48 protein-coding genes, 2 other RNA genes and 4 pseudogenes (2 of these 54 only partly in view) are annotated in these 57,671 nt (G+C 66.1%); 28 read left to right on the forward strand and 26 right to left on the reverse strand.

The annotated features are described in order from the left end of the window. Positions 1-435: the 3' portion of an SDR family oxidoreductase gene (locus ACCQ09_RS04365; protein WP_011038387.1), read on the forward strand. 381 nt of this gene lie to the left of the window's left edge; only the last 435 of its 816 coding nucleotides appear in the window; its start codon lies off the left edge, out of view; it ends in the stop codon at positions 433-435. Positions 436-1,029: 594 nt separating this feature from the next. Continuing rightward, on the forward strand, positions 1,030-1,977 hold the full coding sequence (locus ACCQ09_RS04370) for a YiiG family protein (protein WP_228427722.1): 948 nt from the start codon (positions 1,030-1,032) through the stop codon (positions 1,975-1,977). A 226-nt stretch (positions 1,978-2,203) separates the two neighbouring features. On the opposite strand, the gene ACCQ09_RS04375 is transcribed toward ACCQ09_RS04370, so the two are convergent. Further along, positions 2,204-3,076 (reverse strand): ion transporter, encoded by an 873-nt coding sequence (locus ACCQ09_RS04375; protein ID WP_012437465.1) that lies wholly within the window; start codon positions 3,074-3,076, stop codon positions 2,204-2,206. Positions 3,077-3,148: 72 nt separating this feature from the next. Here ACCQ09_RS04375 and ACCQ09_RS04380 point away from each other — a divergent pair, with 72 nt between their 5' ends. Beyond that, on the forward strand, positions 3,149-4,375 hold the full coding sequence (locus ACCQ09_RS04380) for an acetylornithine transaminase (RefSeq protein ID WP_011038384.1): 1,227 nt from the start codon (positions 3,149-3,151) through the stop codon (positions 4,373-4,375). A 385-nt stretch (positions 4,376-4,760) separates the two neighbouring features. On the opposite strand, the pseudogene ACCQ09_RS04385 reads toward ACCQ09_RS04380, so the two are convergent. Continuing rightward, a pseudogene (locus ACCQ09_RS04385) lies at positions 4,761-5,379 on the reverse strand (HAD-IA family hydrolase). A 293-nt stretch (positions 5,380-5,672) separates the two neighbouring features. Between ACCQ09_RS04385 and ACCQ09_RS04390 the strand changes: the two are divergent. From ACCQ09_RS04390 to azu, 6 genes are all read left to right on the forward strand, one after another. Continuing rightward, the gene (locus ACCQ09_RS04390; protein WP_228427801.1) at positions 5,673-7,952 is read left to right on the forward strand and encodes a TonB-dependent receptor; all 2,280 of its coding nucleotides are present in this window, start codon (positions 5,673-5,675) and stop codon (positions 7,950-7,952) included. 132 nt (positions 7,953-8,084) lie between these two features. Next, positions 8,085-9,692 carry an NAD(P)/FAD-dependent oxidoreductase gene (locus tag ACCQ09_RS04395; protein WP_175611677.1) on the forward strand — a complete coding sequence of 536 codons (1,608 nt, stop codon included), beginning with the start codon at positions 8,085-8,087 and terminating at the stop codon, positions 9,690-9,692. Beyond that, positions 9,689-10,114, forward strand: a complete 426-nt coding sequence (locus ACCQ09_RS04400) for a c-type cytochrome (protein WP_076038404.1) — start codon at positions 9,689-9,691, stop codon at positions 10,112-10,114. Before ACCQ09_RS04395 ends, ACCQ09_RS04400 begins: the two co-directional genes overlap by 4 nt. Before the next feature lie 103 nt (positions 10,115-10,217). Next, a complete protein-coding gene (locus tag ACCQ09_RS04405) occupies positions 10,218-10,643 on the forward strand; it encodes a RidA family protein (RefSeq protein WP_228423397.1) in 426 nt (141 codons plus the stop codon). Positions 10,644-10,675: 32 nt separating this feature from the next. After that, positions 10,676-11,875, forward strand: a complete 1,200-nt coding sequence (locus ACCQ09_RS04410; protein ID WP_228427720.1) for a pyridoxal phosphate-dependent aminotransferase — start codon at positions 10,676-10,678, stop codon at positions 11,873-11,875. Positions 11,876-12,036: 161 nt separating this feature from the next. Beyond that, complete coding sequence (azu, locus tag ACCQ09_RS04415) at positions 12,037-12,486, forward strand: azurin (RefSeq protein WP_011038376.1); 450 nt, start codon at positions 12,037-12,039, stop codon at positions 12,484-12,486. A gap of 69 nt (positions 12,487-12,555) precedes the next feature. On the opposite strand, the gene ACCQ09_RS04420 is transcribed toward azu, so the two are convergent. Further along, the gene (locus ACCQ09_RS04420) at positions 12,556-15,321 is read right to left on the reverse strand and encodes a winged helix-turn-helix domain-containing protein (RefSeq protein ID WP_228427718.1); all 2,766 of its coding nucleotides are present in this window, start codon (positions 15,319-15,321) and stop codon (positions 12,556-12,558) included. A gap of 228 nt (positions 15,322-15,549) precedes the next feature. After that, complete coding sequence (hemL, locus tag ACCQ09_RS04425) at positions 15,550-16,839, reverse strand: glutamate-1-semialdehyde 2,1-aminomutase (protein WP_228427715.1); 1,290 nt, start codon at positions 16,837-16,839, stop codon at positions 15,550-15,552. Positions 16,840-17,148: 309 nt separating this feature from the next. On the opposite strand from hemL, the pseudogene ACCQ09_RS04430 reads away from it, so the two are divergent. After that, positions 17,149-20,322 (forward strand): annotated as a pseudogene (locus tag ACCQ09_RS04430) (TonB-dependent receptor domain-containing protein). A gap of 770 nt (positions 20,323-21,092) precedes the next feature. Here ACCQ09_RS04430 and thiE read toward each other — a convergent pair. Beyond that, on the reverse strand, positions 21,093-21,716 hold the full coding sequence (gene thiE / locus ACCQ09_RS04435) for a thiamine phosphate synthase (protein ID WP_228427714.1): 624 nt from the start codon (positions 21,714-21,716) through the stop codon (positions 21,093-21,095). Between the two features lie 23 nt (positions 21,717-21,739). Between thiE and ACCQ09_RS04440 the strand changes: the two genes are divergently transcribed. Next, positions 21,740-21,979, forward strand: a complete 240-nt coding sequence (locus tag ACCQ09_RS04440; RefSeq protein ID WP_029216955.1) for a rubredoxin — start codon at positions 21,740-21,742, stop codon at positions 21,977-21,979. A 97-nt stretch (positions 21,980-22,076) separates the two neighbouring features. On the opposite strand, the gene ACCQ09_RS04445 is transcribed toward ACCQ09_RS04440, so the two are convergent. From ACCQ09_RS04445 to ACCQ09_RS04480, 8 genes are all read right to left on the reverse strand, one after another. Further along, positions 22,077-22,958 carry a SirB1 family protein gene (locus ACCQ09_RS04445; RefSeq protein ID WP_011038369.1) on the reverse strand — a complete coding sequence of 294 codons (882 nt, stop codon included), beginning with the start codon at positions 22,956-22,958 and terminating at the stop codon, positions 22,077-22,079. Between the two features lie 40 nt (positions 22,959-22,998). Then, complete coding sequence (locus ACCQ09_RS04450) at positions 22,999-23,448, reverse strand: DUF192 domain-containing protein (protein WP_040940718.1); 450 nt, start codon at positions 23,446-23,448, stop codon at positions 22,999-23,001. Positions 23,449-23,580: 132 nt separating this feature from the next. Beyond that, complete coding sequence (gene rpiA, locus ACCQ09_RS04455) at positions 23,581-24,228, reverse strand: ribose-5-phosphate isomerase RpiA (protein WP_040940719.1); 648 nt, start codon at positions 24,226-24,228, stop codon at positions 23,581-23,583. A gap of 101 nt (positions 24,229-24,329) precedes the next feature. After that, positions 24,330-24,800 (reverse strand): EVE domain-containing protein, encoded by a 471-nt coding sequence (locus tag ACCQ09_RS04460; RefSeq protein ID WP_014508841.1) that lies wholly within the window; start codon positions 24,798-24,800, stop codon positions 24,330-24,332. Continuing rightward, positions 24,797-25,387: a 5-formyltetrahydrofolate cyclo-ligase gene (locus ACCQ09_RS04465; protein ID WP_040942240.1), complete on the reverse strand. Its 591-nt coding sequence runs from the start codon at positions 25,385-25,387 to the stop codon at positions 24,797-24,799. The genes ACCQ09_RS04460 and ACCQ09_RS04465 overlap by 4 nt, the downstream gene beginning before the upstream one ends. Positions 25,388-25,669: 282 nt before the next feature. Then, positions 25,670-25,853, reverse strand: a non-coding RNA gene (ssrS, locus tag ACCQ09_RS04470) — 6S RNA. A 97-nt stretch (positions 25,854-25,950) separates the two neighbouring features. After that, positions 25,951-26,247: a cell division protein ZapA gene (locus tag ACCQ09_RS04475; protein WP_012437479.1), complete on the reverse strand. Its 297-nt coding sequence runs from the start codon at positions 26,245-26,247 to the stop codon at positions 25,951-25,953. Then, positions 26,244-26,465 (reverse strand): TIGR02449 family protein, encoded by a 222-nt coding sequence (locus ACCQ09_RS04480; protein WP_011038363.1) that lies wholly within the window; start codon positions 26,463-26,465, stop codon positions 26,244-26,246. Before ACCQ09_RS04480 ends, ACCQ09_RS04475 begins: the two co-directional genes overlap by 4 nt. A gap of 235 nt (positions 26,466-26,700) precedes the next feature. Between ACCQ09_RS04480 and ACCQ09_RS04485 the strand changes: the two genes are divergently transcribed. Next, entirely contained in the window at positions 26,701-27,243 is a 543-nt protein-coding gene (locus ACCQ09_RS04485) for a YecA/YgfB family protein (protein WP_040940720.1), read from the forward strand. Between the two features lie 12 nt (positions 27,244-27,255). After that, positions 27,256-28,587: an aminopeptidase P N-terminal domain-containing protein gene (locus ACCQ09_RS04490; protein ID WP_228427713.1), complete on the forward strand. Its 1,332-nt coding sequence runs from the start codon at positions 27,256-27,258 to the stop codon at positions 28,585-28,587. A 240-nt stretch (positions 28,588-28,827) separates the two neighbouring features. Here the strand turns inward: ACCQ09_RS04490 and ACCQ09_RS04495 are convergent, their stop codons facing one another. From ACCQ09_RS04495 to rph, 9 genes and pseudogenes are all read right to left on the reverse strand, one after another. Then, positions 28,828-29,226 carry an XVIPCD domain-containing protein gene (locus tag ACCQ09_RS04495; protein WP_012437482.1) on the reverse strand — a complete coding sequence of 133 codons (399 nt, stop codon included), beginning with the start codon at positions 29,224-29,226 and terminating at the stop codon, positions 28,828-28,830. A 28-nt stretch (positions 29,227-29,254) separates the two neighbouring features. Further along, a complete protein-coding gene (gene pepQ / locus ACCQ09_RS04500; protein WP_012437483.1) occupies positions 29,255-30,580 on the reverse strand; it encodes a Xaa-Pro dipeptidase in 1,326 nt (441 codons plus the stop codon). A gap of 197 nt (positions 30,581-30,777) precedes the next feature. After that, on the reverse strand, positions 30,778-31,122 hold the full coding sequence (locus ACCQ09_RS04505) for a PilZ domain-containing protein (protein WP_011038358.1): 345 nt from the start codon (positions 31,120-31,122) through the stop codon (positions 30,778-30,780). Continuing rightward, a pseudogene (locus ACCQ09_RS04510) lies at positions 31,119-32,504 on the reverse strand (DUF1631 domain-containing protein); the annotation flags it as partial. The pseudogene ACCQ09_RS04510 and the gene ACCQ09_RS04505, both read right to left, overlap by 4 nt. Positions 32,505-32,564: 60 nt before the next feature. Continuing rightward, positions 32,565-33,551: pseudogene (locus ACCQ09_RS04515) on the reverse strand (DUF1631 family protein); the annotation flags it as partial. A gap of 67 nt (positions 33,552-33,618) precedes the next feature. After that, positions 33,619-34,776, reverse strand: coding sequence for a radical SAM family heme chaperone HemW (gene hemW, locus ACCQ09_RS04520; RefSeq protein WP_019237300.1), 1,158 nt, complete (start codon positions 34,774-34,776; stop codon positions 33,619-33,621). Positions 34,777-34,792: 16 nt separating this feature from the next. After that, entirely contained in the window at positions 34,793-35,392 is a 600-nt protein-coding gene (gene rdgB / locus ACCQ09_RS04525; protein WP_040940726.1) for an RdgB/HAM1 family non-canonical purine NTP pyrophosphatase, read from the reverse strand. Next, a complete protein-coding gene (locus ACCQ09_RS04530) occupies positions 35,389-35,781 on the reverse strand; it encodes a VOC family protein (RefSeq protein WP_116889253.1) in 393 nt (130 codons plus the stop codon). Before ACCQ09_RS04530 ends, rdgB begins: the two co-directional genes overlap by 4 nt. Then, positions 35,778-36,503, reverse strand: a complete 726-nt coding sequence (rph, locus tag ACCQ09_RS04535) for a ribonuclease PH (RefSeq protein ID WP_040940728.1) — start codon at positions 36,501-36,503, stop codon at positions 35,778-35,780. Before rph ends, ACCQ09_RS04530 begins: the two co-directional genes overlap by 4 nt. A gap of 112 nt (positions 36,504-36,615) precedes the next feature. On the opposite strand from rph, the gene ACCQ09_RS04540 reads away from it, so the two are divergent. The 4 genes from ACCQ09_RS04540 (at position 36,616) to ACCQ09_RS04555 (ending at position 41,055) form a co-directional block, all read left to right on the forward strand. Next, positions 36,616-37,476: a YicC/YloC family endoribonuclease gene (locus tag ACCQ09_RS04540; RefSeq protein ID WP_042597606.1), complete on the forward strand. Its 861-nt coding sequence runs from the start codon at positions 36,616-36,618 to the stop codon at positions 37,474-37,476. Positions 37,477-37,587: 111 nt separating this feature from the next. After that, complete coding sequence (gene gmk / locus ACCQ09_RS04545; RefSeq protein WP_228427710.1) at positions 37,588-38,199, forward strand: guanylate kinase; 612 nt, start codon at positions 37,588-37,590, stop codon at positions 38,197-38,199. Positions 38,200-38,442: 243 nt separating this feature from the next. Further along, complete coding sequence (rpoZ, locus tag ACCQ09_RS04550) at positions 38,443-38,742, forward strand: DNA-directed RNA polymerase subunit omega (RefSeq protein ID WP_002812428.1); 300 nt, start codon at positions 38,443-38,445, stop codon at positions 38,740-38,742. A 141-nt stretch (positions 38,743-38,883) separates the two neighbouring features. Beyond that, on the forward strand, positions 38,884-41,055 hold the full coding sequence (locus ACCQ09_RS04555; protein ID WP_012437488.1) for a RelA/SpoT family protein: 2,172 nt from the start codon (positions 38,884-38,886) through the stop codon (positions 41,053-41,055). Between the two features lie 30 nt (positions 41,056-41,085). Here ACCQ09_RS04555 and ACCQ09_RS04560 read toward each other — a convergent pair. Together ACCQ09_RS04560 and ACCQ09_RS04565 are read right to left on the reverse strand one after the other, a co-directional pair. Beyond that, positions 41,086-41,159, reverse strand: a non-coding RNA gene (locus tag ACCQ09_RS04560) — sX9 sRNA. A gap of 60 nt (positions 41,160-41,219) precedes the next feature. Then, the gene (locus tag ACCQ09_RS04565) at positions 41,220-42,089 is read right to left on the reverse strand and encodes a LysR family transcriptional regulator (protein ID WP_012437489.1); all 870 of its coding nucleotides are present in this window, start codon (positions 42,087-42,089) and stop codon (positions 41,220-41,222) included. Between the two features lie 297 nt (positions 42,090-42,386). On the opposite strand from ACCQ09_RS04565, the gene kdgD reads away from it, so the two are divergent. From kdgD to ACCQ09_RS04620, 11 genes are all read left to right on the forward strand, one after another. Further along, positions 42,387-43,304 carry a 5-dehydro-4-deoxyglucarate dehydratase gene (kdgD, locus tag ACCQ09_RS04570; RefSeq protein ID WP_011038348.1) on the forward strand — a complete coding sequence of 306 codons (918 nt, stop codon included), beginning with the start codon at positions 42,387-42,389 and terminating at the stop codon, positions 43,302-43,304. Beyond that, positions 43,304-44,884 carry an aldehyde dehydrogenase (NADP(+)) gene (locus ACCQ09_RS04575; protein WP_019237298.1) on the forward strand — a complete coding sequence of 527 codons (1,581 nt, stop codon included), beginning with the start codon at positions 43,304-43,306 and terminating at the stop codon, positions 44,882-44,884. Before kdgD ends, ACCQ09_RS04575 begins: the two co-directional genes overlap by 1 nt. Before the next feature lie 114 nt (positions 44,885-44,998). Further along, complete coding sequence (locus ACCQ09_RS04580; protein ID WP_012437492.1) at positions 44,999-46,363, forward strand: MFS transporter; 1,365 nt, start codon at positions 44,999-45,001, stop codon at positions 46,361-46,363. Positions 46,364-46,382: 19 nt separating this feature from the next. Next, complete coding sequence (gudD, locus tag ACCQ09_RS04585) at positions 46,383-47,738, forward strand: glucarate dehydratase (protein ID WP_228427709.1); 1,356 nt, start codon at positions 46,383-46,385, stop codon at positions 47,736-47,738. 77 nt (positions 47,739-47,815) lie between these two features. Beyond that, positions 47,816-49,087, forward strand: a complete 1,272-nt coding sequence (locus tag ACCQ09_RS04590; protein WP_050912061.1) for an OprD family porin — start codon at positions 47,816-47,818, stop codon at positions 49,085-49,087. 34 nt (positions 49,088-49,121) lie between these two features. Beyond that, positions 49,122-50,663 carry a galactarate dehydratase gene (gene garD / locus ACCQ09_RS04595; RefSeq protein ID WP_323370232.1) on the forward strand — a complete coding sequence of 514 codons (1,542 nt, stop codon included), beginning with the start codon at positions 49,122-49,124 and terminating at the stop codon, positions 50,661-50,663. A gap of 137 nt (positions 50,664-50,800) precedes the next feature. Next, the gene (locus tag ACCQ09_RS04600; RefSeq protein WP_011038342.1) at positions 50,801-51,181 is read left to right on the forward strand and encodes a RidA family protein; all 381 of its coding nucleotides are present in this window, start codon (positions 50,801-50,803) and stop codon (positions 51,179-51,181) included. Between the two features lie 18 nt (positions 51,182-51,199). Further along, positions 51,200-53,341, forward strand: coding sequence for an ATP-dependent DNA helicase RecG (recG, locus tag ACCQ09_RS04605; protein ID WP_012437496.1), 2,142 nt, complete (start codon positions 51,200-51,202; stop codon positions 53,339-53,341). Between the two features lie 128 nt (positions 53,342-53,469). After that, a complete protein-coding gene (locus ACCQ09_RS04610; RefSeq protein ID WP_042597623.1) occupies positions 53,470-54,408 on the forward strand; it encodes a nucleoside hydrolase in 939 nt (312 codons plus the stop codon). A 71-nt stretch (positions 54,409-54,479) separates the two neighbouring features. Next, entirely contained in the window at positions 54,480-54,722 is a 243-nt protein-coding gene (locus ACCQ09_RS04615; RefSeq protein ID WP_011038339.1) for a type B 50S ribosomal protein L31, read from the forward strand. Positions 54,723-54,951: 229 nt separating this feature from the next. After that, a complete protein-coding gene (locus ACCQ09_RS04620; protein WP_016944651.1) occupies positions 54,952-56,241 on the forward strand; it encodes a citrate synthase in 1,290 nt (429 codons plus the stop codon). Positions 56,242-56,363: 122 nt separating this feature from the next. Here the strand turns inward: ACCQ09_RS04620 and ACCQ09_RS04625 are convergent, their stop codons facing one another. Beyond that, the gene (locus ACCQ09_RS04625; RefSeq protein WP_040940734.1) at positions 56,364-57,014 is read right to left on the reverse strand and encodes a hypothetical protein; all 651 of its coding nucleotides are present in this window, start codon (positions 57,012-57,014) and stop codon (positions 56,364-56,366) included. 429 nt (positions 57,015-57,443) lie between these two features. Continuing rightward, positions 57,444-57,671 carry the final stretch of a penicillin-binding protein 1A gene (locus ACCQ09_RS04630; protein ID WP_040940735.1) on the reverse strand. The gene runs 2,208 nt beyond the window's last position, so the window shows 228 of its 2,436 coding nt (coding positions 2,209-2,436); its start codon lies off the right edge, out of view; it ends in the stop codon at positions 57,444-57,446.

A 57,671-nucleotide genomic window follows, 5' to 3' on the forward strand; every position in this document is an offset into this window, starting at 1 on the left:
GCGCAGGCGTGTCTGCCGCATCTGTTGCAGGCACCCAACCCGCACATCCTCACGCTGGCGCCGCCGCCGTCGTTGAATCCGGCATGGTGGGGCGCGCATACCGGCTACACGCTGGCCAAGATGGGGATGAGCCTGGTCACCCTGGGGCTGGCCGCCGAGTTCGGGCCGCAGGGCGTGGCCATCAACGCACTATGGCCGCGCACGGTGATTGCCACCGATGCGATCAACATGCTCCCCGGCGTGGACGCGGCCGCCTGCCGCCGGCCCGAGATCATGGCCGATGCCGCGCATGCGGTGCTGACGCGAGAGGCGGCCGGGTTTCATGGTCAGTTCCTGATCGATGACGAAGTGCTGGCACAGGCCGGCATTACCGATCTTTCCGGCTACGCCGTGGACCCGCAGCGTGCGCTGCTACCGGATCTGTTTCTGGAGTGACCACGGCGGGTTCACGGCCGCGTTTGCTATCGTGCGCGGCTGAAATCGTTTTCAACAAGGATGTGTGCCGGTGTGCGTGCGTGGGAAAGGAGCCGTCGTTGAGGTGTCCGTGGGCGTCATGGCTGCGGCGCAGACAGTGCAGCGGCAGGTCCGCCCGATGGTCTCTCCGTTCGGTAGCGCAACGCAGCACCGTTGCGTTTGCGAGCGCACGGTTGTAGCTGACGCAGCCGGTGCATTCTCCGGTAAGGCTGCGGCGCGCCGAGCTGCTGCGCGAGACGTGCGCGCGGACGGGATGCCTCAGTTGACTGCAAACATTCACGGCAGATCTCGCCGCGGTCGGCCCATCAAGGACGCTGGCGTTTACCTTTTGGCCGCGTCGGCCCTGACTACCGGTGGACCGGCATGCGCTCGGCAGCCTGGGCCTGCAGCGAACCTTCAGCGCTCACCTTTCGGCAATCCACATGCTCGCGCTAAACGCGTGCACGCCATGAAGCATGCACCGCCATCCAATCACGGCCCCATCGGTGGGGACGCTACGTCCGCCCACTGTGGCCGTCGCATCGCGCATTCCTACATCAACCCCATGGAGCTCTCATGACCCCGCATTCCCGCCTTGCGCCACTCGCCACGGCAATTGCATTTGCCGCACTGCTCGCCGGTTGCCACAAGGGCGACACCGCCGCCGCTGCCGTGGAAGGCGCCGACAAGATCAATGCCTACATCGCGTGCTTCAACTCGGTGGAGCAGCCACTGCACGAGAGCTACCAGCAATACATTGGCTGGATGAAAGACCCGGAGGCGGGCCCGACTGGCAAGGAATCGCAGATCCGCGGCCCGGGCACGGTGTTGTCGCATCGGGTCGAAGCCTGCGGCGCGCCAATGACCGCCGCGCTGGCGCAGCAGCCGGCCAACGTGCAGCTGGATCCGGCGGCCAAGACCTATCAGCAGCGCTTCACCGCGCTCAACGAGCGCATCGAAGAAGCCGCGCGTTATTACGACCGCGAGGACTATCGGCGTGACGACGCCAAAGGTATGCAATCGCTACACGCACCGCTGATGCAGGCCTATAGCGCGTTCTTCGAGGCTGGCGAGGCCATGGACGCAGCGCTGGAGCGCACCGAAGACCAGCGCCGCAAGCAGCAGCTCGATGCAATTGAAAAGGACGAAGGCCGCAGCGCCGCCTGGTACCACCTGAAGATCATCGGCGAAGGCAAGCAACTGGTGACCACGCTCAATAGCGACACGCCGGACCTGGCCGCCGCGCAAACGCAGCTGACCAGTTACCAGGGCATCCTGGAAGAGGCGCAGAAGGCCAAGATCGGCGACGGCGACCCGATGTGGGGCCATATGGAACGCTCCGCCGACAAGCTGGTCAGCGTGGCGGCGCGCCGCATCGAACGCGTGCGCAACAACGAGCCGTTGAGCCGCAGCGACCAGATGTTGCTGGAGAGCAACAGCTCGCTGCCGCCGGCCGGCACGCGGCAGGCGCTGCTGGCGAGTTACAACGACCTGATCGACATGAGCAACCGCATGACGCGCTAAGTTGGGCGAGGACGCGCCTGATGAAATGGGCGCGTTCTTCTTGTTACAGGCATGTCCACTTTGCCTGACAGCGGCCGTCATGGATGACGGCCTAGCCGCGCTTCCTCACAGGAAGTGGCGCGGCAATTGCGCTGGAGGAACAGCACACGCTGCCGCCAGTACAGCAGGCGCGCGCACGCAGATGTCGCCGCACGCGACGGCACACCTCACCGCGTGCGCGTTTGCCTCAGTGAGTGAACGCAGCAGGGAGTGGCCCGGCACATTGCCGGCAGAACCGTGCGTCGGGCTCGTGGCCTTCCAGCCCGCAGGCCGGGCAGCCGCGCGCATCGTGGTGCTGGGCGTCGTCCTTGCGCCGCAGATTGCTGGCCAGTTCGGCGGTGTAGATGCCGGTCGGCACGGCGATGATGCTGTAGCCGATCAGGATCAGCGCCGAGGTCACGAAGCGGCCGAGCGTGGTCTGCGGAACGAGGTCGCCAAAGCCCACCGTGGCCATGGTGACGATGGCCCAGTACATGCTGGTCGGGATGCTGGTGAAGCCGTGCTGCGGGCCTTCAATCACATACATCGTGGCGCCGGCGATCACGGTGATGGTGAGTACCGTGAACAGGAACACCAGCACCTTGCGCCGGCTGCGCCACAGCGCATCGAGCAACTGGCCGCTTTCTTCCACGTAGCGGGTGAGCTTGAGGATGCGGAACAGCCGCAGGATGCGCAGCACGCGCACCACCAGCAGCGTCTGCGCGCCGGGCACGAAGAACGACAGGTAGCTGGGCAGGATCGAGAGCAGGTCGATCACGCCCCAGATGCTCAGCGCATAGCGCAGCGGGCGCCGTACTACTGCCAGGCGCAGCGCGTATTCGATGGTGAACACCACCGTAAACGCCCACTCCAGCGGCACCAGCCAGTGCGCGGACTGCGCGTGGATGCGCGGCACGCTGTCGATCATGATCACCACCACGCTGGTGAGGATGGTGACCACCAGCAGCAGGTCGAAATTGCGCGACGGGCGGGTGTCGTGGCGGTAGATGATGTCGAACCACTGGCGACGCCAACCGTCGGTGGTGGCGGGATTGAGCTGGGGATCGGAAAGCGGTCGCATGCGTGCATTGTGCCGCAGGCTGGCGAATGCGCGAGAATGCCGGTCTCCCTCCGCTTCCGCGACCCCGCCATCATGAGCACCGCTGCCGATTCGCCCCTGTCCCTCGCGCATTACTACCTGCCGGTGTACCGCCCGCGTCAGGTGGTGCTGGAGCGTGGCCAGGGCAGTCGCGTGTGGGACGACCAGGGCCGCGAATATCTGGATCTGTCCTCCGGCATCGCGGTCAGCGGGCTGGGGCACAACGATCCGGACCTGATGGCCGCGCTCACCGAGCAGGCCGGCAAGCTGTGGCACACCAGCAACGTGTTCTTCAGCGCGCCGCCGCTGAAGCTGGCCGAAGAACTGGTCACTGCCTCGCGCTTTGCGCAGAAGGTGTTCCTGTGCAACTCCGGCACCGAGGCCAACGAGGCGGCGATCAAACTGGTGCGCAAGTGGGCCAGCAGCCAGGGCCGGCCGGCCGACAAGCGGGTGATCGTCACCTTCCGCGGCAGTTTCCACGGCCGCACGCTGGCCTCGGTCACCGCCACCGCGCAGCCCAAATACCAGGAAGGCTACGAACCGTTGCCGGGCGGATTCCGCTACGTGGATTTCAACGATGTGCCGGCGCTGGAAAGCGCCATGGCCAGCGGCGATGTGGCGGCGGTGATGCTGGAGCCGATCCAGGGCGAGGGCGGGGTGATGCCGGCCGCACCGGGCTTTTTGGCGCGCGTGCGCGCGCTGTGCGACCAGCACGACGCACTGCTGGTGCTGGACGAGATCCAGTGCGGCATGGGCCGCACCGGCAGCCTGTTCGCGCATTGGCAGGAGCAGGTCACCCCGGACATCGTCACCCTGGCCAAGGCGCTGGGTGGCGGCTTCCCGATCGGCGCGATGCTGGCCGGGCCGAAAGTGGCCGAGACCATGCAGTTCGGCGCGCACGGCACCACCTTCGGCGGCAATCCGCTGGCGGCGGCGGTGGCGCGGGTCGCGTTGCGCAAGCTGGCCTCGCCGCAGATTGCCGAGAATGTGGCGCGTCAGTCGGCCGCCTTGCGCGCTGGCCTGGAAGCGCTGAATGCCGAGTTCGGTGTGTTTGCGCAGATCCGTGGACGTGGCCTGATGCTGGGCGCGGTGCTGGCACCGGCGCATGCCGGCCAGGCGGGCGCGATCCTGGACCTGGCGGCCGCGCACGGCCTGCTGTTGCTGCAGGCCGGCCCGGACGTGCTGCGCTTTGTGCCGGCGTTGAATCTCACCGATGCCGAGCTGGCCGACGGGTTGGCACGCCTGCGCCTGGCGATCGCCGCGTACGTTGCGCAGCACTGACAGCACTGACAGCACTGACAGCAGCGACTGCGCGTTCTGCACCATCGTGGCCGGCACCGCGCCGGCCAGCGTGGGGTACTGGCTCGCGTTTTTATCGCGGTGCGAGAGAGTTATCTAGATGCGAGCCCTCAGCAGCAGCTGAGGCGGTGCCTGTTGATTGCACCGCGTCGTATGTGCAATCCGTCATGCATCTGTTCTGGCGGCTGATGTCAAAACCGATGCGGCGCAATGACTGGCCGCTGCCGCTGCGATCGGTTTGCGGCGATCAGCTCTGGTTGCAGTGAGTGGGAAAGCTGCAGCGTGTCTGGGCAAGTTGCGACGCGGCCTAGCAGACACATTCAGAAGCGCTAGGTAGCACGATGACGCAGAGATACACCAACCGCGCCTACGCCAGCCCATACCGCTTCAGCACCCGGCGCAGTCCGCGTGCATCACGCACAGTGTCCGCTTCCAGGCCGGCCGCGCGTGCGCCGCGCACGTTGACGAACAAATCATCCACAAACAGCGTGTGTGCAGCGCGTGCGCCCAGCTGCGCGAGTGCGCGTGCATAGACGCGTGCATCGGGCTTGCGGCCGCCCAGGGCACCGCTGCACAGCACCCGGCCGCGCAGCAGCGGGAACAGCGCCGGCACGATCTGCTCGATCGCCTCTGACCATCAGCGGGCCGTTGTTGGTGAGCACGGCGACCGGGGTGTGTGCAGACACGGCAAGCACCTGCGCCATCACCGATGTATCGGCGCGGCAGGCGGCCACGCGTGCCGCCACCCAGGCCGCAGGATCGATGCGCTGGCCTACTGCATCGCTCAAACGGGCCAAGTACGTGGGCGTATCGATGTCGCCGCTGTCGTAGCTGCGCTCCAGCCCCTGCGCGAACAACACGGCGTGCACCTGCGCCGGCGTGCAGTTGGCCATCGCAGCCAGCGCCGCCATGCGTTTGGGCCGCGCATAGCTGGCGAGCACGCCATCGAAATCGAGCAATAACAGGGAGGGACGCGGAGCGGGCATGGCCGTGTTCGATGTGCAACGCAGCAGCGTCGTCGATCCGTGCATGCGCTGGCAAGTCATCACCACCGCAGCGCACCTCCCCGCACACGGGTAGGCACATTCCAGCTTCATCTAGTTGAATTCGATAGCAGCCTACCCACCTGCGCCGCCCCTACCCTCCGCGCGCGGCATGCGCTGCGGTAGTGCTGGGTATGGTCGAGCTGTACCGCACAGCGCGGTGTCAACCGGGTTGGGGAGCTCCCGGTCATCCAGCACGTCACACGACTCCAGGGGTGGATTGCATGCGCAAGCGCTTGAAGACCGACCATCTGGCGACCTCGGTCGCCGCCGCTCTCACCACGCTCACCCGCCGCCCTGCCGCGGCCTCCATGGCACTGTTACTGGGTGCTTCCAGCCTGCCAGCGATTGCACAGGAAGCACGCACGCTCGATGCCGTCAGTGTGGTGGGCACCGGCTCCACCCGCACCACCGCGTCCATCTCCGTGGCGGAAATCCAGGCGCAGGTGCCCGGTGTGGCCCCGCAGCAATTGCTGGCCAGCCTGCCGGGCGTGAATGTGCAGACCACCGACCCGTTCGGTCTGTACGAGTTCGGTGATTCGATGACCATCCGCGGGTTTTCTGCCAACCAGATCGGCGTGACCCTGGATGGCATTCCGATCGAAACCTTCGACACCCGCGAAGGCGGGCCGATCACCCGCTATGTGTCCAGCGAAAACCTGCTGGATGTCACGGTGTCTGCCGGTTCGGGCGATGTCACCCAGCCCTCCTATCACGCGCTCGGCGGGGCGATCCGCTACACCAGCCTGCCACCGAAGGGCGGCGATACCTGGAGCGGCAACCTCACCCAGACCATCGGCTCGGACGATCTGGTACGCAGTTTCGTGCGCCTGGATACGCCGGATTGGTGGGACGGCGGCCCCAGCGCTTACATCTCGGCCTCGCGCACGCAGGGCGGGGTGTGGGACATGGAGCCGGCCACGCAGAAGAGCGATCACTTCGAGGCCAAGATCCGCCAGGCCTGGGACGCGGGCAGCCTGACGCTGGGCTGGATCTACAACAACCGCAAGGACTACGACGTGCAGTCGTACAACTCCGATGGCTCGGTGTCGTGGGACCTGCACGAACGCATCACCGGCAATCCCGAAGTGGACGCCGAGCACTACAGCGAGTGGCAGAACGGCCGCCGCGATTCCTTGCTCAGCCTGCATGGCGATTTCCTGTTCAACGATGCGATCGGCTTCACCTTCACCGGCTACTACGAGAACAAGCACGGCTATGGCGTTGGCGGAACTCCGCCGAGCACGGCGACCGGCCTGTACAACGACGCCATCGCCGGCACGCCGGGGCGCACCGATATCGCCATCAACGACCCGCAGATTGTGGACGCCAACGGCAATGTCACCCGCGTTGGTGCGATGACCCGGCGCGAGGAAATCATGGGCGGCGACCGCTATGGCGCGACCACCGCGGTGTCGTGGGAAACCGAGCACAACAAACTCGAAGTCGGTGCCTGGTATGAGAACTACGATTTCGATCAGGTGCGCCCGCTGTACAACCTGGACCCTGCCACCGGCGCATTGCTGAAAAGCGCCTTGCCGATCGTCATCTACTACGACAACCACTTCTCCACCGAAGTGAAGCAGCTCTACATCAAGGACACACTGCGCCTGCTCGATGACCGGCTCACGCTGGAACTCGGCGCCAAGGGGCTGGATGTCAAACGCGACTACAACGGCATCGCCAATCTCGACGATTTCAATGTCGGCGTGCGTCGCGATGTCACCATCAAGAACAGCGACTGGTTCCAGCCGCAGGTGGGTGCCAGTTTCCAGCTGGCCGATGGCGTGCAGGTGTTCGCCAACTATGCGGAGAACTTCAGCTCCGCACCGCGGCTGGCACTGACCTCGGGCGCGTTCAATCCGGATATCGCACCGGAAGAATCCACCAATATCGACATCGGCATTCGCGCCGAATCCAGCCAGTGGAGCGGTTACATCGCCGCCTACAAGATCGATTACGAAAACCGCATCATCGCGTTGACCGACCCGGACCCGTTGGTGGTGGCGCCCACGGTGTACGCCAACGTCGGCGACGTGCAGACCTATGGCGCAGAAGTCTCGGGCATGTGGAAGCCGGCGCCGGGCTGGCGGCTGGGTGCCTCGCTGACCTGGAACAAATCCGAATTCCAGGACAACTATTTCGGACCGGTCAGCGGCAGCCTGGTGCAGGTGAAGGGCAATGAGGTGCCGGATTCGCCGAAGGTGATGTTCAGCGTCAACGGCGGCTGGGAGGGCGAGAATTTCTTCGCCAACCTGGACACCAAGTACACCGGCAAGCGCTACGGCGACACGCTCAATACCGATCAGGTGGATGCCACCTTCATCGTCAATGGCAGTGTCGGCTATCAGGGCGGCAGTGACGGGTTTCTGGCCGGCGGCCGGCTGCAACTGTCGGTCTACAACCTGTTCGACAAGGACGACGCGATCGGCGCGGTGTTCCCGAATGAAAGTTCCGGCTCGTATCAGCTGATTGCACCACGGCAGGTGTTTGCGAGTCTTTCGTACAAATTTTGACGGCGCCAACGCGGCCGGTCGTGTTGCCGGCCGCGTGTGTGAGCGGTGCGGCAGGGTGCACGCGGTCGCCGCAGGCACAGCGCACGGTAGTTGGTCGCGTCCGGTCCATGACATGCAGGGGAACACGCGTTGATGCAAGGCAAACACACTGGGGCAATGACACGCCGGCAACTGCTGGCACGGATCGGCATGACCGCGGGCGGCGCGATGATGTATCAGGCGATGAGCAGCCTGGGCATGGCGGCCGAATCCACCTTTACCGGGCCGCTGCAGCTCGATGGTGACGCCAAGGGGGCATCGGTGCTGATTCTCGGTGCCGGCCTGGCCGGCATGACGGCGGCGTTCGAGTTGCGCAAGGCCGGGTACCGCGTACAGGTGCTGGAATACAACGACCGCCCGGGCGGCCGGAACTGGACATTGCGCGGCGGCGACCGTTACACCGAACTCGGTGGCGCGGCGCAGCACTGCCAGTTCGATGAGGGCCATTACCTCAATCCCGGTCCGTGGCGCATCCCGCATCACCACCGCGCGGTACTGAGTTACTGCAAGCAGTTCGGCGTGGCGCTGGAGGCGTTCAATCAGGTCAACTACAACGCCTTGCTGCACAGCCAGCACGGCTTCGATGGCAAGCCGCAGCGCTTCCGCGCCATCGATGCGGACTACAAGGGCCATGTCTCCGAGCTGCTCGCCAAGTGCACCCAGCAACACGCACTGGACAGCCTGGTGAGCAGCGAGGATCAGCAGATCCTGCTCGAATCGCTGCGCACCTGGGGCGCGCTCGACAAACGCTTTGGCTACGTCAAGGGCAAGGACAGCAGCGAGCGCCGCGGCTTTGCGCGCTACCCGGGCGGCGGTTTGTCCGGCAAGCCGGAGTTTTCCGATCCCTTCAGCGTGCAGGACGTGCTGCGGTCACGGCTGTGGACCACGCTGGCGGCCGGGAATAACTACGAAATGCAGACCACCATGTTTCAGCCGGTGGGCGGCATGGACCAGATCGGCAAGGCGTTTGCCCGCCAGCTCGGCAATGCCATCACCTATAACGCCAAGGTCACCAAGATTGATCAGGACGGCAGCGGCGTGCGCGTGTCCTGGCAGGATGCCGCGCGCGGTGGCGCCGAACAGGTGGCCAGTGCCGACTGGTGCATCTGCACGATTCCCCTCTCGGTCTTGAGCCGCATCCCGGTCACCGCCAGCGATGCGATGACCACGGCGATCGGCAAGGTGCCGTACGCGGCGTCGGTGAAGGTGGGGCTGCAGTTCAAGCGCCGCTTCTGGGAAGAGGACGAGGCGATCTACGGCGGCATCAGCTACACCGATCTGCCGATCACGCTGATCAGCTATCCCAGTACCGGCTATCACAGCCCCGGCAAGGGTGTGTTGCTGGGCGCCTACGTCTGGGGTCTGGACGCCTACCAGTTCACCTCGATGTCCCCGGAGCAGCGTGTGCGCAAGGCGGTCGAATACGGCACGCAATTGCATCCGCAATATCCGCGCGAATTCGAAATCGGCATTGCAGTGGGCTGGCATCGTGTGCCGTTTACGCATGGGTGCTTTGGCATGTGGAGCGAGGCCGCACGCGCCGAGCATTACGCGCCGCTGTGCCAGATCGATGGCCGTCTGGCGCTGGCCGGCGAGCACGTGTCTTATATCCCGGCCTGGCAGGAGGGCGCGATCTTGTCCGCGCACGACGTGGTCGGCCGCCTGCATCGCAAGGTGCTTGCCCAAGGAGCTCGCGCATGACGCTGTTCCCCCGTGTGTTCGCTGCGGCAGCGGTGCTGTGCATCGGTGCATTGCTGCTGCCGCCTGGCCTGCACGATGCACGCGCGCAGAGTTCCGATGCCACCGCGTTGTATCCGCAGAAAGGCTTTGCCACCGCCTCCGGCCAGCATGTCTACCAGGCCGTGTGCCAGGGCTGTCACATGCCCAGCGGCACTGGGGCGCAGGGGGCGGGCGAATATCCGGCGCTGGCCGGCAACCCCAAACTCGCCGCCGCGCCGTACGTCACCATGATGGTGCTCGACGGCCACGCCGGCATGCCGGGTTTCGGTGACATGCTCACCGACCGCCAGGTGGCCGAAGTGGTGAGCTATGTGCGCACTCATTTCGGTAATGACCACGCCGAAGTGGTGACCGTCGACGACGTCAAACTGCTGCGCCACTGACCGTTTCCTCATGCAAGGAGTTGCCATGTTCCGTCCCGCCGTGATTGCCGCCACCGCCGCCGTGCTGTGGTGTGGAAGTGTTGCCGCCGCATAGGCCGCCGAGGTGATCCGCCACAAGATTCCCAACAGCGATTTCCCGATTGCCGCGGCCGTGGAGGTACCGGCCGGCAAGGCCACCGTGTATGTCAGCGGCAAGGTGCCGGCGGTGGTGGACACCACAGCGCCGAAGGGCTCGGCCGCCGCCTACGGCGATACCAAGGCGCAGACCATCAGCGTGCTTGCGCAGATCAAGCAGCAGCTGGAATCGCTGGGCCTGGGGATGGGCGATGTGGTGAAGATGCAGGTGTTCCTGGTCGGCGATCCGGCCATGGACGGCAAGATGGATTTCAACGGATTCATGGAGGGCTACCGGCAGTATTTCGGCACCAAGGAGCAGCCCAATCTGCCGGCGCGCTCGGCGTTTCAGATCGCCGCGCTGGGCAACCCGTTGTACCGGGTAGAGATCGAAGTGGTTGCCGTGCGTCCTTGAGTTCGTCTTTGTCGCCTTGCTGGAGGTTCACCATGCATACCGCTCTGTCGCGCCGCAGGTTCCTGCGTGATTCCGCCCTGTTTGCCGGTGCCGCCGGGAGCGCCCTGCCGCTGCTGGCCAGCGCCGCCGAACGCTCGGCCGCCATCGCGCCTGCCACAGCGGGCGCCTTGGCGCCGGTGATGATCGGCTCCAACGAGTTTCCCGATGGCCCGTGTGCCGCGGCGATCAAGGCAATCACCCAGATTGCGCCGCAGGGTGGGCGGTATCTGCGTGAGCTGCAGATGGAGCTGATGACCACCCTGGCCGCTGAGCTCAAGCTGCCGGTGAACCACCTGATGGCCTACGCCGGCTCGACCGAACCGCTCGACTACACGATGCTGGCCTTCACCTCGCCCAGTGCCGCGCTGGTCACCGCCGACCCCACCTACGAATCCGGCTGGCGCGCTGCGTCCCGCAACGGCGCCAAGCTGGTCAAGGTGCCGTTGCGCAAGGACTTCTCGCACGACGTGCAGGCGATGTGCGCAGCGGACGCCAATGCCGGTGTCATCTACATCTGCAATCCCAACAATCCCACCGGCTCGGTGACCGCGCGCAAGGATCTGGACTACGCGCTGGCGCACAAGCCCAAGGACAGCATTTTGGTGGTGGACGAGGCCTACATCCATTTCGCGCAGAGCACCCGCAGCGTGGTGGACATGGTGGCCGCGGGAGAAGACGTGGTGGTACTGCGCACCTTCTCCAAGCTCTACGGCATGGCCGGCATCCGCCTGGGCTATGCGGCAGCACGCCCGGACCTGCTGGCCAAGCTGATGTTCTACAGCGTCAACAGCCTGCCGGTGACCGCGGCCGCGGCGGGCCTGGCCAGCCTGCGCGATGCCACGGTGGTGCCGCAACGGCGCGCACGCACTGCGGCCACCCGCACCGATGTCATCGACTTCCTCACCAAGCAGGGCTATGCCTGCACCGCCTCGGAAAGCAACTGCTTCATGGTCGATGTAAAACAGCCTGCGGCCGGCTTCAAGGACGCCATGGCCACCTTCGGTGTATTCATCGGCCGCAGCTGGCCCGTGTGGCCCACCTGGTCGCGGATCACGGTGGGCACGCCCGAGGAGATGGCGCGCTTCAAGCAGGCCTTCGTGCAGGTCATGGCCGGCAAACGCGGCCCGTTGCCGCTGCCCGACGCCACCGCAAGCGCGCAGGCGCCGATGGATGCCTTCTTCCGCTACGCCTAGCGCAGGGCGCCGCGTGCGACAAAAACATCGGGCAGGGGTTGCCTGCCGCGTGCCTGCTCGCGGTACTCTGACGGCGCCGACGCATGCGCGCCGCGTCAGGCATCCGGCACCGGCATCTACGTGGCCGGGCAGCGCGCAACCCTTTTTGCAGGAGTGTGTCCTTGAAGCTGCTTTCGACCATTGCCGTGCTTGCGCTGGTGTCATTGGCACCATCAGCGTGGGCGAAGACCTGTGCGGTGACCATCACCGGTACCGACCAGATGAAATTCGACCAGAGCGCGATCACGATCGCTCCCGATTGCACCGAAGTCGCCGTGACGCTCAAGCACTCCGGCAAACTTGCCGCCACGGTGATGGGGCACAACTGGGTGCTGACCAAGAGCGATGACTTCCAGGCGGTGGCCAACGCCGGCGTGCGCTCCACCATCGCCGACAGCTACCTGCCCAAGGCCGACCCGCGCGTGATCGCGCACACCAAGGTGATCGGCGCGGGAGAAACCGCCACGGTGACCTTCCCGACCAGCAAGTTGAGCAAGGGCGGCGCGTATACGTTTTTCTGCTCGTTCCCCGGCCACTGGGCCATGATGAAGGGCACGCTGCGCTTTGGGTGACGCAGTGCACGCGCTGCATCGCTCTACGCCTGTCGCGCATCCAGCCACGGCTGTGATGCGCGGCTGAACTCAGGGTGTGGTTGGCCCTGCCGGTGGATCCATCTCGCGCAACAGGCCGCGCTGCAAGGCCTGCGCCAGCGCACCTTCGCGGCTGCGTGCATCGAGCTTGCGGTACACGTTCTTCAAGTGAAATTTGACGGTGTTTTCCGACAGGTGCAGGCAGCGTGCGATCTGCTTGTTGGAATAGCCGCGCGCCAGTTGCGCAAGCACTTCCAGTTCGCGTTCGCTAAACAGATCGTTGGCCGGGTCGTCGTCGCCACTGAGCCTGTCCAGCAAGGCCTGGATGGTGAGCGCACGGGTAGTGCCGCCCACGGTCTGCGGGTCGTGCTGGCGTAGCGAGCGCAGCATCGCTTTTGCCGGCAGCCCCAGTTCTGCAATGGCTTGCCAGCTGCGGGTCAGTGCAACGTGATCCAGCGCGCTGTACAGATACGGCAATGCCGCAGCCAGTTCGCCGCGCTGTTGCAGCACAAGGGCGATGCGTGCGCGGGTGCGTGCCAGGTGGCAGAGGTTGTCGCTGGCAAGGCAGGCCTGTTCGATCTGGCCGAGGATGGTCAGCGCGGCGCTGCTGCGGCCGGCCAAACGATGCCAGCGCGCGAGCGCGAATCCCATCGCTGCACGGTCGCGCCAGCGGTGCGGCGAGCGCAGGGTATGCGCCAGCCCGGATTCGCCGCCGGTGCGTGCAATCAGCACATCGATGGCGGCGTTGCCCGGGTGCTCCAGCATCACCATCAAGCGCCAGGCGGCGGCCAGTTCGGACAGGCGCGCGAGCTTGCGCCCGTGTGCAATCTGCTCCACGTGTTCCAGCAAAGCGGCCGCGCTGCGGCCACTGTGATCGCGCAGGCGCTCCAGCCCCAGCGCGGTGTCGTAGCCGGCGGCCAGCACGTCGGTGCTGCCGTCGTGCTGCTCCAGGATGTCCAGCGCCGGATGCAGCAGGTCGGCGGCATCGTCGTGGTGCCCGCGTTCGTAATGCAATTGCGCCAGCAGGCAGTGTGCGGTGGCCTGCAGGACGCGGTCTGGCTGCGGCGCACGCAGGCAGCCGTTGAGTGCGTGCTGATAGCACGCCTCGGCATCGCCCAGCCGGCCGCGATAGAAAAAACTCTGCCCCAGCACCAGCAGTGCATGACCGGTGCCGAGCTCGCTGCCGCCGCGTCCCATGGCCTCGCGCCCGCCATGCGCATAGCGCTCGGCCAGCGCGAAGCCACCTTGCGCGAGTGCGGTGGCGGCGCAGATGCACAGCAGCATGCCGCGGCCAAGATGGTCGTCTTCGTCCAGCGCGGCCGCCTGGCCCGCGATCTGGGTCAGGCCATGCGGGTTGCCGCAGATTTCATCCAGCCGCTCGCGCAGTGCTGCCACCACCACGGTGTAGTCGCGTTGCAACGGCTCGCGCAGCGCGGCGGGAAAATCGCGAAAGCGCTCCAGCAGCAGACGGGCATGACTGAACTCGCCCAGCTTCATGTGCAGATGCGCCTGGGTGAGATTCAACGCAGGCGTGTCGCGGATGGTGCGGTGGTCGAAGTGGCGCAGCAGCGCGCGCACCTGATGGGTGCCATGGGTGAGCAGCAACTGCCAGGTGCCGGCGCGTGCCACGTAGCTGGCGGCCAGGTCGCCGCATTCGCCGCGCGAGGCGTGACGGACCGCGTCGGACAGGTACTGGTGTTCGCCGAACCAGCGCGCGGCACGCTGGTGAATCTGCAGCGCGCCGGCGGGATGTTCGCGATCGAGCAACTGCTGCAGGAAATCTGCGAACAACGGGTGGTAACGGAACCATTCGCGCTCGCCATCCAGCGGGATCAGCAAGCCATGGAAATGTTCCAGCCCGGCCAACAGCCGGCCACTGTCGTCGCGCTTGCGTACCGCATCGGCCAGTGCTGCGTTGACCCGCTCCAGCGGGCTGGTGCGCAGCAGCAGGTCGCGCGTGTCCGCATCCAGGTCGTTGACCACCTGTTCGGCCAGATACGCCGCAATCTGCGCGTTGCGCCCGGAAAACCGCGTGGCCACTTCCTGCTGGCGTTGTGCGCCGCCTTCCAGCCACAGCCGGGCCAGATGCAGGGCGACCGGCCAGCCTTCGGTATAGCGGCGTAGTTCGTCCACCACCGGGGCCGCCACCTGCGCACCCAGCAGCGCCTGTGCTTCGTCCTCGTCCAGCGCCAGTTCGCCGCTGCCGACGCGCGTGAGCTGGGCCTGCAATTCCAGCCGCGCCAGTGGCAGGCCAGGGACGCGGCGGGTGGACAACAGCAGGTGCAGGCGGCCACCAGCGTGTTCGATCAGCCGCAACACCAGCTCGTCGATCGCGCTGCCGCCGGGGCGGTCGTAGTCGTCCAGGATCACGCTGATGCGGCGCGGTGCCGCGCGCAGGGCGCGGATCAGCGCATTGAGTGCGTCGCGCGGATCGTGGTCGCGGCCGTGCAGGGCTGGCGCGCACAGGGCAGGGTCCGCACCGGCGCCTTGCAGGGCAAGCGCGAGATGGCCGAGAAAGCGCGCGGGCTCGGCGTCTTCTTCATCCAGCGACAGCCATGCCACGGCGACCGGCTCGCGCGCCAGCAGCTGCGCATGCCACTGCGTCAGCAGCGTGCTCTTGCCGAAGCCGGGCGGTGCCAGCAGCAGGGTCAGCGGCCGCGCCTGCGCCTGATCCAGCACGGCCAGCAGGCCGCCACGCACAACCGCGCCGACACGCGGCAACGGCGGCTCCAGCTTGCTGGCGAGCAGCCAATCGGGAAGGGTGAGGTCGCGCGACGGTGACGGGCGCGGGGTGAGCAACGCAACAGGCTTGAGCATGAGGCGAGGGCGGCCGTGGCAAAGCGTTGGCCGCGTGCCAACCGACACGCCGCGCAACACGATGAAGCAGCGGCGACGGCGCCGGAATCACCGCGAACGGTGAGATCGGCTGCACTGCGCTGCTTCGTGGGTCCCCACCCATGCCCATCCCTTGGCACCTGTCAGCAAGGTATGACAGCCACAAGACAAAAGCAAAGGTAGGACCAGGTCACAGCCGCGCGCATGAGCTCAGCGCATGACGTCGGCAAAGGCTTCGCGTGCGGCGGCCAGGGTGGCCTCGATGACGGCCTCGTCGTGGGCGCTGGATACGAAGCCCGCCTCGTAGGCCGATGGCGCCAGGTACACGCCCTGCTGCAGCATCGCGTGGAAGAAGCGGTTGAAGGTGGTTACGTCGCAGGCGGTGGCCTGGGCGTAGTTCTCCACGATCTGGTCGGTGAAGAACAGCCCGAACATGCCGCCCACCTGGTTGGTGGTCACCGCTACCCCGGCGGCGCGGGCGGCGTCTTCCAGGCCTTCGCACAGCAGGCTGGTGGTCTCGCTGAGGCGGGCGTGGAAGCCCGGTTCCTGCACCAGTTGCAGCATCGCCAGGCCCGCGGCCATTGCCACCGGGTTGCCAGACAAAGTGCCGGCCTGGTAGATCGGGCCGGCCGGGGAGATCTGTTCCATCAGGTCGCGGCCGCCGCCGTAGGCGCCCACGGGCATGCCGCCGCCGATGATCTTGCCGAAGGTGGTCAGGTCCGGGGTCACGCCGTAGTGCGCCTGCGCGCCGCCCAGCGCCACGCGGAAGCCGGTCATCACTTCGTCGAAGATCAGCAGCGCGCCGTGGCGGGTGCACAGCGTGCGCAGGTGCTGCAGATAGCCGGCCTGCGGCGGAATGCAGTTGGCATTGCCGACCACCGGCTCGATGATCACCGCCGCCACTTCGGCGCCGATCTCGTCGAACAACGCGGTGGCGCCTTCGAAATCATTGAAGCTGAGCGTGGCGGTGAGCTCGCTCAGGCCTGCCGGCACGCCTGGCGAGGTGGGCACACCCAGGGTCAGCATGCCGCTGCCGGCCTTGACCAGGAACGAGTCGCCGTGGCCGTGGTAGCAGCCCTCGAACTTGACGATGCGGTTGCGCCCGGTGGCGCCGCGTGCCAGGCGGATCGCCGACAGCGTGGCTTCGGTGCCGGAATTGACCATCCGCACCATTTCGCAGGATGGCACCAGCCGGGTGATGGTTTCGGCCATGGTCACCTCGGCCTCGCAGGGCGCGCCGAACGACAGGCCATCGCGGATGGCGCGTTCCACCGCTTCGCGCACGGCCGGGTGGTTGTGGCCGGCAATCATCGGCCCCCACGAACCCACGTAGTCGATATAGCGGTTGCCATCCACGTCGAACAGGTACGCGCCGTCGACACGCGCGACGAAGAACGGCTCGCCGCCCACCGACTTGAACGCACGCACCGGCGAGTTGACGCCGCCGGGCATCAGGTTCTGCGCCTGGGAAAACAGGGCGTGGGAGCGGGAGTGGTTCATGAGCGCAGATCCTTGAGTGGTGCCGGTGGGGGCGTCGGCACCCGGAGCGGGGCGACGCGCCGGCCATTGTCAGGCTTCGGCCGCCCGCCGCCTACCCACCAAGGCCATCCCTACCCGTTGCGGCCAAATTTCCGGGCAGGTGCGCTGCCTATTATCGAATGCGACAGCGGCCGCGACGTTTGGGCATGAGCTGATGGCGGCAGGTCATTGGCGAGCGGTCCACGTCTTCACACAGTGTTTCTGGCAACGCCGCGTCCGGCGTTGTCACGTTGGTCGCCTTGCGACCGTTTCAAACCCCGGGGAGAGAGCATGAACCGTAGTATCCAGAGACGTGCCTTGGCAGTGGCACTGCTCGTTGCACTCGGCGGCGCGCAAGCGCAGTCCACCACCGGCAGCATCGTCGGCAGTGTCGGCGAAGGTGTCGGCACCACCGTACTGGTCGAAAACAACAGCGGCTTCAGCCGCGAAGTGCCGGTAGACGCGCGCGGCCGCTACACCGCCGGCAACCTGCCGCTGGGCACCTACAAGGTCACCGTCAAGCGCGATGGCGCGGTGGTGGAAACGCGCGAGAACGTGGGCATCACGGTGGGCGCCAATACCGATGTGTCGTTTGCTGCCGCGGGGAGCGGCGTGCAGACGCTGGATAGCGTCACCGTCAACGCCGCCAGCCTGGCCACCATCGATGTCAGCAGCGTGGACACCCGCACCGTGGTCACCTCCGAACAGCTGGCGCAGCTGCCGCTGGGGCGCACCGCCGAAGCCATCGCGCTGCTGGCGCCGGGTGTGGTGGTCAACAGCGGCGGCTTCGACAACGGCCCGCTCGGCGGCTCGCTGCCCAGCTTCGGTGGCTCGGCCGCCAGCGAGAACGCCTATTACCTCAACGGCTTCAACACCACCGCCATCAGCAACAACCTGGGCGGCCTGACCCTGCCTTACGGCGCCATCGACCAGCAGGAAATCTTCACCGGCGGCTACGGCGCGCAGTTCGGCCGCTCCAACGGCGGCGTGATCAACCAGATCGGCAAGCGCGGCACCAACGAGTGGAAGTTTGGCGCCGCGGTGATCTGGGAACCCAACGGCCTGCGCACCAACCAGCGCGACATCTATTGGCGCCCGGATGCACAGGCCAGCACCGTCAACAATGCCGCATACCGCTATGCGCGCGCGGCCAACGGCCTGTACCAGCCCGCCAGCGAAGCCGAAGCCAACCAGACCACCTACAGCGCCTATGTCGGTGGCCCGATCATCCAGGACAAGCTGTTCTTCTTCCTGGCCGCCGAGCAGGTGGATTCCGACGGCACCCGCACCGCGACCAACCGCGACTCGGACAACGGCCGCACCGGCGGCTTGACCGACTACGACTACAAGCAGAAGCGCTGGTACGCCAAGGTGGACTGGAACATCACCGACAACCACCTGATCGAGGTGACCGGCGCCAGCGACGAAGCCGAAACCAACGGCGCCATCTATCGGTACGACTATCTGGCGCGCGAACGCGGCAGCTACTTCACCAACGAATCCACCTGGAAGACCGGCCCAACGCTGTTCACCGGCAAGTACACCGGCTACATCGGCGACAACCTCACCGTGACCGCGCTGTACGGCAAGATGCGCACGCCCGATGAACTGACCGCCTTCAACTACGACCCGGCCGGCGGCCCGGTGATCAATAGCGCCGCGCTGCAGAATCCGGCCTACACCGGTGGCACGCCGCGCATCGGCAACCAGCTGGTGACCTCGGTCAGCTCGCCCGACCGCGAGTACAAAAAAGACAACCAGCGCCTGAATCTGGAATGGCGCGTGGGCCACCACACGCTCAACTTCGGTATCGACAACCAGAAATCCGAAGGCATCGACGTCGGCTCGGTGCTGTCCGGCCCCGGCTATGCGTGGACCTACGGCCAGACCAACGATCCGAACGGCCTGGCGACTGGCGGTCTGGTCAGCCAGTCGGCCAACGAGGCCGGCGGCATCGGCGCGCCCAGCCCCGGCCTGGTCGATCCGGTCAACGGCTCCAGCGGCTATTACGTGGTGCGCAACATCAACACCAGCCTGTATTCGTACGAGGCCAAGCAGCGCGCCTACTACATCGAAGACAAGTGGCAGGTCACCGACAACCTGTTGCTGAGCCTGGGCCTGCGCAAGGACGAGTTCACCAACTACACCCCGTTCGGCGACCCCTATATCGAAGTCGACAACGCCTGGGCGCCGCGGCTGGGTTTCAGCTGGGACGTCAACGGCGATTCCAGCCTGAAGGTGTTCGGCAACATCGGCCGCTACTACCTGGGTCTGCCGTTGTCGGCGGTGAGCCTGTTCACGCCGGCCACCACCACCGACACCTACTACACCTACAGCGGCATCAACGCCGATGGCACGCCGGTGCTGGCGCAGCAGCTGGGGTCGGCGGTTTCGGCCAATTCGCGTTTCGGCCGCATCGCCGATGTGCGCACCGCCGTGGTCAAGGACATCGAGGGCGAAAACCAGGACGAAATCATCCTTGGCCTGACCAAGCAGCTGGACAGTGGTTGGGTGTTCGGCGTGCGCGGCACGCACCGCCGCCTCAATGCCGGCATCGACGACCAGAACTACGACGTCTCCAACACCGCGCTGATCGATGCCGCCGCCGCATAGGGCGTGACCATCGACTTCTCGCAGGTGGCCGGCGCCTCGCTGATCAACCCGGGCCAGACCAACAAGTGGGGCGTGATCGGCACCGATGGCCAGTTCCACGAAATCTCGGTCAGCCGCGAAGCAGCCGGGTTCCCGAAGTTCAAGCGCAACTATTCGGCAGTGGAGTTCAACCTGGAGCGCCCGTTCGACGGCAAATGGTACGCCAAGGTCAACTACGTGTGGTCGCATAGCTACGGCACCACCGAAGGCCAGGTGCGTTCGGACCTGTGGCGCACCGGCGGCGCGTTGGGCAGCTACCAGGGCCAGGCCTCGGTCTCGACCACGCAGAGCTGGGACCACGCGGCGCTGATGGAGCACTTCAATGGCGATCAGTCCAACGATCACCGCCACCAGTTGAAGCTGTTCGGCTTCTATCAGTTCACCCCGCAATGGGGCGCGTCGGCCAACTTCAGCCTGATCTCGGGCGCACCGCACAACTGCCTGGGCAATTACTACGGCACCGAGTACAGCGGTCGCGATCCGGCCGGTTACGGCGGCAGCGCGATCACCGGTGGGCCGTATCACTACTGCTACAACCCGGAAACAGGCACCGGCAGTGCATCGCCGCCGGGCTCGCAGGGCCGCCTGGGCTGGATCGCCCAGCTCGACATGGGCGTGACCTACAAGCCGGCCTTCGCCGACGGCAAGCTGGCGCTGCGCTTTGATGTGTTCAACATCACCAACGAGCAGACCGCAACCAACATCTACCCGTTCTCGCAGTTGCCCGACAACACCACCAATCCCCTCTGGGACCAGGTCGTGGCCTACCAGGCGCCGCGCTCGGGCCGGGTGACGCTGAGCTACGACTTCTAATTGCGTTAGGCGACGGAGGCAAAACCAGCAGCGACGCGTAATGGCACGCGTCGCTGCTTTTTTTTTTGCGCGGTATGGGGCTCTGACCAGCTTCAATCGTCTGAATAAGACGCGCGACGCGCGCGACTTTTTTACCGGGTCGACCAACGTTCTGGGTCGGCGAGGGCAGCGCGTCCTCGGCCCACTGCGCTGTTGCCTGCATCTATTCGACGCGACGACTCGATCATTCGCTTGTCTCGAGTGGGGTGGATGATGCGGATAGATCACTTGCAGAGCGGTTGATCTGCGGTTTGGCTGCAGGGCCCTTGCCCGCCTACCATCGCGGGACACGGCGCAAGTACGTCCATGTAGCCTCTTACGCGGCATCCATGCCGCGTAAGGTCCCGCGACGGTAGGCGGGCAAGGACCAGTCGAGATGGTCGGTATGCATGGTTGCCAGCAGGGCATGACGCGCTTTTAGTTCGTCAGCTAGCGTGTTCTGCGAACCATGCCAGCAAGCCTACGCAACTTGCGAGGCAGCCAGCTTTTGATCCGGCTACCGACCAACGTCCTGGTGCGGTGTCCTTGCCGATTGCGGGACTGTGTGGCGGCATGGATGCCGCTACGTAGCCTCCATGGACGGATTTACGGCGTGTCCCGCCAGCGGCGAGGGCACCGCGCACGCGACGCATCTGGCGTTTCAAGCCAAGCACTGCGGCGAAAGAGATCTTGCTGTCTTGAAACAGATGACACCGCTGAGATAAAAATCTCAGCGCTTCACACTCGTTGCGCTACTGCGTAAATCCTGCGCGATACGCCTGCACTGCGGCGACCGGGTCCGCCGCCGCATACACGCCGCTGACCACCGCAATCAAGTCGGCGCCCGCGGTCACCAGCTCGGGCACCTGCGAAGGCGTGATGCCGCCGATCGCCACACGTGGCAGTCCCAACGCAGCGGCCTCGTGCAGCAATGCAGGCGTGGCACGGCGCGTGGTCACCTTGGTGGCGGTAAGGAAGAACGCCCCAAAGGCCACATAGTTCGCACCGGCCGCCGCCGCTGCGCGCGCGCGTTCGATCTCGTCGTAGCACGACACCCCAATGATGGCCGAGGCACCCAGCAACGCGCGCGCTGCCGCCACCTCGCCATCGTCTTCACCCAGGTGCACACCGTCCGCGCCCACCTGCTGCGCAAGCGCCGCGTCGTCGTTGATGATCAATGGCACGCCATGCGCGGTGCATGCCGCGCGCAGTGCGGTGGCCTGGGCCAGGCGCAGTGCTGCATCGGCCTGCTTGTTGCGGTATTGCAACCAGGTGATGTGCGGCAGCAGCGGCAACGTGCACGCAAGCAACTGCGCGGTGTCGCGGGTGTCGGGGGTAATCAGGTAGACGCCGCGGGCGTTTTGGAGGGTCGGCATGGCAGCGCTTCCGAAAGCGGTGGGTGGGATGGGACAATGCAGCCCCACCGTTGCGTGACCGCGATTATCCGATGAGCGAGACATCCACGACCACCTACCGCACCTGGATGTGCGTCGTCTGCGGGTTTCTCTACCACGAGGCCGACGGCATTCCCGAAGAAGGCATCGCACCGGGCACCCGCTGGGAAGACGTGCCCGACAGCTGGACCTGCCCGGACTGCGGCGTGACCAAGGACGATTTCGAAATGGTGGAGATCGACTGAGCCTGCATGCGCAGCGCCGCAAGGCGTCTGCGCAACCGGCCTGATGCTGCCTGCGGTGCCCTGCAGCGCTGAGCAGTGCGTAGTGCGCAGTGAGTACCTAGTGCGCGCGTGAGCGCTGGCTGTTCAATTCAACCAGGTGCTCATGCAGGCTTGCGGCGTCCTGCGCGCTGGGGTGCAGCTGCAGGTAACGCGCCAGGTCGTGGCGGGCGCCGCTGCGGTGCCCGAGGTGCAGATACGCCATGCCGCGATCGCGCAGCGCTTCGGGCTGGTCCGGCACCAGCTTGAGAATGCGGTCGGCGCTGCGGGCGGCGCGGTCCCAATGCTCGGCATCGGCGTAGACGCCATACAGGTTGCGCAGGATGCGGATCAGGATCGCCCGGTGCGGCGCCGGGTCCAGGATCTGCGCCAATGCGCGGTCGTCGGGGATTTCCCCGCCCAGATGCGGGCGCGCGCGTTCACGCAGCTCGTCCACGCCCAGCGGGCGGCCGCCGTTGAACGGATCCATCACCAGCACCCCGTCGTCTACCGGCAGGCGTACCAGGAAGTGCCCTGGGAACGACACCCCGGCCAACGGAATGCCCAGCCGGCGCGCGACTTCGATCTGCACCATCGCCAGCGAAATCGGGTTGCCCAGCCGGCGCTCGAACACTTCGTTGAGGTAGCTGTTGCGCGGGTCGTAGTACTCGTCGTGGTTACCCGAGTAGCCCAGCTCGTCGAACAGGTAGCGGTTCACCGCGGCCATCTTCAGCGGCCACAGATCGATTGCGTCGACCTCGCGTCGCAAGTGCTCCACATGGCTTTGCACGAGCGTGTCATACAGCTCGGCGTCCAGCTGCGGATACTCGTCGCGCGCGATCAGTAGCGCGGTGGACATCAGCGGCACCGCGTCGTCGTCCAGGCTGGCGAGCGCGGTCCAATGGGGAAGTGGGAGCATGTCGACCATGACGACAAGAGTGTCGGCAAGCGGCGCGGGGTTCAAGTCCGGCACTTCCTGACAGGAGACACCGCATCGCTGTGAATCACTTCAGCTTGGGAATATCCAGGCTGAAAGTAAGCTCGGCCCCGTCACGCAGGTCGAGCTTGGCGGCCTGGCCGGCGTTGAGCTCGAGCACGTAGCGCGCCGGTTGCTTGCTGGGGTAGGGCGGGCAGGCATCGCCGGCCGAGCACGGCGGCACGTCGCGCTGTTGCGACACCAGCCGGCGCTGGTTGTCGAAATACAGGATGTCCAGCGCGATCTTGGTGTTCTTCATCCAGTACGCCTGCGGCGTCTGGCTGTCGTGGATGAACAGCATGCCGTGGTCTTCCGGCATGGCATCGCGAAACATCAGCCCCTGCGCCCGGTCGGCATCGTTTTGCGCCAGCTCCACGCTGTAGCGGGTGCCGGCCAGCTCCACCCAGGAACTGCCGGCACTGGCGCAACCGCTGAGCGCCAACAACAGGGCCAGGCCAAACAGATGGAAAACACGCATGGGCGATGCACCGCTGGAGGGGGAGCGCGCACCTTCTGCCAAGCGCCAGCGTGCGTCAAGCCGGTTCGGCCATCGCGCGGCTGTGGCTGCAGCCTGCGGTGTGCCCAGGCATGCGGCCGCATGCGGCTGTGGTTACAGCACGCGCGGTGGCTCGCCGCCGACGATCACCACGTCGGCCGGGCGGCGCGCGAACAGGCCCACGCAGACCACGCCGGGAATCTGATTCAAGTTCCGCTCCAGCGCCACCGGGTCGGTGATGTGCAGCTTGTGCACATCCAGCACCACGTTGCCGTTGTCGGTGACCACGCCGTCACGCCAGACCGGCTGCCCGCCAGTGAGCGCCAGGATCTGCCGGGCCACCAGGCTGCGCGCCATCGGGATCACCTCCACCGGCAGCGGGAAGTTGCCCAGCACCGGCACCTGCTTGCTCGGGTCGACGATGCAGATGAAGCGCTCGCTCGCCTCGGCGATGATCTTCTCGCGCGTGAGCGCCGCGCCGCCACCCTTGATCAGGCAGCGGTTCGGGTCGCACTCGTCGGCGCCATCCACATACAGCGACAGCGTGCCGGTGTGGTTGAGGTCCAGCACCTCGATGCCGTGCTGGCGCAGCCGCGCGGTGCTCTGTTCCGAGCTGGACACCGCACCCTTGATGCGATGGCCGATGCGGCCGAGTGCGTCGATGAAATACGCCACCGTCGAGCCGGTGCCGACCCCGACGATCATGCCGTCTTCCACGTAATCGATCGCCTTCTCGGCGGCCAGGCGTTTTGCTTCGGACATGGGTAAGAGCTCGGGATTAGGGAATCGGGATTGGGGAATCGCAAGAGCGGCTGGGCTGAGCCGGGATTTGCAAATCTCAAATCCCGAATCTCTACTCCCGGCTACTCCATCGCCAGCAGCAACTTCCACTGTGCGGCGGTCACCGGCAGGATGGAGAGGCGATTGCCGCGTGCGATCAGCGGGAAGCCCTCGCCCAGGGCATCGGCGTGCTGCTTGATCTCGTCCAGCGCGATGGTGCGTTTGAGTTTGCGCTCGAACGCTACGTCCACCAGCATCCAGCGCGGGTCTTCGCGCTTGGCCTTGGGGTCGTGATAGTCGGATGCCGGATCGAACTGGGTTTCGTCCGGGTAGGCGGTGCTGGCCACCTTGGCGATGCCGACAATGCCCGGCACCTTGCAATTGGAGTGGTAGAAGAACACCCCATCGCCCACCTGCATGCCATCGCGCATGAAGTTGCGCGCCTGGTAGTTGCGCACGCCGTTCCATGGCTCGGTGCCAACGCGCTCCAGGTCATCGATGGAAAACGTGTCCGGCTCGGACTTCATCAGCCAATAGCGCTTGCGGGCAGTCATGCGGGAACGGTGTCGTCTTTCAGGAAGGTGGCGTGTTCGGTGCAGATGGCATCCACCGGCACGTCCCAGGCGGCGACGGGCAAGGCGGGAACCTGCTGCGCGGCAAAGCCCACGCCGACCAGCCAGGGCGGCGGCGCCGGGCGATGCCGGAACGCGAAGCTGCGATCATACCAGCCGCCTCCCATGCCCAAGCGCCCGCAGGCGGCGTCGAAGCCGGTCAACGGCGTCACCACCAGGTCCATGTCTTCCGGGCCCAGCGTGTCGGCACGGTCCACGTCTGGCTCGGGGATGCCATAGCGGTTGCTGACCAGGCCCTGGCCCGGCTTCCACGGTGCAAAGCGCAGCACGCGCCCGTCCAGCACCGGCAGGCAATAGCGCACGCCTGGTGGCAGGCTCAGTTGCCAGCGGTGCAGCGCGATCTCGCCATCCATCGCCCAGTAGCCGGCCACCGCGCCCTGCTGCGGTGCAAACGGCAGCGCCAGCAAACGCTCGGCCAGCGCGTCGGCGGCGGCGAGGCGTTGCGCAGCGGGCAGGCTGCGCCGCGCGGCACGTAATTGCTGACGCAGCGCATCTCGGTCGTCGGACATCGGGATCTCGGCGCAAAGGGAAGCGGCATTGTCGGCCGCGGGCGCGCGCATGCCTAGCTGCGCGGTGTTGATGCGTGGATGACTGATCGCAACCTGCCGCGTGGAGGGTGCGGTCGGCGTTCGCACCCGGTTGCGGGAGTGCGAGGCGGCGCAGGCCAAGTGACTGGCGGGAGCGCATTGAACACCAATGAGTGCGTCACCACATCGCGAAGCGCGTGCGCACGTGACATTGGACAACGCACAAAAAGAAACGGCGCCCTAGGGCGCCGTTTCAGAAAAATTGCATTCTCCGCCATGACGATGTGTGCGAAACGACCTTGAACCCGGGGTTCAAGTGGGGACGTTGTGAGGCCATCGGGCTTCCCGCTACAAGGCGGACTTGCACTCCCGGCTTCGTCGCGCCCCCGTGGTCGTAATTAAGGGACAAGGCGAATGTTTTGCACACCGTCGTTCACAGCAGAGAACGCAGGTGAATTATAGACCTCCGCGCCCCGATGGCTAGCCCATTCGTCGGTAATGCGTTCCTGGAGATTCATATTTGCGATGACAGTGCGTATTGCACTTCAACGCGGTATATCGATCACGCCATCTAGACGCCGATTCATGCTTTCCAGCGTGTTGGCGAGCTCGCGTTCGTACATGGCCTGCTGCTCGCGCAGCTGCTGCAACTCATGCGCCAGATTCAACGCGGCCAGCACCGCGACCCGATCCACCGCCGCCATGCGGTTGCTGCCGCGGATCTCGCGCATGCGCAGATCCAGCAGGCGCGCGGCGGCGGTGAGGCTCTCGCGTTCCTCGGCGGTGACGCCCACCGTGTATTCACGATCCAGAATACGGACGCTGACCGGCTCATTGCTCACGTGTGCTGCTCCAGTGACTTCAATCGCACGATCATGGCTTCCACGCGCGAGCGTGCCTGTTCGTTCTTGGTCAGCAGCTGCGCGCGCTCGCCGATCAACTGTTCCTGTTGGTGGCGCAGGCTGCGGTTTTCGTCGGTGAGCCGCTGGGTGCGCTCCACCAACGCCTCCACACGGGCGGCGAGTGCGCGGAGCTGGGCGAGGGCGGCGGCGTTGTCCATCCGCCCACGATAGGGGCGCGTGCGCGCACCGGTCAAGCGCCTGCATGCGCTGGCCGTAAACGCCGCAAGCGCAGCCGCCGCAAGGGCTGGCGCAGTGTTGACGGCCCACCCGGCGCACTGCGTGGAACGCTGCATGGAACATGGCAGTGGGGCGAGCGGCGGGTGCCTTGGTACACTGGGCAGTCATATCGCCGGCCCTGGGCCGGCATCTTTTCGACTCAGCCTGGATGACCTGATGGATCTGCCCGATGTAGCCGCTGTGCAACACGAAAGTCGCCAGTTGGACCTGGCTTCCTCCGCGGCGGAATTGCATGGCGGCCTGTGCGGCTGGCTGTCCGGCGGCGGCGCCGACAGTGCCGACTGGCTGGCGCGCATCCTGGCCGACACCGCGCAGGTTGCCCCCACGCAGGGCGGCGCCCTGGACCAGATGCGGCAGGCCACCGTGGCGCAGCTGGAAGACCGCGACTTTGCCTTCGAACTGCTGCTGACCGAAGACGGCGCGCCGCTGCCGGCCCGCACCGATGCGCTGTTCGACTGGTGCCGCGCGTTTCTGGGCGGGTTTGGCCTGGCTGCGCAGCAGCGCCCGGCACTGTCCGAAGAAGGCGAAGAAGCGCTGCAGGATCTGGCCCGGCTCGCGCAGGCGTCCAGCGACGACTTCGATACCGCCGAGGAAGACGACACCGCCCTGGCCGAGATCGAGGAATTCGTGCGCGTGGCGGTGCTGTTGCTGCATGGCGACTGCGTGATGGGGCCGCGCTTTCGCCAACGCCTGAACTGACCGCCGCACGATATGAAGAAGCTCACCGGCATTGGCGCGGCCGAGTACGCGCGCCGACGCAAGCAGCTCATGCAGATGGCCGGCGAGCAGGCCATCCTGATCCTGCCGGCGGCACCGGAGCGGGTGCGCAGCCACGACACCCATTACCCGTACCGGCAGGATTCGGATTTCTGGTACCTGAGCGGGTTTCCGGAACCGGAGGCGGTGCTGGTGCTGGTGCCAGGGCGCAAGCACGGTGAGGCAATCCTGTTCTGCCGCGAGCGCGATGCCGAGCGCGAAGCCTGGGACGGCCCGCGCGCGGGCCAGGAAGGCGCGGTGGCGCAGTACGGCATGGACGATGCGTACCCCATCGACGATGTCGACGAGATCCTGCCCGGCCTGCTGGAAGGACGCAGCCGCGTCTACTACCACTTCGGCCGCGATGTGGATTTCGATCTCAAGCTGATCGGCTGGCTCAAGCGGGTGCGCGAGCAGGTGCGCCATGGCGCGCAACCGCCGCATGAATTCCTGGAGTTGGGGCATCTGCTGCACGAGCAGCGCCTGTTCAAGTCACGCGACGAGATCGCATTGATGCAGCAGGCCGCCGACATCAGCGTGCGTGCGCATCGCGCGGCGATGCAGTTGGTACGCCCGGGCGTGCACGAATATCAACTGCAGGCCGAGATCGAACGCGAATTCCGCGCCGCCGATGCGTGGCCGGCGTACGGCAGTATTGTCGGCACCGGCAGCAATGCCTGCGTGCTGCATTACCGCGCCAACAACGCGCGCAGCCGCGATGGTGAGCTGGTGCTGGTGGACGCCGGCGCCGAATACCGCGGCTATGCGGCTGACATCACCCGCACCTTTCCGGTCAACGGCCGCTTCAGCGCGGCGCAGCGTGCCCTGCACGATCTGGTCGGCGCCGCGCAGGCGGCCGCCCTGGCGCAGGCACAACCGGGCATTGCCTATGAGGCCGGTCACCTGGCGGCGGTGCAGGCACTGACCGAAGGGTTGCTGCGCCTGGGGCTGCTCAAAGGCACGCTGGAGCGCAACCTTGCCGAAGGTCACTACAAGCGGTTTTATCGGCACAAGACCGGCCATTGGCTTGGCCTGGATGTGCATGACGTTGGCGAGTATCGCCTTGCGGGCGAGTCGCGCCTGCTGGAGCCGGGCATGGTGTTCACCATCGAGCCTGGGTTGTATGTCTCGGCCGACGATACGAGCGTGGAAGCCAAGTGGCGCGGCATCGGTATCCGCACCGAAGACAACGTGCTGATCACCGCCGACGGCCACCGCGTGCTCACAGATGCGCTTGCGCGCAGCGCCGACGAGATTGAAGCGGAGATGGCTGGCCTCCGCGTGTAGTTGCTGACGGATCGATCGTCAGGAGCGCCAGCCGCCTTGCCGTCAGCATCCTCACAGAGACGCTGGACGCGTGGCATGGCCATGCATCACCACAAGCGCTTAGTAGGCCGGCGCAACGTACATGCATTCAAGATGCGCGATGGGCGTGATGCCTCGGGGCCAGTGTGCGTCCAAAGCAGCGCGTGTGCGGTCTCGATGTGACCGTGCCTGGCGCGCCGCAAGGACAGCGCGCCGCCGGTTTCATTGACCCAGCTGCGGCGTCTGCGTGCGTTCTGGCTGTTGCAGCGCCTCGCCAGGTGCAGCGATCTGCCGCGCACGCTCGAAGGACTGTTCCTCGGGCGTAGCCAGTGCCTGCTCGGTTTTCATGTGCGCGCGCAGATGTGCCGGGTTGGCGGGGTCGCCCTGCACCACGAACACGTTTTCGCCGCCGTGCACGCCGGTCCTGTTCGCTTCGCTCATCAGCACGTAATCCACGCGCGACAGCCCGCCTTCTTTGGCCAGTGGCAACAAGGCAGCGGTCAGTCGCGCACTGGTCTGGTCTGGCGCGCGCCCGTGCGCGGCGTCGATCCCATGCACGCCGCGTTCGATCTGCTGGTACATCGGGTGGTCGGGGTGCGAGGTCTGGCGTGGATCGTTCATGGCGATGCTCCGTGCTGTCCAGTGCGAATCAGGGTGCGGCAAACACCGGGCGGGTCAGGTTTTCCGGTGCGCCGTCGGTGCAGACCACTTCGTCTTCGATACGGATGCCGCCGTACGGCGCGAACTGCGCCACGCGGTCCCAGTTCACGCTGGCGGCATGGCCATTTTTCTTGACCTCGTCCAGCAACATGTCGATGAAGTACACGCCGGGCTCGATGGTGACCACCATGCCCGGTTCGAGCATGCGGGTCAGGCGCAGATACGGGTGGCCGTCCGGGCGCTCGATGCGCCCGCCGCGATCGCTGGCTGCAAACCCGGCCACGTCATGCACCTGCAGGCCGATCAGATGGCCCAGGCCATGCGGGAAGAATGCGGCGCTGACGCCGGTGGCCAGCGCGGCTTCGGGCGAAACGGTAATGATGCCGAAGTCGTGCAGGATGCCCATCAGCGACAGGTGCGCGTCCACATGCAGTTGCTTGTAATCCACGCCGGCACGCACCGCATTGCCCATGCGCAGCTGCGCGGCATCCACCGCATCGATCAGCGCCTGGAACTCGCTGCCGGCGTCGGCGGCGTAGGTGCGGGTAATGTCGCTGGCATAGCCATGCGCCGAGGCGCCGGCATCGATCAGAAAGCTGCGCAGTGGCTGCGGCGCCTGCCGGCCGAGTTCGGTGTAGTGCAGCACCGCACCGTGTTCGTTGAGCGCGATGATGTTGCCGTACGGCAATTCGTTGGCGTCCTGGCCGACTGCGCTGCAATACGCCATGTGGATGCCGAACTCGCTCTGGCCCGCGCGGAACGCAGCCTCGGCGGCGCGGTGGCCACGCACCGCCAACTGCTGCGCCAGCCGCATCACCGCCAGTTCGTACGGTGTCTTGAAGGCGCGTTGATAGTCCAGGAAGTCGAGCACCGCGGCCGGGTTGTTGGGCACGCACGCGCCCAGCGCACTGGCGGCCTCGCCCAGGATGGCGCAGCGCTCGGTGCGGGCGGGCAGCAGCGGCAATGCGGCCTCCGGCGTGCGGATGATGTGGATGTCGCAGTGCTCCACCCACCAGCCGCTGGGCGCATCGGGCACCACGTGCCAGTAGTCGAACGGCTGATAGAAAATCACCGTCGGCCGCTTGCCGGGCGTGTAGACCAGCCAGCTGTGCGGCATGCGGGTAAGCGGCACCCAGGCCTTGAACTGCGGATTGACCGCAAACGGGTAGTCGCGGTCGTCGAACAGCTGGTAATGCGTGGTGCCGCTGGGAATGACCAGATGATCGAAGCCGCCACGCTGCAGCGCCTGGTCGGCGCGCGCGGTGAGCGTGCGCAGGTGGTCGGAATACAGGACGCTCAGGGATGGCTGGGTCATACGGGCTCGATCGCGTTGCAAGGCAATGCGCAATTTTGCCGCAATCGTTGTGAGGCTGTCCTGGTGCGGCGAGCGTGAGCTGCGCTGGGGAAGTTGGTTGCGTGCTGCCGCCAGCGTGGATCTGCCTGCCGCGACCCGCTCACCTGCGGCGTTGCAATTCTGCGCGAACGCGGCGGGCGTCGTCACGCCCCTGGGCGCTAGACCAGATGCTCTTCCGCAATCCAGGCGCGCAGGCGTTGGCGGTGCGGCTCGGACATGGTCAGGAAACGGAAGCCAGCCCAGGCCTGGCCTGGTGCGTGGGCCGCCTCGGACCACAGCAGGTGCACGCCGACATCGATTTCGGTGGCGCGGCCGGCGCGCTCGGGTAGGGCGAACCGCAGCTGATACAGCGCATCGTCGTGCAGCGGTACCGAAGCCAGCAGCAGCATGCCGGTTTCCGAAACATTGCCCAGCCGGCCGATCTGCGCCTCGCTGAGCATGTCGGTAACCGGCACCAGGTCGGTCGGCTGGCGGCGTGGGGCGCGGCGGGTGTCCTGGATCATGCGCGCGCCTCTGTGTCCGCTGCAGTGGATTGGCCGGCCAGCGTGCGCAGCGTGCGCACAGTGGCGTGCCAGGCGCGATCGATCAGCCGCGATTTTTCTTCGACCAGCAAACGCACCTGGCCGGCGGCCATTAGCCGTGCCAGGCCGTCGAGCGAATGGTCGGCCACTTTCTGCCCGCGTTGATTGACGAACAGCGCGTGGTCGGTCATCGGGCTGTACCAGGACAGCCGCTGCCGGCGCAGATCGCCTTGCTGATTGACCACGAACTCGAACCAGGTGCCGAACGGCAGGCTGCGCAGCTGCGTGTAGCAGGCTTCTTCCTCCGGGGAACGCGGCACTGCGTTCTGCTTGCGCCCCGCGCTGTCGCCTTGATCGCCCAGGCGCGTGCGGGCCTTGAGCTTGGCGGTCAATTCGGTGCGCGAGGTCAGCGCGTCCTCGCCGCCGGGCGTGGAAAGGCGGCGCGCAATCGCCGCCGCTTCATCGCCGTGGTAGCCCACCTGCAACAGCGCGGCTTCCACCTCGCTGCCCAGCGCGGTATCGGTGGGTTGATCCTTGGTGCGGCAGGTGACCTCGGCGATCCGGGCGGTCAGCGCCTGGCGCTCGTCCCATTCCGGCGACTGCTCGCCCTGGCGCAGCAGGGTGAGCGTGAGCACATCCGACCAGGCCTGGCGTAGTAGCGATTGCACAAAGCGCGGAGGCGGAGCCGCGTCCTCGCAGACCTGTTCGATACGCGCCTGCGCCTGCTGCTTGGCCGATTCCAGCCGTTCCTTGCCGCGTGCGGCGTCCACATGCCGCCGCTCGGCCACCTCGGCCTTGCGGGCCAGCGTGCGCAGATGGCTCTGGATGTCCTCGTTGGCGGCGGCGAACACCGCCTCATCGCCCTGGTAGGTATGCACGATGCTGGCGACCGCAGTGCCCAGCTTCTGCAGCAGTTGCGGGTCGACGTCATCTTCGCCCAGCCACACGGCGCCGGACTCGGCCACGGTGTTGAGCAACTCGCGCACCGGGTGCTGGTCGCGCACGAAGAAATGCGCATCGGCCAACGCGGCGCGCACGACCGGTACCTGCAACTTGGCCAACAACGCCTGCGCCGGGGTCTGCTCACGCACCTCGCGCTGCATCTGTGCGTAGAGCAGGCCGAGCAGGTCGAAGGTGTCAGTCTCCTGCGCCGACAGCGCAGCCTGCGGCCCGTGCTGGGTACGCAGTACGTCCAACAGCTGGCGCTGGATTGCCTCGATGCCGGCCGGTGCAGCGGTCGACGCGGCGGCAGGCGCAGCGATGGCACCTTGCAGGCTGGCCAGTGCCGCGTTGAGCGCGGCCTTGGGCACGGCGGTAGCAGGCGGCTGCGCGCTGGCGGAGTGCCCCGCGGCCGCCGCTGCGGCGGTCATGACGCCTGGCTGCGCGAGCGATGACGAGGGCGTTTGCACATTGCCCGCCTGCGCTGCGCCCGCCTGGCCCTGGCGCGCGGACGACATCAGCCCGCCGAGCGCCTGCACCGCATCGGCCAGCGCCGGTGTGGTCGCTTGATCCTGCGCTGCAATCGATGCCGGCGACGACGCTGCGGACGGTTCAATCAAGGCGCTCTGCCAGGCGGTCGGCGCGGCCTGGCCGCTCCACCCGGTGGCTGGCCGTGACGCCGGCGTGCGCTTGCCCGCGCCCACGTCCTTGGTCATGCCCTGCGCAGCAGGAGCGGACCGGCGGCTTTGCACCTGTGTCGGCTTGACCAGATAGGGGTGATAGATCAGCCCCGGCAGGATGCCTTCGTGGGCCAGCGTGGCGTTGATGCGCTCGAACAGATCGCCCAGGCGCTCGATCACCTGGCGTTCGAACACGCGATACAACGTGAGCTGGCCATCCAGACTCAGGCCCAGCGTCTCACCGCAGTGGCGCAATACCCGGCACAAGGCCCAGGGACCCAACGGCACCGCTTCCAGTTCGAATTCCGGCACCGCGCCGACCACCGCCAAGCGCTGCGCCAGCAACTGCAACACACCGGCACGTCGCGCGGTTTCGCGGCGCGCGATGACGTTGAGCACGATGTCGCGATCGATGTCGGTGTCTTCCACCAGCGTCAACATCTGCGGATGCGTGGGCGCGTCGGCCACTGGCGCAGCGGCCTTGGGCGCGCGCAGTTCGGCCAGCGCCTGCGCCAGGTGGTGCAGGAACGCCTGCGGAAACCGCTCCACATGCTCGCGCAACCCGCGCATCTGCGCATACGCCTCGGCCTGCTGCTGGCTGTTACGGGCGAATTCGGCCTGGTGCAGCAGTTCGCGCTCCAGCTCGACAATGGTCAGTCGCAGCGGGCCGCCCAGGGTTTGCGCGCATTGCGCATGCACGGCGGCCAGCAGGCGGCGGCCACGCGCAGACACCGGGGCGTCGGCAATCGGGCCGGTGAGGGCGTGCGGCAGGGAAGAAGCGGGCGTGGACATCCGTGCAGGGCTCGTTTCGAAGCGTGAGCTATGTAGCACGTTTCGCCAGCGACCGCCCGCGTCCGGCTCAGGGCAGGAACAGCTCCACCACATCGTTGGTGAAGCGCCGGCCCAGCTCGGTCGGCACGATGCGGCCATGCTGTTCGACCAGCCAGCCCTGCGCCATTGCGCGTGCCAGCGGTGCCTGCAGCACCTGCGCCGGCAGACCGGTGCAGGCTTCGAAATCACTCAGCCGGAAGCCTTCATGCAAGCGCAGCAGGTTGAGCATGTATTCGAACGGCAGCCGCGCGGCAGGCACGTGCTCATCGCCGCCGATCGCTGCTGCGCTGCCGGCACTGGCCAGATAACTCTGCGGATGCTTGTGCTTCCAGCGCCGCAACACCTGTTGCTCGGCACCGGAACTGATCTTGCCGTGCGCGCCGGCACCAATGCCGAGATAGTCGCCAAACCGCCAGTAATTGAGGTTGTGCGCGCACTGCCGCCCGGGCCGGGCGTAGGCGCTGACCTCGTACTGCGCATAGCCGGCCGCAGCGAGCAGGCGTTGGCAGTGCTCCTGCATGTCCCAGGCGTCGTCGTCGTCGGGAATGCCTTGCGGCGGGCGCGCGAAGAACACCGTGTTGGGTTCCAGCGTGAGCTGGTAATGCGACAGGTGCGTGGGTTGCAGGGCGAAGGCGCGCTCCAGATCGTGCTCGGCCTGCGCCAGCGTCTGCTCGGGCAGCGCGTACATCAGGTCGATGTTGAAGTTGTCGTAGCCGGCGTCCTGCGCCAGCTTGATCGCGCGCTCGGCTTCGGCGCTGTCATGGATGCGCCCCAGGCGCTGCAATGCCGCATCGTCGAAACTCTGCACGCCGAAGCTCAACCGGTTGACCCCGGCCGCACGGTACCCGTCGAAGCGCCCGTGCTCGGCGGTCCCGGGATTGGTTTCCAGGGTGATTTCCAGATTAGGCGCAAAGCGCAGGCGCGCGGCGGCGGCCTGCAGGAAGCGATCGATCGCTTCGGGCGGAAACAGGCTGGGCGTGCCGCCGCCGAAGAACACCGAGTGCACCACGCGGCCCCACACCAGCGGCAGGTCCGCATCCAGGTCGCGGATCAGCGCATCCACGTAGTCGTCGAACGGCAGCGCGCCCTTGGCCGCATGCGAATTGAAATCGCAGTACGGGCATTTGCGCACGCACCAGGGCAGGTGCACGTACAGCGCGAGCGGCGGTGGGATCAGGTCGGGCACAGCGGCGTGTCGTGGATCAAAGTGACAGGGCGTGCAGCTTGTGCTGCAGCGTGGCCAGCGCTACTGCGCGGTGGCTCAGGCGGTTCTTCAGCGCGGTGTCCATCTCGGCTGCGGTCAGGCCGTGCACCGGGTCCAGGAACACCGGGTTGTAGCCGAAGCCGCCGGTGCCGCGCGGTGCGGTGGTGATCACGCCTTCCCAGCTGCCTTCGGCGATCAGCGGTTGCGGATCTTCCGGGTGGCGCAGCAGCACGATCACCGCATAAAACCGCGCGCTGCGGCGCTCGGCCGGGATCTCGCGCATGGCTTCGAGCAGTTTTGCGTTGTTGGCGTTGGCATCGGTCGGGCTGCCCGCGTAGCGCGCGCTGTACAAACCGGGCGCACCGCCGAGTGCATCGACGATCAACCCGGAGTCGTCGGCCAGTGCCGGCAAACCGGTCACCGCGCTGGCGTGGCGTGCCTTGATCAAGGCGTTCTCGACGAAGGTGAGCCCGGTTTCGGGCACATCCTCCACGCCGAGCTCGCCTTGCGCCACGATCTGCAATGGCAGATCGGCGAGCATGGCGCGCAGTTCTTCCAGCTTGCCGGCATTGCCGCTGGCCAGGACCAGGTGTTTCATTGCTTGGGCTCCAGCAGATCCCACTTGGTGCCGTACAGGTCGCGGAACACGGCCACGGTGCCATACGGTTCTTCGCGCGGGGTTTCCAGAAATTCCACGCCAAACGCCTGCATCGCAGCGTGGTCGCGCCAGAAGTCGTCGGTGTAGAGGAAATGATCCACACGCCCGCCGGTCTGGTCGCCGATCCGCGCTTGCTGCGCGGCGTCGGCCGGCTGCGCGAGCAGCAAGCCGGCGTCCTGCGTGCTGCCCGGGCCGATCACCACCCAACGTTTGCCCTCGCCGAGCGCGCGGTCTTCCAGCACCTGGAAGCCCAGTGCGCCGGTGTACCAGGCAATCGCCGCGTCGTAATCGGCAACCAGCAAGGTGGTCAGGGCAATGCGGCGCCTCATCCGGCGAGTGCGGCGCGTTGCAGTGCGAACAATTCGCCCACGCCCTTTTCGGCGAGTGCGAGCAGAGCGTTGAGTTCGTCACGGCGGAAGGCATGGCCTTCGGCGGTGCCCTGCAACTCGATGAAGCCGCCACCGTCGTTCATCACCACATTCATGTCGGTATCGCAGTCGCTGTCTTCCGGGTAATCCAGATCCAGCACCGGCTCGCCGCGGTAGATACCCACCGACACCGCAGCCACTGCGCCGATCAGCGGATGCTTCTTGATGTCGCCACGCTTGAGCAGCAGGTTCACCGCGTCGGCCAGCGCCACGTAAGCACCGGTGATGGCGGCGGTACGGGTACCGCCGTCGGCCTGCAGCACGTCGCAGTCCAGGGTGATGGTGCGTTCGCCCAGTGCATTGCGGTCGACGCAGGCGCGCAGTGCGCGGCCGATCAGGCGCTGGATTTCCAACGTGCGTCCACCCTGCTTGCCGCGCGCGGCTTCGCGGTCGGAGCGGGTGTGGGTGGACCGCGGCAGCATGCCGTATTCGGCAGTGACCCAGCCTTCGCCCTTGCCGCGCAGGAAGTTCGGCACGCGGTTCTCCACGCTGGCGGTGCACAGCACGCGGGTATCGCCGAAGCTGACCAGCACCGAGCCTTCGGCGTGACGGGTGAAGGCGCGTTCGATGCGCACGGGGCGCAGCTGGTCGGCCGTGCGGCCGCTGGGACGGGAGAAAGACATGCGTCGGATCCGGAAGTCGGGAGGTGGTCGTCAGGCCAGTACGCGGCGGGCTGCTACCGGCCGGCATGGCCTGCTAGGGTACCATTCGCGCTTTGCAGGCACTGGACTCACGATGATCCGAAGCATGACCGCGTTCGCCGGCGGCGAACGCATCACGCCATGGGGCACGCTCGGTTGCGAGCTGCGCTCGGTCAACCACCGTTTTCTGGAAGTGGGCGTGCGCCTGCCCGAAGAATTGCGTGCGCTGGAGCCGCTGTTGCGCGAGCGCGTGGCGGCCCGCAACAGCCGCGGCAAGCTGGACCTGGCGCTGCGCCTGCGCGCGCCGGACAGCGGCCAGACCCTGGCCGTCAATGAGGCGCTGCTGCAGGAACTGGGCGCACTCGCCACGCGGCTGGATGCAAGCATGCCCAAGCTGCAGGTGAGCTTCACCGATCTGCTGCAATTGCCCGGCGTGTTGCAGGTGCAGGATGTCGATGCACCGGCGCTGCAGGCGCAGGCGCTGGCGTTGCTGGATGAGGTGGTGTCCGGGTTTGTGGCCGCCCGTGAGCGCGAAGGCGCCAAGCTGGCCGAGGCGATCAGCGAGCGCGTGGATGCCATCGAGCGTATTGCTGGTGAGGTGCGCACGCTGATTCCGGTGATCCGCGAAGGCCAACGCGCCAAATTGGCGGCCCGCCTGGCCGATCTGCCGCATCCGGTGGACCCGGGCCGCGCCGAGCAGGAACTGGTGCTGTGGCTGCAAAAGCTCGATGTGGATGAAGAGTTGGACCGCCTGTCCAGCCACATCGGCGAGATCCGGCGCGTGCTCAAGCAGTCCGAGCCGGTCGGGCGGCGCCTGGATTTCCTGCTGCAGGAATTCAACCGCGAAGCCAATACCCTGGGCTCCAAATCGGTGGACAGCCGCACCTCCAACGCAGCGGTGGACCTGAAGGTGCTGATCGACCAGATCCGCGAACAGGTGCAGAACATCGAGTAGCCGGAAATAGGCAATCGGGAATGGGGAATCGTCAAAGCAGGTACGATTCCCCACGGCCTGCATGCCTGGCGCGGCGCCCCATTCCCTATTCCCGACTCTCGATTCCCTAAAATGCGCGGCACCCTCTATATCGTTGCGGCCCCTTCCGGTGCCGGCAAGAGCAGCATCGTCAACGCCACCCTGGCGCGTGATCCCAAGATCGCCTTGTCGATCTCGTTCACTTCGCGCGCGCCGCGGCCGGGCGAACGGCATGCCGAGCACTACCATTTCGTCTCCGCCGACGAGTTCCAGGGCATGATCGAAGCCGGTGACTTCTTCGAGTACGCGCTGGTGCATGGCGACTGGAAAGGCACCGCGCGGCAGTCGGCGGAGCCGCAGTTGGCCGCCGGGCACGACGTGCTGCTGGAGATCGATTGGCAGGGCGCGCGCCAGGTGCGGCAGAAGGTGCCGGACGCGGTCAGCGTGTTCATCCTGCCGCCGTCGCGCCAGGCTTTGGACGAGCGCATGCGCAAGCGCGGGCAGGACAGCGAGGACGTGATGGCGCAACGCCTGGCCGCCGCCCGCGAGGAAATGCTGCATTTCGAGGAATTCGACTACGTGATCATCAACGAGACCTTCGACACCGCGGTGTCGGAAATGTGCGCCATCTTCACCGCCAGCCGGCTGCGTCGGCAGGCGCAGCAGCAACGCCATGCCGGGCTGATCCAGGCGTTGCTGGACTGAATCTGCCAGCTAACGGCAGGGCACCGCGTGGTGCCGGGCCGCTGCTCGTCGCATCGGACTGGGCGCAGCAGGCAGCGCCAACGCGCACCGCAGCGTGACACGGCAGCGGCCGCAAGCCGCCCCAAGCGGCTGATTCCAAAGGAAACTGAATAAGCGCCGGTTGCCGCCACCGCGGCCCGGGCGTACACTCCGCCACCTTTCCCTCATTCGATGCGCGGCCGTTGCTGGTCGCCGGGAGCCCGCATGGCCCGCATTACCGTAGAAGATTGCCTGGAAGTCGTGAACAACCGTTTTGAGCTGGTCATGATGGCCTCCAAGCGTGCGCGTCAGCTCGCCAACGGCGTGCAGCCGCTGATCGAGAACGCCGACGCCAGCGACAAGCCCACCGTGATGGCGCTGCGCGAAATCGCCGCACGCCGGATCGACAATGCACTGATCGATGAAGTCGAGAAGGCCGAGCGCGAGCGCGCCGAGCGCGAAGCCCTGGAATGGGCCGCCGCCGAAGTGGTCGCCGACGAAGACATGTCCAAGAACGACGACTGATCCAGGCGCGCGATCGCCTGCATCGTTGCGATCGATCCAAGCAGCCCGCCTTCGCGGGCTGTTTTCGTTTTGACCGTGTGTGCAGTGAGTAAGTGCATGCAACCGTTTGCCGTCACTGCCGCGCTGGCATAGTCTTCCGGCATGAACCCAGGCCCCACTGCCCAGGCGACCGTTGCGACCGCTGCGTCTACCGACACGGCCATTCCCGACTACGTCCTGCACCTCGAACGCGCCGCCAGCTACCTTCCCAAGGAGCAGCTGCCGATCCTGCGCCGTGCGTGGGAAGTTGGCGCCAGCGCGCATGCCGGCCAGACCCGCAAGTCGGGCGAGCCCTACATCACCCATCCGGTTGCCGTGGCCGGTGTGCTGGCCGAGCTCGGCCTGGACATGGAATCGCTGATTGCCGCGATCCTGCACGACACCATCGAAGACACGCCGCTGACGCGCGAAGAACTGGCGTCGGAATTTGGCGAGGCGGTGGCCGAGCTGGTCGATGGCGTCACCAAGCTGGACAAGCTCAAGTTCCGCGACCGCCAGGAAGCGGCGGCGGAAAGTTTCCGCAAGATGTTGCTGGCGATGTCGCGCGACCTGCGCGTGATCATGATCAAGCTGGCTGATCGTCTGCACAACATGCGTACGCTGGGCGCGCAGAGCACCGAAGCGCGCGGCCGCATCGCACGCGAAACGCTGGAAATCTACGCGCCGATCGCCCAGCGTCTGGGCATGAGCCTGATCAAGTCCGAGCTGCAGAACCTGGGCTTCCGCGCGCTGTATCCGTGGCGCCACGCCATCATCGAAAAACACATCCGTAGCCAGCCGGTGGTGCGGCGCGAATCGATGGCGCAGGTGGAGGTGCAGCTGTCGCAGCGGTTGGCCAAGGAAGGGCTGGAGCATCGCCTGGTCAGCCGCATCAAGACGCCCTGGAGCATCTATTCCAAGATGCACGAAGAGAACAAATCCTTCGACCAGGTGATGGATGTGTTCGGCTTTCGCCTGGTGGTGCGCTCGGTGGCCGATTGCTACCACGCACTCGGCGCGGTGCATGCCACCTTCAAACCGCTGGACGGGCGCTTCCGCGATTTCATCGCCATTCCCAAGGCCAACGGGTATCAATCGCTGCACACGGTGCTGTTCGGGCCGTACGGCTCACCGATCGAAGTGCAGATCCGTACCGAAGAGATGGACCTGATCGCCGAGCGCGGCGTGGCTGCGCATTGGACCTACAAGGTTGGCTCGGCGGCGCCCAATAGCGCGCAGAGCCGTGCGCACGACTGGATTGTGGAGCTGATCGATTCGCAACGCGCGGCCGGCTCGTCGCTGGAATTTCTGGACAACGTCAAGGTCGATCTGTTCCCGGACGAGGTCTATCTGTTCACGCCCAAGGGCAAGATCCTGGCGTTGCCGCGCAATTCCACTGCGCTGGATTTTGCCTACGCGGTGCACACCGACGTGGGCAACCGCGCGGTCGCCTCGCGCGTGGACAAGAAGCTGGTGCCGCTGCGCACCAAGCTGGTCAGCGGGCAGGCGGTGGAGATCATCACCGCGCGCTCGGCCACGCCCAAGCCGCAGTGGCTGGAATTCGTGGTCAGCAGCAAGGCGCGTACGGCGATCCGCCACCAGCTCAAGCAGCTCGAACACGAAGACGCAGTGCAGCTCGGCCATCGCATGCTCGACCGCGCGCTGGAAGCGATGGACAGTTCGCTGGAGCGGCTGCCGAAGGGCCGGCTGGATGCGTTTCTCAGCGAGCACCGCTACCCGCGACTGGAGGCCTTGCTGGCCGATGTGGCGCTGGGCAACTGGATGCCCACCCAGGCAGCGCAGGCCTTGATGGCCTACGCCGAGTTGCGCGGCGGCGGGCATTCCAAGCATTCGCACGAAAAGATCCTGATCGATGGCAGCGAGCGTGGCGTGATCAGCTTCGCCAATTGCTGCCAGCCGATTCCCGGCGACGAGATCATGGGCTACCACACCGCCGGCAAGGGCATCGTGGTGCACCGGCTGGATTGCCCCAACCTGGCCGAGCTGCGCAAGTCGCCCGAGCGCTGGGTGCCGATCGACTGGGACTCCAACGTCACCGGCGACTACGACACCGCGCTGGTGGTGGAAGTGGAAAACCGCACGGGCGTGCTCGCGCAGTTGGCTGCGGCGATCGCGCAGAGCCAGTCCAACATCGAGCGGGTGGATTACCTGGACCGCGATTTCAATGCGGCGGTGCTGCGCTTCAACATCCAGGTGCGCGACCGCCGCCATTTGGCCGAAGTGATGCGCCGCCTGCGTCGCCTGCACGTGGTGCAGAGCGTGGGCCGGCAGTAGCCGCGCCCGGCAATGCGCCACGCTTAGAGCGGCTAACAAAACGTAGCGAGCAGCTTCATGTAGGTGCGGACGGCGCGGAGAAACCGGCGTCTACGTAAGTACATGCCGATTCGAGCACCGGCCGCGCCCGCCTGGCGGCTGCGCAGTCGTTTTGATAGCTGCTCTTAGTGGATGAAGTTGCGCAAGGCCGGGTTGTCGTTGTCCTGCTTCCAGACCAGATGCAGTTCCACTGGCGTTGCCGGCGCGTCGTCCTGCAGCGGCAGATAGACGATGCCCGCATAGCGCAGGCCACTGGCACCTTCCGGCACCAGCGCCATGCCCATGCCGCCGCGCACCAGTGCCAGCACCGAATGGATCTGGCTGACGTATTGGACCGAACGTGGCGCGATGCCGCGCGCGCCGAATAATTGCGCAAGCAGGTCGTAGAAATACCGCGCTTCGTCGGGCGCGTAATTGACCAGCGGTTGTTGGTCGAAGTCCTGCAGACGCAGGCTGCCGCGCTGCGCGAGCGGCGAATCCTCGGCCAGCGCGGCGATCAGCGGCTCGCGCGCCACACACCGGCTGCGCAGGCCTGGCCGCTGGATCGGTGGACGCAGCAGGCCGATGTCCAGCCGGCCGGCATCCAGCGCATCGAGTTGCGCCAGGCTGACCATCTCCTTGAGTTGCAGATCCACATCCGGCGCCTCGCTGCGCCAGCGTGCGATCGCCTCCGGCAAGAAGCGATAGCTGGCCCCGGCAGTGAAGCCCACCGACACGCTGCCGGCGTCGCCTGCACCAATGCGGCGCGCCCGCAGCCCGGCGTTTTCGGCCAGGCGCAGAATCGCGCGCGCTTCGGCCAGCAGGCTGCGCCCGGCCTGGGTCAGCCGCACATGGCGGCTGTTGCGCTCCAGCAGCGGCGTGCCGACGTTGTGTTCCAGCAGCTGGATCTGCCGGCTAAGCGGCGGCTGGGTCATGTTCAAACGCTCGGCCGCGCGCCGGAAATGCAGCTCGTCGGCGACCGCGACAAAGCAGCGCAACTGTTGCAGATCGAACATGGCGCTATGACCTCTCGACGCTCGCTGGCGGGCAATTCGATGCTGCAACTGCAACATCGGCGGGCCCGGCATGCAGATGAATACGGCGCGGCTGACACCGACAGCCGTACTGAAAAGCGGCTCACGTAATTACAGTGCCGCCAAAAACCGTTGGAAAAGCAGGCATTTGCGATGGAATAGCACCACTCGTGGCTCGATCGATTCAATTTATGTATCAAACAATACGTCCTTTGGTTTGGACCGGCAACGATGCGTCTTCCTAGCATCACTCCACCCCCGCCTAGGACCGTTCGCCTCATGAGCAGCAGATACACACCTTCGGAAATGGCCCAAGCGCTTGGTGCCGGGCTCCTGTCATTCCCGGTGACGCACTTCGATGCGGACATGGCTTTCGACGAGCCCGCCTACCGCAGCAATCTGGACTGGCTGTCCTCGCACCCGGCCGCCGGGTTGTTTGCTGCCGGCGGCACCGGCGAGCTGTTTTCGCTGACCCTGGACGAAGTGGACCGCGCAGTGCGCGCGGCCGTGACCCAGACCGCCGGGCGCATGCCGGTGATTGCGCCGGCCGGCTACGGCACCGCGATTGCCGTGGCCATGGCGCAGGCGGCCGAGCGTAACGACGCCGATGGCATCTTGCTGTTTCCGCCGTATCTCACCGAATGCGATGCCGACGGCGTGGCCGAGCATGTCGAGCGCGTCTGCAAGGCGACCTCGCTGGGCGTGATTGTCTACGGCCGCGCCAATGCCCGGCTCGATGACGTGGCGCTGGCGCGGGTGGCCGAGCGCTGCCCCAACCTGGTGGGCTACAAGGACGGCATCGGCGATGTGGAGCGCATGACGCGTATCTACGCGCGGCTGGGCGATCGCCTGCTCTACGTCGGCGGCCTGCCGACGGCCGAAACCTTTGCGCTGCCGTACCTGGAAATGGGGGTGACCACGTATTCCTCGGCCATCTTCAATTTCCTGCCGGAATGGGCGCTGTCGTTCTATGCGGCAGTGCGCGCGCGCGATCACGCAACCATCTACCGCGAGCTCAACGACTTCGTGCTGCCGTACACCGTGCTGCGCAATCGCCGCGCCGGCTATGCGGTGTCGATCGTCAAGGCCGGCATGCGTGCCGTGGGTCGCCCGGCCGGCCCGGTACGTACGCCGCTGGCCGATCTGACCGAAGACGAATTCGCCCAGCTCACGCAGCTCATCGGAGGGCGCCGCTGATGCACACGATCCTGGGTGAATCGTTGATCGGCCAGCGCAGCGTGCAGGGTGCCGGCGTTGCCTTGCAGGGCGTGGATGCGACCACGGGCGAGGCGCTGCAACCGGTGTTCGGCTCGGCTACCGCGCCGGATGTGGAGCAGGCCTGCGCGCTGGCGCAAGCGGCCTTCGATCCTTACCGCGAGACCACGCTGGAGGCACGTGCGCAGTTTCTGGAGACCATCGCCGAGCAGATCCTGGCGTTGGGCGATGGCCTGATCGAACGGGCCATGCGCGAAAGCGGCCTGCCGCGTGCACGCCTGGAAGGCGAGCGTGGGCGCACCGTGGGCCAGCTACGCCTGTTCGCCAGCGTGGTCCGCGAAGGCAGCTGGCTGCAGGCGCGCATCGACCCGGCACTGCCGCAGCGTACGCCGTTGCCGCGTGCGGACCTGCGCCAGCGGCACATCGCGCTGGGGCCGGTGGCAGTGTTCGGCGCCAGCAATTTCCCGCTTGCGTTTTCGGTCGCCGGCGGCGACACCGCTTCGGCGTTGGCGGCCGGCTGCCCAGTGGTGGTCAAGGCGCATAGCGCGCATCCGGGCACCTCCGAACTGGTGGGCCGCGCGATCCAGGCGGCGGTGGCGCAATGCGGCTTGCCCGAAGGCGTGTTCTCGCTGCTGTTCGACGCCGGCATCGAGATCGGCGCGCAACTGGTCGCCGACGCGCGGATCAAGGCGGTGGGGTTCACTGGCTCACGCGCCGGAGGCATGGCGCTGGTCAAGATTGCCGCCGCACGCCGCGAGCCGATTCCGGTGTATGCGGAAATGAGTGCGATCAACCCGGTGTATCTGCTGCCGCAGGCGTTGCAGGCACGCGCACCGGATCTGGGCAAAGCGTTTGTCGGCTCGCTGACCTTGGGCGCCGGCCAGTTCTGCACCAATCCCGGTCTGCTGCTGGCGATCGATTCGCCGGCGCTGGATGCGTTTATCGCATCGGCAACGCAAACGCTGCAGGCGGTTTCGCCGGCAGCAATGCTCACCGCAGGCATCGGTCAGGCCTATGCGCAGGGCGTGCAGCGTCTGGCCGCGCATCCGAAGGTCAGCACACTGGCACGTGGTGCAGCACCGGAAGCCGGGCGCTGCCCGGCGGCATTGTTCGGCACCGATGCCGACGCATTTTTGGCCGATGAAGCGCTGCAGGCCGAAGTGTTCGGCGCATCCTCGCTGCTGGTGCGCTGCAAGGACGGCGCGCAGTTGCGTGCCCTGAGCGAACACCTGGAGGGGCAACTCACCGCCACCGTGCACATGGAGGCGGATGACATGGCGTTGGCCGCATCCCTGCTGCCGGTGCTGGAGCGCAAGGCCGGCCGCGTCCTGTTCAACGATTGGCCCACCGGCGTGGAAGTCTGCCATGCCATGGTGCACGGCGGCCCGTTCCCGGCCACCTCCGACAGCCGCAGCACCTCGGTGGGCACGCTGGCGATCGACCGCTTCCTGCGCCCGGTCTGCTACCAGGACCTTCCGGCCGAACTGCTGCCCGCGGCCGTGGCAGATGGCAATCCACTCAAGTTATGGCGACGCGTCGATGGCGCGCTGGGACACGACTGAGCACGCTGCACACGCCCATGCCTGAGGCGTGCCGGAGGAGGGTCCGGCACGCCATTCCCAGGCGCCCTGAAGTATCGAAGCGCACTGCGCTTCCATCGTCATAGGTGAGGAACGATGATGGCTCCCGATTCGAAGACAGTTCCGCGCAGGCGTTATCTGATCTTGCTGATGTTGTTCGTGGTGACCACGATCAACTATGCGGACCGCGCCACCTTGTCCATTGCCGGCTCCGCCGTGCAGGACTCGCTGGGCATCGATGCACTGCAGATGGGTTTCATTTTCTCGGCATTCGGCTGGGCCTACGTGGCCGGGCAGATTCCGGGAGGCTGGTTGCTCGACCGCTTCGGCTCACGGCGCGTGTATGGCCTGTCCCTGCTGACCTGGTCGCTGTTCACCGTGCTGCAGGGATTCATCGGCTGGGTGCCGGTGGCTTGGGCGGTCACCACCTTGTTCGTGCTGCGCTTTTTGGTGGGCATCGCCGAAGCGCCCTCGTTCCCGGGTAACAGCCGCATCGTGGCGGCGTGGTTTCCCACAGCCGAACGCGGCTTGGCCGCCTCGATCTTCAACTCCGCACAGTACTTCGCCACCGTGGCCTTCGCGCCGCTGATGGGCTGGCTGGTGCATGCCTGGGGATGGGAGCACGTGTTCCTGGTGATGGGTGCGGCCGGCGTGCTGCTGGCCGCGCTGTGGAGAAAGACCATCTATGCACCGCGCGAGCATCCGCGCTTGTCGGCGCAGGAACTGGAGTACATCCAGCGCAACGGTGCACTGGTGGACATGGAGCAGCGCAACACGCCAAGCCAGCACGTCAAGGGAGCGCAATGGCATTACGCCAAGCAGCTGCTGGGCAATCGCATGTTGCTGGGCGTGTACATCGGCCAGTACTGCATTACCACGCTGACGTACTTCTTTTTGACCTGGTTCCCGGTGTATCTGGTCAAGGAGCGTGGCATGTCGATCCTGGAAGCAGGCTTCGTTGCCTCGCTACCGGCGGTGTGCGGCTTCATCGGCGGCGTGCTGGGCGGTTACGTGTCCGATCGCATGGTGCGGCGCGGCTACTCGCTCACCGTGGCGCGCAAGACGCCGATCGTGGTTGGCATGTTGATGTCGGTGACGATGATCGGCTGCAACTACGTGCAGGCCGAATGGATGGTGGTCGGCTTGATGGCGCTGGCGTTCTTCGGCAAAGGCATTGGCGCGCTCGGCTGGGCGGTGGTGGCCGACACCTCGCCCAAGGAAATCGCAGGGCTCTCGGGCGGCCTGTTCAACACCTTCGGCAACATGGCCGGCATCACCACGCCGATCGTGATCGGCTACATCGTCTCCACCACCGGCACCTTCGAGTGGGCCCTGGTGTTCGTTGGATTCAACGCCTTGCTGGCGGTGGTGTCTTACCTGGTGGTGGTCGGCCAGATCAAGCGGGTGGAGCTGAAGGCGCCGCCTGGCGGCCCGTCCATGCCCCTTCCTGCAGCGCTGTGATTCACGCGGAGATCCTTCAATGAACATCCATTCTTCAAGTGCGCGCAGCAGCGCGACACCACGCATCACCGACGTGCGCGTGGTGCCGGTCGCCGGGCAGGACAGCATGCTGCTGAACCTGAGTGGCGCGCACGCACCGTACTTCACCCGCAAAGTGCTGGTCTTGCGCGATTCCTCCGGGCGCATCGGCGTGGGCGAAGTGCCGGGCGGCGAGGCGATTGCCGCGCTGTTGCGCGAGGCCGCCGGGTTGATCCTTGACCGGCCCATTGCCGACTACCAGCGCATCCTCAATCAGGTGCGCGCAACCTTTGCCGACCGCGACAGTGCGGGCCGTGGCCTGCAGACCTTCGACCTGCGCATCACCATCCATGCGGTCACCGCGATCGAGTCGGCATTGCTGGACCTGCTTGGGCAATTTCTGGAGCAGCCGGTGGCTGCGTTACTGGGTGAAGGCCAGCAACGTGACGCGGTGGATGTGCTTGGCTATCTGTTCTTCATCGGCGACCGCCGCAAAGCCAGCGTGGCCTACCGCGATGGCAGCGGCGCGCGCGATCGCTGGGAATCGCTGCGTGACGAGGAGGCATTGACCCCCGAGGCCGTGGTTGCACTGGCGGAGGCGGCCTACGACAAATATGGCTTCCGTGATTTCAAGCTCAAGGGCGGCGTGCTGCGCGGCGAGCAGGAGATCGAGGCCATCCGCGCCTTGCATGCACGCTTCCCGCAGGCGCGCATCACGCTCGATCCCAATGGCGCGTGGTCGCTGGAGCAGGCCATTGCGCTGTGCCGCGATCTGCACGGCGTGCTGGCGTATGCCGAAGACCCATGCGGTGCGCAGGATGGGTATTCCGGGCGCGAAGTCATGGCCGAGTTTCGGCGTGCCACCGGCCTGCCCACGGCCACCAACATGATCGCCACCGACTGGCGCCAGATGGGCCATGCCATCCAGCTGCAATCGGTGGATATTCCGTTGGCCGATCCGCATTTCTGGACGCTGCAAGGTTCGGTGCGCGTTGCGCAGATGTGTCGCGATTGGGGCCTGACCTGGGGTTCGCATTCCAACAATCACTTCGATATTTCGCTGGCCATGTTCACCCACGTGGCCGCCGCCGCACCCGGGCGCGTAACGGCGATCGATACGCACTGGATCTGGCAGGACGGTCAACGCCTGACGCACGCGCCGTTGACAATTGCAGGCGGCCAGATCCAGGTGCCTGCCAAACCGGGCCTGGGCATCGAGTTGGACATGGACGCACTGGATGCGGCGCATCGCACCTATCAGAGCCTGAGCCTGGGTGCCCGCGACGACGCGGCAGGCATGCAGTGCCTGATTCCAAACTGGGCATTCGACAACAAGCGTCCGTGCCTGGTGCGCTAGCTGTGGCGTCGCAGGCCAAGACGGGTGCATTGCGCCAGGTTGCATGCACCGCTTCACCACCGCGGAGGGCGGTTGACATGAAACACGTACTGGCACTCGGCAGCGCCGCGCTGCTGGCGGTTGGTGCCGCCGGGCGCGCACGCGCACAGGCACCGGACGATGGGTTCTGGGATGGCGCGGGCGTGGACGTCACTGCGCTCAACTTCTATTACAACCGTGACTTCCGCAGTGGCGAAGGGCAGGGCAAACGCGCCGAATGGGCACAGGGCTTCGTGGTGGATGCCAAGAGCGGCTACACCCGTGGTCCCGTCGGTGCCGGCCTGGATCTGCTCGGCATCGGCGACTTCAAGCTCGATGGCGTGCGCGCCGAGGGCGGCACCGGCTTGCTGCCCAATAACGACGATGGCACCGCGCAACACGCGCTGATGCGGGTGGCGCCCACACTCAAACTGCGTGCCTCGCAAACCGAATTGAAGTGGGGCAGCTTCATTCCCAACGAGCCGCTGGTACGCGCCAGCATCACCCGCATCATGCCGGAGACGTTTCAAGGCGTGACGCTGGAATCCAAGGACGTGCCCAAGCTCGATCTGCTGCTCGCGCGTTTCACCAGTGCCTGGTATCGCGACGGCGATTCGCGCGTGCCGATCACCTTGACCAACAAGAACCGCCGTTTTCTGGGGACCCCGGATGCGGATGCGTTGAATCTGGTGTCGGCCACCTACAGCGTTGCGCCCGGCACGCAGCTGCGCTATCAGGGCGCGCTGATGGAAGACATCTATCGCCAGCAGCTCTACAACCTGATCCAGACGCACGCCTTCGGCAAGGATCAGTTGCGTGTAGACCTGCGCTATTTCCGCACCGATGACGTCGGCCAATCGCGTGCCGGGCCAATCGACAACCGCATGTTCAGCAGCATGGTGTCCTGGCGCACTGGCGGGCATGAATTCGGCGCCGGCTATCAACGCCTGTCCGGGCCCAGCGCCATGCCCTGGCCAGGCGGTACCGACGGCAATGTCTTCAACTGGACCTTCATCAACGACTTTCTCGAACGCGGCGAGCGCAGCTGGCAGCTGCGTTACAGCATCGATGGCAAGAGCATCGGCATCCCCGGGCTCAGCGTCATGGCACGCTACATCCACGGCGATGACGCGCGGCCTGCGACCTATGCAGGCGAAGGCCGCGAGTGGGCGCGTGACGTGCTCACCACCTACCGGTTTCAGAGCCCGCGTCTCAAGCATTTCAGCGTGATCTGGTTCAACGGTACGTTTCGCTCCAACTACCAGCGCAACGTCGACGAGAATCGATTGATTCTGCAATACAAGCGCCAGTTCGATACGCCTGGCCAGTGATGTTCCTCTCCCCTGTTTGCAAGGTAAGCCCATGATGTCCGCCACCCAGCAACTGCCGCGCTGGCTCAGTCTGCAAGCGCATCCTCAGGACAACGTCGCCATCGTCGTCAACGATGGCGGTGCGCCGCCGGGCGCCACGTTCCAGGACGGGGTGACCGCGATCGAGCACATTCCGCAAGGTCAAAAGATTGCATTGCAGGCGCTGCGCAAGGGCACGGCAGTGCGCCGCCTGGGCGCGGTCATCGGCACTGCGGCCGACGACATCGCACGCGGCGCCTGGGTCAGCGAGCAGTTGCTGGAGATGCCCACCGCACCGGAACTGGCAGCACTGGATCTGACGCCGCAGCCACCGGCTGCCGCCGCGCCACTGGAGGGGTATACGTTCCAGGGCTATCGCAATCGCGATGGCAGCGTCGGCACCCGCAACATTCTCGGCATCATGACCAGCGTGCAGTGCGTGGTGGGTGTGCTGGGCCATGCGGTTGCCCGGATCCGCGCCGAACTGCTGCCCAAGTACCCCAATGTCGATGACGTGGTGGCGATCAATCATGTCTACGGCTGCGGCGTGGCCATCACCGCGCCCGAGGCCATCATTCCCATCCGCACGCTGCGCAATATCGCGCGCAGCCCCAACTTCGGCGGGCAGGCGTTGATCGTGGGCCTGGGCTGCGAAAAACTCGCGCCCGAGCGCCTGCTGCCGGACGATGCCAGCGCCGACGACAGCGGCATCTATCGGCTACAGGAGGCCAGCCTGGGCTTCGCCGACATGGTTGGCTCGATCATGCAGATGGCCGAAGAACGGCTGCGCCACCTCGACACCCGCCGCCGCGAAACCGTGCCGGCCAGCGAGCTGGTGGTGGGCATGCAATGTGGTGGCAGCGATGCGTTTTCAGGCGTCACTGCCAACCCGGGCCTGGGCATCGCGGCCGACCTGCTGGTGCGTGCCGGCGCGACCGTGATGTTTTCGGAAAACACCGAAGTGCGCGATGGCATCCACCTGCTGGTGCCACGCGCCGCCAATGCCGAGGTCGCCAAGGCGCTGGTGCGCGAGATGGCCTGGTATGACGCCTACCTGGCGCGCGGCCAGGCCGACCGCAGCGCCAACACCACCCCGGGCAACAAGAAGGGCGGGCTGGCCAATATCGTGGAAAAGGCGATGGGCTCGATCGCCAAGTCCGGCTCGTCACCCATCAACGGCGTGGTGCCGCCGGGAGAGCGGGTCAAGGGGCGCGGCTTGCAGTACTGCGCCACGCCGGCCAGCGATTTTGTCTGCGGCACCTTGCAGGTGGCCGCCGGCATGAACCTGCACGTCTTCACCACCGGGCGTGGCACGCCGTACGGGCTGAGCATGGTGCCGGTGATCAAGGTGGCCACGCGCACCGAGTTGGCGCAGCGCTGGTCCGATCTGATGGATATCGATGCCGGTGGGGTGGCGAGCGGGGCCAAGACGCTGGACCAACTCGGCTGGGAACTGTTCCAGCGCTATCTCGATGTAGCCAGCGGGCAGCGCACCTGGACCGAGCAACACCGCCTGCACAACGACCTGGCCTTGTTCAATCCGGCGCCGATCACCTGAGCGCCGGCTGCCGAGGACGGCTGATGGCCGCCGAGCGCTGCCGCGTAGGGCGCGCCGGCGGTGGCCACGCTGCCATGGCCCGTGCCTGGCGTGCGCCGATACAATGGGCGTTCGTTTTCAGTGTTGACGGAGTTCCCATGTCCCAGATCATCCATACCGATCAGGCGCCTGCCGCCATCGGTCCGTATTCCCAGGCCGTGCGTGCCGGCAACACCGTGTATTTTTCCGGGCAGATTCCGCTGGACCCGGCCACCGGCGAGATCGTGCCCGGCGACATCGGCGCGCAGGCGCGGCGTGCGTTCGACAACCTCAAGGCCGTGGCCGAAGCCGCGGGCGGCTCGCTCGACAAGATCGTACGTTTGGGCCTGTACCTGACCGATCTGGGCCAGTTCGCCGCCGTCAACGCGGTGATGCAGGAATACTTCCAGGCGCCGTTCCCGGCGCGCTCGACCATTGAGGTGTCGGGCCTGCCCAAGGGCGCTGGCTTCGAGGTCGACGCAGTGATGGTGCTCGACTGACTGAAGGCGCGATTCGCCGTGCCGCGCGCGCGTTCCGTCACCCCAAGCCTGGCCGTCGCTGGCCAGGCGCCGCTTTCCAGCTTGCCCGGGGTCGGCCCGAAAGTGGCCGAGAAATTTGCCGCGCGCGGCATTCTCAGCCTGCAGGATCTGTGGCTGCATCTGCCGCTGCGCTACGAAGACCGCACCCGCCTGACCACCATCGCGCAGTTGCAGGGCGGGGTGCCGGCGCAGATCGAGGGGCGTGTGGAAGCGATGGAGCGCGGCTTCCGCTTCCGCCCGGTGTTGCGCGTGGCAATGTCGGACGACTCGTACGGCACGCTGGTGCTGCGCTTCTTCCACTTTCGCGCGGCCCAGGTTGCGCAGTTTTCCCCGGGCACGCGCTTGCGCGTGTTCGGCACGCCCAAGCCTGGCCAGAACGGCTGGGAAATCGTTCACCCCAGTTACCGCGTCCTGGCGCCGGATGAAGATGCGGGCCTGGGCGATTGCCTGGACCCGGTGTATCCGGTGCTGGAAGGTGTCGGGCCGGCCACGCTGCGCAAGCTGATCGGCCAGGCATTGGAGCGTTTGCCTCCGGAGGCCGCGCTGGAACTGCTGCCGCCGCACTGGTTGCAGGACGAACAGCTGCCGTCGCTACGCAGCGCGCTGCTGACCATGCATCGCCCACCGGTGGACACCGACCCGCAGCAACTGCTGGCCGGCGGACATCCGGCGCAACAGCGATTGGCCATCGAAGAACTGCTGGCGCATCAAGTGAGCCTGCGCCGGCAACGCATCGCGCTGCAGCGCTTCCGCGCACCGCAGTTGCGCGGTGGCCGCTTGGTGCAGCAGTTACGCAAGGCCTTGCCGTTCCAGCTCACCGGCGCGCAGCAGCGCGTGTTCGAGCAGATCGCCCACGATCTGGCGCAGCCGGCACCGATGCTGCGGCTGGTGCAGGGCGATGTGGGCAGCGGCAAGACCGTGGTGGCGGCACTGGCCGCGATGTTGGCGGTCGAACACGGCAAACAAGTGGCCCTGGCTGCGCCCACCGAGCTGCTGGCCGAGCAGCATCTGGCCAACCTGCGTGGCTGGCTGGAACCGCTGGGCGTGCGCATCGTCTGGCTGGCCGGCAAGGTCACCGGCAAGGCGCGCGCCGCGGCGATGGCCGAAGTAGCCTCCGGGCAGGCACAGGTGGTGGTGGGCACGCATGCGCTGATGCAGGACGCGGTGGTCTTCCACGATCTGGCGCTGGCCATCATCGACGAGCAGCACCGCTTCGGCGTGCATCAGCGCCTGGCGCTGCGCGACAAGGGTGCGGCTGCCGGCAGCGTGCCGCATCAACTGGTGATGACCGCCACGCCGATCCCGCGCACGCTGGCAATGGCGGCCTATGCGGATCTGGACGTCTCGGCCATCGACGAACTGCCGCCCGGCCGCACGCCGGTGCAGACCATCGTGCTGAGCGCCGAGCGCCGGCCCGAGCTGGTGGAGCGCATTCGCGCCGCGTGTGCCGAAGGCCGGCAGGCGTACTGGGTCTGTACCCTGATCGAAGAAAGCGAAGACACCGACAAGGGCGCGCAGAACGGCCCGCCGCGCATCGAAGCACAGGCCGCGCAGGTCACCTTCGAAACGCTCTCGGCGCAACTGCCGGGCGTGCGCGTGGCGCTGGTACACGGGCGCATGAAACCGGCCGAAAAGCAGCAGGCCATGCTGGATTTCAAGCAGGGCCGCACCGATCTGCTGGTCGCCACCACCGTGATTGAAGTGGGCGTGGATGTGCCCAACGCCTCGCTGATGATCATCGAGAACGCCGAGCGCCTTGGCCTGGCCCAGTTGCACCAGTTGCGCGGGCGGGTCGGGCGCGGCGCGGCGGCGTCCAGCTGCGTGCTGCTCTACCAGGGCCCGTTGTCGCTGATGGCACGCCAGCGGTTGGAGACCATGCGCCAGACCAACGATGGCTTCGTGATTGCCGAAAGGGATCTGGAGCTGCGTGGCCCCGGCGAGTTGCTGGGTACGCGCCAGACCGGTCTGGCGAGTTTCCGCATCGCCGACCTGGCGCGCGATGCCGGCCTGCTGCCGCGGGTGCAGGTGCTGGCGGAGCGCTTGCTCGACGAAGCGCCGGAGATCGCCGACCGCGTGGTCGCACGCTGGATCGGTGGCGCAGTGCGGTATGCGGCCGCTTGAGTGGCGGGGATTGGGGATTTGGGAGTGGGGATTTGTCAGGGCGGGGCTGCTGCCTCATCTGATTCGCTTGCCTCGCCGATCCTTGCGAAGATGCGACAACGAATCCCGAATGACCAATTCCGAATCCCATGACAAAAAAGATACCGCTGCTGATCGACACCGACCCGGGCGTGGATGACGCGCTGGCGCTGCTGATGGCGTTCAACGATACCCGCCATGACGTGGTCGGCCTGACCATCGCCGCAGGCAATGTCGGTCTGGAGCACACCGTGCGCAATGCGCTCAAAGTGTGCGAGGTGGCCGGTCGCGCCGATGTGCCGGTGTATGCGGGCTGCCCGCAACCGCTGCTGCACCCGTCGGTGGACGCGGCGCATGTGCATGGCATCGACGGCTTCGGCGATGTCGGCCTGCCGCCTGCCGCGCGGGCTGCGGACGCCGAGCATGCCGCGCTGGCCATCCTGCGGCTGTCGCACGTGCATGCAGGCGAGTTGTTGCTGGTGGCACTTGGCCCGCTGACCAACCTCGCCCTGGCTCTGACCCTGGACCCGACCCTGCCACAGCGTGTGGCGCGGCTGGTGGTGATGGGCGGGGCGCTGACCGGGCACGGCAACATTACCGCCGCGGCTGAATTCAATATCGGCTTCGACCCGGAGGCGGCGCATATCGTGTTCCGCGGGTTTCCGCAGTTCGATGTGGCCGATTGGGAGGCGACCGTCGCGCACGGCCTGCTGCACCGTGATGTGGAGCAGTGGCTGGCGGCCGATTCGCCGCGTGCACGCTTCTACGAAGAAATCTCGCGCAAGACCCGGCTGTGGTCGGAGGACAGCCGGGGCGAGTACTGGTATGCCGCCGACGCGTTGGCGATGGCCTTCGCCCTGCACCCGGACGGCGCGCAGCGCCTGGAGCAGCGGCCGGTGCACATCGAATTGTCGGGCACGCACACCCGCGGCATGACCCTGGTGGACTGGAACCGGCAGGGCGGGGCGGCCGACAACGCCACCCTGTTGCTGGACTACGACCGCCAGCGCTTCTACGGCCTGGTCGGGCAGGCGCTGGCGGCCGGCTAGGGCCGGCTTGCACCGGGTGCCGGGCGGTGGCTATAATGCCCGGCTTACCCAGGCAGCCCGGCGCCAAGTCCATGAAAGATAACGTTCATCCCAGCTACAACGACGTCGTCTTCCACGACGTGACCTCGGATTTCAAGATCCTGACCCGTTCCACCATGAGCTCGAAAGAGACCGTGAAGTGGGAAGACGGCCAGGACTATCCGCTGATCAAGGTGGAAATTTCCTCCGCATCGCACCCGTTCTATACCGGCAAGCACAAGGTGATCGACACCGGCGGCCGTATCGACAAGTTCCAGAAGCGCTACGCGCGCTGAGCTTGCAGGACGGGCTGTACCGGCAACGGCCGCGCATTGCGCGGCCGTTGTTTTTTGGGGAATTCCCGCTTCGCTTTTGCGCCCCTGACGGGTGCGTCTACGACTTCTGTCCAAGCGACGGCCAAAATGCTGCTGTGCGATAATGACGTGATCCGAGGCGATGCCTTGGACTTCCATCACGTGCCTGCCCATGTGGGATCAGGCGCCTTCCACTGAAGGAGCGTACACAGTGTCCGATCTTGATCAGGTCACGCTCAACGCCGGCGACAAGTCGGTCGTTCTGCCGGTTCTCAAGCCCACGTTGGGCAATGATTGCGTCGATATTTCCAAGCTGACCAAAGAAACCGGTCTGTTCACCTACGACTCGGGTTTCACCGCCACCGCCAGTTGCAAGTCGGCCATCACCTACATCGATGGCGACAATGGCGTGCTGCTGTACCGCGGCTACCCGATCGAACAGTTGGCCGAGAAGTCCAGCTTCCTGGAAGTTTCGTATCTGCTGATGAACGGCGAACTGCCGACGGCGGACGAATTCAAGAAGTTCGACCACGAAGTGACGCATCACACGATGATGCACGAGTCGCTGAAGAACTTCCTCGGCGGTTTCCGCCACGATGCACACCCGATGGCCATGCTGGCCGGGTCGGTGGCCTCGCTGTCGGCGTTCTACCACGACACCCTGGACCTCAACGATCCGGAGCAGCGCCGTCAGGCCGCCATCCGTCTGATCGCCAAGGTGCCGACCCTGGCTGCTGCGGCGTACCGTTACTCGATCGGCTGGCCGATCCGCTATCCGCGCAACAACCTGAACTACGTCGACCGCTTCCTGCACATGATGTTCGAAGTGCCGAGCGAGCCGCTGGAGATCAACCCGGTCGTTGCCAAGGCACTGGATCTGCTGTTCATCCTGCACGCCGATCACGAGCAGAATGCCTCCACCTCGACCGTGCGTCTGGTCGGTTCGACCGGTGCCAACCCGTACGCGTCCGTGGCAGCTGGTATCACCGCGCTGTGGGGCCCGGCACACGGTGGCGCCAACGAAGCCGTGCTGAAGATGCTGGAAGAGATCGGCACCGCTGACAACGTCGAGTCCGCCGTGGCCAAGGCCAAGGACAAGAACTCCTCGTTCCGTCTGATGGGCTTCGGTCACCGCGTCTACAAGAACTTCGACCCGCGCGCCAAGATCATCCGCGAGATGACCCACAAGGTGCTGGGCGAGCTGGGTGTCAACGACCCGCTGCTGGAAGTTGCCCTGAAGCTGGAAGAAGCCGCGTTGAAGGACGACTACTTCGTGCAGCGCAAGCTGTACCCGAACGTGGACTTCTACTCGGGCCTCATCTACAAGGCGCTCAATATCCCGGTGGAAATGTTCACCGTGATGTTCGCCATTGCCCGCACCGCCGGCTGGGTGTCGCATTGGCTGGAGCAGCAGGTCGACCCGGAAATGAAGATCGGCCGTCCGCGCCAGATCTACACCGGCTACGACAAACGCGACTACACCGACGCCGGCAAGCGCTAAGCGCCCCGGAGTTGGTTGTTTGACCAAACGCCCCGCATTGCGGGGCGTTTTGCGTTGCGGCCTGGAGTGCTGTGGGCAGTGCCGGGCCGGTCCTGGCGCAATGCAATGGTGCGGTCTGCTGCTTACCGCAGTGGCTGCACGTAGCCCTGAATCTCTTCGTCCGCCAGCAACTGCCGCAACTGCGCTGCAGAGGCGCGTGCCATCGGTTTTTCGTCCAGCTGCGATAGCGGTGCCTGGCGCAGTGCGTCGTATGGCAGCACTGTCAGGTCGAAGGTCAGGTCTTCCGCGCTGAACAGCCACACTGGAAACTCGCTGCTACGTTCGCGATCCAGGCGCAGCCGGCGCGTGCGCAATTCGGCAGGAATACGGTGTTCTTCGAGAAATCGTTGCACTGCATCGGCATCGTCGCTGTGCAGCTGCAATTGCACCGGCGCTTTGGCGTCGGCGGTGCCATCCAGTACCGGGCCGGTCAGCCGTGGCTGGAAAGGGCTGAGGAAATCCAGCGCACGTAACGCGGCCTCGCGCCGTTGCCGCAAGCGCACGCCATGCTCGGGGCCGGCGAACAGACGCTGATACTCGCGCAGCGCGTCTTCGATCTCGCGGTTGCGTGGCAGTGATGCATCGTCGTGGATGCGGAGCCGGCTGGCCGCCTTGAGTTTGGCTTGATGGAAATCGCGGATGCCGCCTTCGGCCATCAGTCGGGCGGCCTCATGGGCGAGCCGGTGACGGCGCTCTCGGGTGCGCGTGTCGGCATGTTGGCGTGCGTGATGCATGGCCGGGCTCCCCTGTCTGAACCTGACTTCGACTCTACACGAGCGTAGTGAAGTTGCCGATGACAATCGTTGGGGAGATAGCGCCGCCTGGACGCGGCGTTGGCAGGTGATCGGCTACCGCGCTCAGGCATCGCATGGGCGCTGCGCGCGGCGGCGATGAAACCTGTCACGCATGCGTGGCGAACGCTGGGCATCCGCAGCGCGGATAGGAACTGTGGGGCGTCGCGCATACGTTCAGTGCCGGCACTGAGTTGGCCCAGGTAGCGTGCATGTCCTGGGCGTCGATAACGCAGCGAGATGCGGCATGGCGGAGGAGGCCATCGCAACCGATCAGCAACGCCCAGCATCACGCCGCATCAATCGCTTGCCCAAAAAAAACAGCGGAGCCACCTGGGCTCCGCTGCTGGCATCACACCGCCTGGAACAGCTTTAGAAGATGTCGAACGCTTTTTCGTCCTGCTGTTCCTGCAGACCGTAGTCGTAATCCTGCAGACGGTCGAGGTCTTCGTTCTTGACCCACTCCACCGCGCCATTGATGGTCGCCTGTGTCATGCCATCGGGCGGGTCGTTGGCCGCGATCGGCTTGTCCTTCAAGGCCACGCGCATGTAGTCGATCCAGATCGGCAGCGCGGCCTTGCCGCCGTATTCGCGATACCC

It is taken from the genome of Xanthomonas sp. NCPPB 2586 (genome assembly GCF_041475775.2).
In the GTDB taxonomy this organism is placed as follows: Bacteria; Pseudomonadota; Gammaproteobacteria; order Xanthomonadales; family Xanthomonadaceae; genus Xanthomonas; species Xanthomonas campestris.

Bases quoted from the DNA above. Each gene is read 5' to 3' on its own strand.
- ACCQ09_RS04370 (WP_228427722.1), top strand. From the start codon at position 1,030: ATGACCCCGCATTCCCGCCTTGCGCCACTCGCCACGGCAATTGCATTT.
- ACCQ09_RS04375 (WP_012437465.1), bottom strand. From the start codon at position 3,076: ATGCGACCGCTTTCCGATCCCCAGCTCAATCCCGCCACCACCGACGGT.
- ACCQ09_RS04380 (WP_011038384.1), top strand. From the start codon at position 3,149: ATGAGCACCGCTGCCGATTCGCCCCTGTCCCTCGCGCATTACTACCTG.
- ACCQ09_RS04395 (WP_175611677.1), top strand. From the start codon at position 8,085: ATGCAAGGCAAACACACTGGGGCAATGACACGCCGGCAACTGCTGGCA.
- ACCQ09_RS04400 (WP_076038404.1), top strand. From the start codon at position 9,689: ATGACGCTGTTCCCCCGTGTGTTCGCTGCGGCAGCGGTGCTGTGCATC.
- ACCQ09_RS04410 (WP_228427720.1), top strand. From the start codon at position 10,676: ATGCATACCGCTCTGTCGCGCCGCAGGTTCCTGCGTGATTCCGCCCTG.
- ACCQ09_RS04420 (WP_228427718.1), bottom strand. From the start codon at position 15,321: ATGCTCAAGCCTGTTGCGTTGCTCACCCCGCGCCCGTCACCGTCGCGC.
- hemL (WP_228427715.1), bottom strand. From the start codon at position 16,839: ATGAACCACTCCCGCTCCCACGCCCTGTTTTCCCAGGCGCAGAACCTG.
- thiE (WP_228427714.1), bottom strand. From the start codon at position 21,716: ATGCCGACCCTCCAAAACGCCCGCGGCGTCTACCTGATTACCCCCGAC.
- ACCQ09_RS04450 (WP_040940718.1), bottom strand. From the start codon at position 23,448: ATGCGTGTTTTCCATCTGTTTGGCCTGGCCCTGTTGTTGGCGCTCAGC.
- rpiA (WP_040940719.1), bottom strand. From the start codon at position 24,228: ATGTCCGAAGCAAAACGCCTGGCCGCCGAGAAGGCGATCGATTACGTG.
- ACCQ09_RS04460 (WP_014508841.1), bottom strand. From the start codon at position 24,800: ATGACTGCCCGCAAGCGCTATTGGCTGATGAAGTCCGAGCCGGACACG.
- ACCQ09_RS04465 (WP_040942240.1), bottom strand. From the start codon at position 25,387: ATGTCCGACGACCGAGATGCGCTGCGTCAGCAATTACGTGCCGCGCGG.
- ACCQ09_RS04480 (WP_011038363.1), bottom strand. From the start codon at position 26,465: ATGGACAACGCCGCCGCCCTCGCCCAGCTCCGCGCACTCGCCGCCCGT.
- ACCQ09_RS04485 (WP_040940720.1), top strand. From the start codon at position 26,701: ATGGATCTGCCCGATGTAGCCGCTGTGCAACACGAAAGTCGCCAGTTG.
- ACCQ09_RS04490 (WP_228427713.1), top strand. From the start codon at position 27,256: ATGAAGAAGCTCACCGGCATTGGCGCGGCCGAGTACGCGCGCCGACGC.
- ACCQ09_RS04495 (WP_012437482.1), bottom strand. From the start codon at position 29,226: ATGAACGATCCACGCCAGACCTCGCACCCCGACCACCCGATGTACCAG.
- pepQ (WP_012437483.1), bottom strand. From the start codon at position 30,580: ATGACCCAGCCATCCCTGAGCGTCCTGTATTCCGACCACCTGCGCACG.
- ACCQ09_RS04505 (WP_011038358.1), bottom strand. From the start codon at position 31,122: ATGATCCAGGACACCCGCCGCGCCCCACGCCGCCAGCCGACCGACCTG.
- rdgB (WP_040940726.1), bottom strand. From the start codon at position 35,392: ATGAAACACCTGGTCCTGGCCAGCGGCAATGCCGGCAAGCTGGAAGAA.
- ACCQ09_RS04530 (WP_116889253.1), bottom strand. From the start codon at position 35,781: ATGAGGCGCCGCATTGCCCTGACCACCTTGCTGGTTGCCGATTACGAC.
- rph (WP_040940728.1), bottom strand. From the start codon at position 36,503: ATGTCTTTCTCCCGTCCCAGCGGCCGCACGGCCGACCAGCTGCGCCCC.
- ACCQ09_RS04540 (WP_042597606.1), top strand. From the start codon at position 36,616: ATGATCCGAAGCATGACCGCGTTCGCCGGCGGCGAACGCATCACGCCA.
- gmk (WP_228427710.1), top strand. From the start codon at position 37,588: ATGCGCGGCACCCTCTATATCGTTGCGGCCCCTTCCGGTGCCGGCAAG.
- rpoZ (WP_002812428.1), top strand. From the start codon at position 38,443: ATGGCCCGCATTACCGTAGAAGATTGCCTGGAAGTCGTGAACAACCGT.
- ACCQ09_RS04555 (WP_012437488.1), top strand. From the start codon at position 38,884: ATGAACCCAGGCCCCACTGCCCAGGCGACCGTTGCGACCGCTGCGTCT.
- ACCQ09_RS04565 (WP_012437489.1), bottom strand. From the start codon at position 42,089: ATGTTCGATCTGCAACAGTTGCGCTGCTTTGTCGCGGTCGCCGACGAG.
- kdgD (WP_011038348.1), top strand. From the start codon at position 42,387: ATGAGCAGCAGATACACACCTTCGGAAATGGCCCAAGCGCTTGGTGCC.
- ACCQ09_RS04575 (WP_019237298.1), top strand. From the start codon at position 43,304: ATGCACACGATCCTGGGTGAATCGTTGATCGGCCAGCGCAGCGTGCAG.
- ACCQ09_RS04580 (WP_012437492.1), top strand. From the start codon at position 44,999: ATGATGGCTCCCGATTCGAAGACAGTTCCGCGCAGGCGTTATCTGATC.
- gudD (WP_228427709.1), top strand. From the start codon at position 46,383: ATGAACATCCATTCTTCAAGTGCGCGCAGCAGCGCGACACCACGCATC.
- ACCQ09_RS04590 (WP_050912061.1), top strand. From the start codon at position 47,816: ATGAAACACGTACTGGCACTCGGCAGCGCCGCGCTGCTGGCGGTTGGT.
- garD (WP_323370232.1), top strand. From the start codon at position 49,122: ATGTCCGCCACCCAGCAACTGCCGCGCTGGCTCAGTCTGCAAGCGCAT.
- ACCQ09_RS04600 (WP_011038342.1), top strand. From the start codon at position 50,801: ATGTCCCAGATCATCCATACCGATCAGGCGCCTGCCGCCATCGGTCCG.
- ACCQ09_RS04610 (WP_042597623.1), top strand. From the start codon at position 53,470: ATGACAAAAAAGATACCGCTGCTGATCGACACCGACCCGGGCGTGGAT.
- ACCQ09_RS04615 (WP_011038339.1), top strand. From the start codon at position 54,480: ATGAAAGATAACGTTCATCCCAGCTACAACGACGTCGTCTTCCACGAC.
- ACCQ09_RS04625 (WP_040940734.1), bottom strand. From the start codon at position 57,014: ATGCATCACGCACGCCAACATGCCGACACGCGCACCCGAGAGCGCCGT.